56 protein-coding genes and 1 riboswitch (2 of these 57 only partly in view) are annotated in these 57,513 nt (G+C 50.0%); of the genes, 29 read left to right on the top strand and 27 right to left on the bottom strand.

What is annotated here, in order from left to right; genetic code table 11:
* Positions 1–342, bottom strand: partial view of a hypothetical protein gene (locus ACTRXD_RS20510; RefSeq protein WP_442433635.1) — the 5' end (the start) only. The gene continues 474 nt to the left of window position 1, outside the view; only the first 342 of its 816 coding nucleotides appear in the window; the start codon lies at positions 340–342; the stop codon falls past the left edge of the window.
* Between the two features lie 263 nt (positions 343–605).
* Between ACTRXD_RS20510 and ACTRXD_RS20505 the strand changes: the two genes are divergently transcribed.
* Together ACTRXD_RS20505 and ACTRXD_RS20500 are read left to right on the top strand one after the other, a co-directional pair.
* Positions 606–1,634: a glycosyltransferase family 2 protein gene (locus tag ACTRXD_RS20505; RefSeq protein ID WP_442433634.1), complete on the top strand. Its 1,029-nt coding sequence runs from the start codon at positions 606–608 to the stop codon at positions 1,632–1,634.
* A gap of 23 nt (positions 1,635–1,657) precedes the next feature.
* Positions 1,658–2,923: a glycosyltransferase gene (locus ACTRXD_RS20500; protein ID WP_442433633.1), complete on the top strand. Its 1,266-nt coding sequence runs from the start codon at positions 1,658–1,660 to the stop codon at positions 2,921–2,923.
* 405 nt (positions 2,924–3,328) lie between these two features.
* On the opposite strand, the gene ACTRXD_RS20495 is transcribed toward ACTRXD_RS20500, so the two are convergent.
* The 4 genes from ACTRXD_RS20495 to nadA all read right to left on the bottom strand — a co-directional run bounded on the left by ACTRXD_RS20495 (position 3,329) and on the right by nadA (position 8,585).
* Positions 3,329–3,787 (bottom strand): DUF2141 domain-containing protein, encoded by a 459-nt coding sequence (locus ACTRXD_RS20495; protein ID WP_442433632.1) that lies wholly within the window; start codon positions 3,785–3,787, stop codon positions 3,329–3,331.
* Between the two features lie 134 nt (positions 3,788–3,921).
* Positions 3,922–4,443, bottom strand: a complete 522-nt coding sequence (lspA, locus tag ACTRXD_RS20490) for a signal peptidase II (protein WP_442433631.1) — start codon at positions 4,441–4,443, stop codon at positions 3,922–3,924.
* Entirely contained in the window at positions 4,440–7,307 is a 2,868-nt protein-coding gene (ileS, locus tag ACTRXD_RS20485; RefSeq protein ID WP_442433630.1) for an isoleucine--tRNA ligase, read from the bottom strand. Before ileS ends, lspA begins: the two co-directional genes overlap by 4 nt.
* 174 nt (positions 7,308–7,481) lie before the next feature.
* Entirely contained in the window at positions 7,482–8,585 is a 1,104-nt protein-coding gene (gene nadA, locus ACTRXD_RS20480; RefSeq protein ID WP_442433629.1) for a quinolinate synthase NadA, read from the bottom strand.
* A 336-nt stretch (positions 8,586–8,921) separates the two neighbouring features.
* Positions 8,922–9,024, top strand: a riboswitch (TPP riboswitch).
* A gap of 101 nt (positions 9,025–9,125) precedes the next feature.
* Between nadA and thiC the strand changes: the two genes are divergently transcribed.
* From thiC to ygfZ, 5 genes are all read left to right on the top strand, one after another.
* The gene (gene thiC, locus ACTRXD_RS20475; protein WP_442433628.1) at positions 9,126–11,060 is read left to right on the top strand and encodes a phosphomethylpyrimidine synthase ThiC; all 1,935 of its coding nucleotides are present in this window, start codon (positions 9,126–9,128) and stop codon (positions 11,058–11,060) included.
* Between the two features lie 117 nt (positions 11,061–11,177).
* Positions 11,178–11,978 (top strand): sulfide-dependent adenosine diphosphate thiazole synthase, encoded by an 801-nt coding sequence (locus ACTRXD_RS20470; RefSeq protein WP_442433627.1) that lies wholly within the window; start codon positions 11,178–11,180, stop codon positions 11,976–11,978.
* Between the two features lie 51 nt (positions 11,979–12,029).
* On the top strand, positions 12,030–12,545 hold the full coding sequence (locus ACTRXD_RS20465) for a tetratricopeptide repeat protein (RefSeq protein ID WP_442433626.1): 516 nt from the start codon (positions 12,030–12,032) through the stop codon (positions 12,543–12,545).
* A gap of 22 nt (positions 12,546–12,567) precedes the next feature.
* Positions 12,568–12,951 carry a response regulator gene (locus ACTRXD_RS20460; protein ID WP_442433625.1) on the top strand — a complete coding sequence of 128 codons (384 nt, stop codon included), beginning with the start codon at positions 12,568–12,570 and terminating at the stop codon, positions 12,949–12,951.
* Positions 12,948–14,042 carry a CAF17-like 4Fe-4S cluster assembly/insertion protein YgfZ gene (ygfZ, locus tag ACTRXD_RS20455; RefSeq protein ID WP_442433624.1) on the top strand — a complete coding sequence of 365 codons (1,095 nt, stop codon included), beginning with the start codon at positions 12,948–12,950 and terminating at the stop codon, positions 14,040–14,042. Before ACTRXD_RS20460 ends, ygfZ begins: the two co-directional genes overlap by 4 nt.
* A gap of 45 nt (positions 14,043–14,087) precedes the next feature.
* Here ygfZ and ACTRXD_RS20450 read toward each other — a convergent pair whose 3' ends face one another.
* The gene (locus tag ACTRXD_RS20450) at positions 14,088–14,564 is read right to left on the bottom strand and encodes a hypothetical protein (protein ID WP_442433623.1); all 477 of its coding nucleotides are present in this window, start codon (positions 14,562–14,564) and stop codon (positions 14,088–14,090) included.
* Positions 14,565–14,801: 237 nt separating this feature from the next.
* On the opposite strand from ACTRXD_RS20450, the gene ACTRXD_RS20445 reads away from it, so the two are divergent.
* Positions 14,802–15,023, top strand: a complete 222-nt coding sequence (locus tag ACTRXD_RS20445; RefSeq protein WP_312643844.1) for a hypothetical protein — start codon at positions 14,802–14,804, stop codon at positions 15,021–15,023.
* Positions 15,024–15,176: 153 nt separating this feature from the next.
* Here ACTRXD_RS20445 and ACTRXD_RS20440 read toward each other — a convergent pair whose 3' ends face one another.
* Together ACTRXD_RS20440 and ACTRXD_RS20435 are read right to left on the bottom strand one after the other, a co-directional pair.
* On the bottom strand, positions 15,177–15,569 hold the full coding sequence (locus ACTRXD_RS20440) for a nuclear transport factor 2 family protein (RefSeq protein ID WP_442433622.1): 393 nt from the start codon (positions 15,567–15,569) through the stop codon (positions 15,177–15,179).
* Positions 15,570–15,606: 37 nt separating this feature from the next.
* The gene (locus tag ACTRXD_RS20435; protein ID WP_442433621.1) at positions 15,607–16,530 is read right to left on the bottom strand and encodes a DMT family transporter; all 924 of its coding nucleotides are present in this window, start codon (positions 16,528–16,530) and stop codon (positions 15,607–15,609) included.
* 523 nt (positions 16,531–17,053) lie between these two features.
* Here ACTRXD_RS20435 and ACTRXD_RS20430 point away from each other — a divergent pair.
* Entirely contained in the window at positions 17,054–17,401 is a 348-nt protein-coding gene (locus tag ACTRXD_RS20430; protein ID WP_442433620.1) for a 4Fe-4S dicluster domain-containing protein, read from the top strand.
* A 104-nt stretch (positions 17,402–17,505) separates the two neighbouring features.
* On the opposite strand, the gene smc is transcribed toward ACTRXD_RS20430, so the two are convergent.
* From smc to ACTRXD_RS20415, 3 genes are all read right to left on the bottom strand, one after another.
* A complete protein-coding gene (gene smc / locus ACTRXD_RS20425) occupies positions 17,506–21,180 on the bottom strand; it encodes a chromosome segregation protein SMC (RefSeq protein ID WP_442433619.1) in 3,675 nt (1,224 codons plus the stop codon).
* A gap of 314 nt (positions 21,181–21,494) precedes the next feature.
* Entirely contained in the window at positions 21,495–22,433 is a 939-nt protein-coding gene (gene ispH, locus ACTRXD_RS20420; RefSeq protein WP_312643855.1) for a 4-hydroxy-3-methylbut-2-enyl diphosphate reductase, read from the bottom strand.
* Positions 22,434–22,581: 148 nt separating this feature from the next.
* Positions 22,582–23,574: a 3-oxoacyl-ACP synthase III family protein gene (locus ACTRXD_RS20415; RefSeq protein WP_442433618.1), complete on the bottom strand. Its 993-nt coding sequence runs from the start codon at positions 23,572–23,574 to the stop codon at positions 22,582–22,584.
* A 237-nt stretch (positions 23,575–23,811) separates the two neighbouring features.
* Between ACTRXD_RS20415 and ACTRXD_RS20410 the strand changes: the two genes are divergently transcribed.
* Positions 23,812–24,873 carry an outer membrane protein assembly factor BamD gene (locus ACTRXD_RS20410; RefSeq protein ID WP_442433617.1) on the top strand — a complete coding sequence of 354 codons (1,062 nt, stop codon included), beginning with the start codon at positions 23,812–23,814 and terminating at the stop codon, positions 24,871–24,873.
* A gap of 22 nt (positions 24,874–24,895) precedes the next feature.
* On the opposite strand, the gene ACTRXD_RS20405 is transcribed toward ACTRXD_RS20410, so the two are convergent.
* The 4 genes from ACTRXD_RS20405 to ACTRXD_RS20390 form a co-directional block, all read right to left on the bottom strand.
* Positions 24,896–25,084: a hypothetical protein gene (locus ACTRXD_RS20405; protein ID WP_442433616.1), complete on the bottom strand. Its 189-nt coding sequence runs from the start codon at positions 25,082–25,084 to the stop codon at positions 24,896–24,898.
* Between the two features lie 257 nt (positions 25,085–25,341).
* Positions 25,342–26,361 (bottom strand): UDP-glucose 4-epimerase GalE, encoded by a 1,020-nt coding sequence (galE, locus tag ACTRXD_RS20400; RefSeq protein ID WP_442433615.1) that lies wholly within the window; start codon positions 26,359–26,361, stop codon positions 25,342–25,344.
* A gap of 455 nt (positions 26,362–26,816) precedes the next feature.
* Entirely contained in the window at positions 26,817–27,566 is a 750-nt protein-coding gene (locus ACTRXD_RS20395; protein WP_312643863.1) for a cytochrome c biogenesis CcdA family protein, read from the bottom strand.
* A 7-nt stretch (positions 27,567–27,573) separates the two neighbouring features.
* Positions 27,574–28,125, bottom strand: coding sequence for a TlpA disulfide reductase family protein (locus ACTRXD_RS20390; protein WP_442433614.1), 552 nt, complete (start codon positions 28,123–28,125; stop codon positions 27,574–27,576).
* 494 nt (positions 28,126–28,619) lie between these two features.
* On the opposite strand from ACTRXD_RS20390, the gene ccmA reads away from it, so the two are divergent.
* The 3 genes from ccmA to ACTRXD_RS20375 all read left to right on the top strand — a co-directional run bounded on the left by ccmA (position 28,620) and on the right by ACTRXD_RS20375 (position 32,365).
* Complete coding sequence (gene ccmA / locus ACTRXD_RS20385; protein ID WP_442433613.1) at positions 28,620–29,294, top strand: heme ABC exporter ATP-binding protein CcmA; 675 nt, start codon at positions 28,620–28,622, stop codon at positions 29,292–29,294.
* Positions 29,281–29,958, top strand: coding sequence for a heme exporter protein CcmB (locus tag ACTRXD_RS20380; RefSeq protein WP_442433612.1), 678 nt, complete (start codon positions 29,281–29,283; stop codon positions 29,956–29,958). The genes ccmA and ACTRXD_RS20380 overlap by 14 nt, the downstream gene beginning before the upstream one ends.
* Positions 29,959–30,340: 382 nt before the next feature.
* Entirely contained in the window at positions 30,341–32,365 is a 2,025-nt protein-coding gene (locus ACTRXD_RS20375) for a hypothetical protein (protein ID WP_442433611.1), read from the top strand.
* A gap of 235 nt (positions 32,366–32,600) precedes the next feature.
* Here ACTRXD_RS20375 and ACTRXD_RS20370 read toward each other — a convergent pair whose 3' ends face one another.
* Positions 32,601–33,641, bottom strand: coding sequence for a hypothetical protein (locus ACTRXD_RS20370; RefSeq protein ID WP_442433610.1), 1,041 nt, complete (start codon positions 33,639–33,641; stop codon positions 32,601–32,603).
* A 284-nt stretch (positions 33,642–33,925) separates the two neighbouring features.
* Here ACTRXD_RS20370 and ccmC point away from each other — a divergent pair, with 284 nt between their 5' ends.
* From ccmC to ACTRXD_RS20325, 9 genes are all read left to right on the top strand, one after another.
* The gene (gene ccmC, locus ACTRXD_RS20365; RefSeq protein WP_442433609.1) at positions 33,926–34,651 is read left to right on the top strand and encodes a heme ABC transporter permease CcmC; all 726 of its coding nucleotides are present in this window, start codon (positions 33,926–33,928) and stop codon (positions 34,649–34,651) included.
* Positions 34,648–35,160, top strand: a complete 513-nt coding sequence (locus tag ACTRXD_RS20360; protein WP_442433608.1) for a cytochrome c maturation protein CcmE domain-containing protein — start codon at positions 34,648–34,650, stop codon at positions 35,158–35,160. Before ccmC ends, ACTRXD_RS20360 begins: the two co-directional genes overlap by 4 nt.
* Complete coding sequence (gene ccmE / locus ACTRXD_RS20355; protein WP_312741128.1) at positions 35,144–35,599, top strand: cytochrome c maturation protein CcmE; 456 nt, start codon at positions 35,144–35,146, stop codon at positions 35,597–35,599. Before ACTRXD_RS20360 ends, ccmE begins: the two co-directional genes overlap by 17 nt.
* Positions 35,600–35,617: 18 nt before the next feature.
* Positions 35,618–37,567, top strand: coding sequence for a heme lyase CcmF/NrfE family subunit (locus tag ACTRXD_RS20350; RefSeq protein ID WP_442433607.1), 1,950 nt, complete (start codon positions 35,618–35,620; stop codon positions 37,565–37,567).
* A complete protein-coding gene (locus tag ACTRXD_RS20345; RefSeq protein ID WP_442433606.1) occupies positions 37,564–38,139 on the top strand; it encodes a redoxin domain-containing protein in 576 nt (191 codons plus the stop codon). Before ACTRXD_RS20350 ends, ACTRXD_RS20345 begins: the two co-directional genes overlap by 4 nt.
* Positions 38,139–38,603, top strand: a complete 465-nt coding sequence (locus ACTRXD_RS20340) for a cytochrome c-type biogenesis protein (protein WP_442433605.1) — start codon at positions 38,139–38,141, stop codon at positions 38,601–38,603. Before ACTRXD_RS20345 ends, ACTRXD_RS20340 begins: the two co-directional genes overlap by 1 nt.
* A 16-nt stretch (positions 38,604–38,619) precedes the next feature.
* Entirely contained in the window at positions 38,620–39,543 is a 924-nt protein-coding gene (locus tag ACTRXD_RS20335; RefSeq protein WP_442433604.1) for a tetratricopeptide repeat protein, read from the top strand.
* 138 nt (positions 39,544–39,681) lie between these two features.
* Positions 39,682–39,930, top strand: a complete 249-nt coding sequence (locus tag ACTRXD_RS20330) for a type II toxin-antitoxin system Phd/YefM family antitoxin (RefSeq protein ID WP_442433603.1) — start codon at positions 39,682–39,684, stop codon at positions 39,928–39,930.
* A gap of 64 nt (positions 39,931–39,994) precedes the next feature.
* Entirely contained in the window at positions 39,995–40,312 is a 318-nt protein-coding gene (locus tag ACTRXD_RS20325) for a type II toxin-antitoxin system VapC family toxin (protein ID WP_442433602.1), read from the top strand.
* Positions 40,313–40,365: 53 nt separating this feature from the next.
* On the opposite strand, the gene ACTRXD_RS20320 is transcribed toward ACTRXD_RS20325, so the two are convergent.
* Positions 40,366–41,217, bottom strand: coding sequence for a hypothetical protein (locus ACTRXD_RS20320; protein ID WP_442433601.1), 852 nt, complete (start codon positions 41,215–41,217; stop codon positions 40,366–40,368).
* Positions 41,218–41,559: 342 nt separating this feature from the next.
* Complete coding sequence (locus tag ACTRXD_RS20315; protein WP_442433600.1) at positions 41,560–44,040, bottom strand: marine proteobacterial sortase target protein; 2,481 nt, start codon at positions 44,038–44,040, stop codon at positions 41,560–41,562.
* A gap of 181 nt (positions 44,041–44,221) precedes the next feature.
* Between ACTRXD_RS20315 and ACTRXD_RS20310 the strand changes: the two genes are divergently transcribed.
* The gene (locus ACTRXD_RS20310; RefSeq protein ID WP_442433599.1) at positions 44,222–44,488 is read left to right on the top strand and encodes a ribbon-helix-helix domain-containing protein; all 267 of its coding nucleotides are present in this window, start codon (positions 44,222–44,224) and stop codon (positions 44,486–44,488) included.
* Entirely contained in the window at positions 44,488–44,841 is a 354-nt protein-coding gene (locus ACTRXD_RS20305) for a type II toxin-antitoxin system RelE/ParE family toxin (RefSeq protein ID WP_442433598.1), read from the top strand. Before ACTRXD_RS20310 ends, ACTRXD_RS20305 begins: the two co-directional genes overlap by 1 nt.
* 113 nt (positions 44,842–44,954) lie before the next feature.
* Here ACTRXD_RS20305 and ACTRXD_RS20300 read toward each other — a convergent pair whose 3' ends face one another.
* The 4 genes from ACTRXD_RS20300 to ACTRXD_RS20285 all read right to left on the bottom strand — a co-directional run bounded on the left by ACTRXD_RS20300 (position 44,955) and on the right by ACTRXD_RS20285 (position 48,653).
* A complete protein-coding gene (locus ACTRXD_RS20300) occupies positions 44,955–46,334 on the bottom strand; it encodes a hypothetical protein (protein WP_442433597.1) in 1,380 nt (459 codons plus the stop codon).
* Complete coding sequence (locus ACTRXD_RS20295) at positions 46,334–46,885, bottom strand: RNA polymerase sigma factor (protein ID WP_442433596.1); 552 nt, start codon at positions 46,883–46,885, stop codon at positions 46,334–46,336. Before ACTRXD_RS20295 ends, ACTRXD_RS20300 begins: the two co-directional genes overlap by 1 nt.
* Positions 46,886–47,139: 254 nt before the next feature.
* Positions 47,140–47,979 carry an endonuclease/exonuclease/phosphatase family protein gene (locus ACTRXD_RS20290; RefSeq protein ID WP_442433595.1) on the bottom strand — a complete coding sequence of 280 codons (840 nt, stop codon included), beginning with the start codon at positions 47,977–47,979 and terminating at the stop codon, positions 47,140–47,142.
* Positions 47,980–48,173: 194 nt separating this feature from the next.
* Positions 48,174–48,653: a hypothetical protein gene (locus ACTRXD_RS20285; protein WP_442433594.1), complete on the bottom strand. Its 480-nt coding sequence runs from the start codon at positions 48,651–48,653 to the stop codon at positions 48,174–48,176.
* A gap of 145 nt (positions 48,654–48,798) precedes the next feature.
* Between ACTRXD_RS20285 and ACTRXD_RS20280 the strand changes: the two genes are divergently transcribed.
* Positions 48,799–49,485, top strand: a complete 687-nt coding sequence (locus tag ACTRXD_RS20280) for a class I SAM-dependent methyltransferase (RefSeq protein ID WP_442433593.1) — start codon at positions 48,799–48,801, stop codon at positions 49,483–49,485.
* 130 nt (positions 49,486–49,615) lie between these two features.
* Positions 49,616–51,133, top strand: coding sequence for a class I SAM-dependent methyltransferase (locus ACTRXD_RS20275; protein ID WP_442433592.1), 1,518 nt, complete (start codon positions 49,616–49,618; stop codon positions 51,131–51,133).
* Positions 51,134–51,151: 18 nt separating this feature from the next.
* Here ACTRXD_RS20275 and ACTRXD_RS20270 read toward each other — a convergent pair whose 3' ends face one another.
* Entirely contained in the window at positions 51,152–52,087 is a 936-nt protein-coding gene (locus ACTRXD_RS20270; RefSeq protein ID WP_442433591.1) for a Ppx/GppA phosphatase family protein, read from the bottom strand.
* Between the two features lie 244 nt (positions 52,088–52,331).
* Here ACTRXD_RS20270 and ACTRXD_RS20265 point away from each other — a divergent pair, with 244 nt between their 5' ends.
* The 3 genes from ACTRXD_RS20265 (at position 52,332) to ACTRXD_RS20255 (ending at position 54,755) form a co-directional block, all read left to right on the top strand.
* A complete protein-coding gene (locus tag ACTRXD_RS20265; RefSeq protein ID WP_312741175.1) occupies positions 52,332–52,604 on the top strand; it encodes a Fe(2+)-trafficking protein in 273 nt (90 codons plus the stop codon).
* A gap of 226 nt (positions 52,605–52,830) precedes the next feature.
* A complete protein-coding gene (locus tag ACTRXD_RS20260) occupies positions 52,831–53,391 on the top strand; it encodes a YqgE/AlgH family protein (RefSeq protein WP_442433590.1) in 561 nt (186 codons plus the stop codon).
* 89 nt (positions 53,392–53,480) lie between these two features.
* Positions 53,481–54,755, top strand: coding sequence for an AmpG family muropeptide MFS transporter (locus ACTRXD_RS20255; protein ID WP_442433589.1), 1,275 nt, complete (start codon positions 53,481–53,483; stop codon positions 54,753–54,755).
* A gap of 113 nt (positions 54,756–54,868) precedes the next feature.
* Here ACTRXD_RS20255 and ACTRXD_RS20250 read toward each other — a convergent pair whose 3' ends face one another.
* The 4 genes in view from ACTRXD_RS20250 to ACTRXD_RS20235 are tightly spaced (at most 57 nt apart) and all read right to left on the bottom strand, a layout consistent with a single transcriptional unit that may run on beyond the window.
* On the bottom strand, positions 54,869–55,288 hold the full coding sequence (locus tag ACTRXD_RS20250; protein ID WP_442433588.1) for a hypothetical protein: 420 nt from the start codon (positions 55,286–55,288) through the stop codon (positions 54,869–54,871).
* A 6-nt stretch (positions 55,289–55,294) separates the two neighbouring features.
* Complete coding sequence (locus ACTRXD_RS20245; RefSeq protein WP_442433587.1) at positions 55,295–55,714, bottom strand: hypothetical protein; 420 nt, start codon at positions 55,712–55,714, stop codon at positions 55,295–55,297.
* Between the two features lie 14 nt (positions 55,715–55,728).
* A complete protein-coding gene (locus tag ACTRXD_RS20240) occupies positions 55,729–56,541 on the bottom strand; it encodes a DUF1295 domain-containing protein (protein WP_442433586.1) in 813 nt (270 codons plus the stop codon).
* Positions 56,542–56,598: 57 nt separating this feature from the next.
* A protein-coding gene (locus tag ACTRXD_RS20235; RefSeq protein ID WP_442433585.1) for a DUF748 domain-containing protein crosses the window boundary here: on the bottom strand, positions 56,599–57,513 show its 3' portion. Its footprint extends 2,049 nt past the window's final position; only the last 915 of its 2,964 coding nucleotides appear in the window; the start codon falls outside the window, past its right edge; its stop codon occupies positions 56,599–56,601.

The raw sequence follows: 57,513 nt of genomic DNA, 5'->3' as shown, positions 1-57,513 counted from the left end.
AGAGTATACACGACTATAAAACATGGCCACTTTTTCAACGAGTGAGTCATCAACCTCTTTGATGAGAGACCCTTGAACAAACTCCACCCAGATTTCCCGCTCATAACGAATCACCATATTCGGGAAGATCCCGTCCCCACGGAAGCACTCGAGATTACGTTCAATTTCAACAGCCACGGAAGAATCACAAAAAACCAATCGCTTAAATTGCTGCCCATTGATGGTCACAAAATGTAGGCTTTTGTCCTTTTGCAAGCGGACTCCAAAAAGCCGGGATAAAAAATATCGGGCTCGCTTCAAGAAAAAGGGCGATCGTTGTTTGACCTGTAGTTGAAAAGACATCGTGTTGATTAAACTGGTGGTGTCAAAAAACCAAAAATTTGGAAAACAGGGGATACATCGGATATGATTTAAAATACCTAGAGAAGAATGCGTTACTGCCACCTGCCTGAGAAGCTCCGATTACCGTACCGGCACGTGAACTTTCAGGAGGTGTGTTATGAACTTTTTTTAAAAAAGAGTCAACATCTTATCCGATTTTAGCTCCAATAGCGCATGAATTAAGAACTCCTCCGGTATAACTGAAACATTCCGGTCAGACAACGATGATTGACAATCCAAAAGTTACCGTATTTATCCCGGCTTATAATCGCGAAAAATATATTGGAGACGCCATTGAAAGCATTTTGGCACAAACGTTTTCAAATTTCGAAATACTCCTCATAGACGATGGTTCGAAAGACCGCACCATTGAAATCATGCGTTCATATCAAGATCCTCGTGTGCGCATCATCAGGAATGAACACAATCTCGGGATTCCCAAGACCCGCAATAAAGGCATTGAACAGGCTCGTGGTGAATTTATCGCCATGTTAGATAGCGACGATCGGGCGTTTCCAACGCGTCTGGAGAAACAGGTCAGCTTTCTGGATGCCCATCATGATTATGCCCAAGTAGGAAGCTGGTGCCGCATGATGGACGAACAAGGCCGGCCATTAAAACGGATCAAGCGTCAGCCCATTTTACCTGAGGACGTCGACATTCAACTTTTGTTTCGATGTTCCCTGAGTAACCGATCGATAATGGCCCGGACTAAAATTTTGCAGGAATATGGGTATCGAAATGACTACCCACGCTGTCAGGATTACGACCTCCACGTGAGACTGGCCCAAAAGTATAAACTCGCCAACCTCCCTGAGTGCCTGGTCTTCGGCCGTATACACGCCGATCAAATTACCAGTCAAACAGTAGAGCTGGGTGATGAAAAAAAGCGGGCCATCATCCGCCATCAACTCAACGTCTTGGGGGTACCCTTCACCGAGGAGGATCTCGGTCCGCATTTGACGTTGTCCCGCATGCGAAAAGCCCAATTCACGCCGGACGATGATTACCTTCAATGGGCGGAAAATTGGTTACGGAAACTTCAAGAAGCCAATCGGCAAACACACCGGTATTCGCAGCGTGCAATTGCACAAGCGGTCAGCGAAAAGTGGATACGGACCTGTTGGGCGGCCTGGAACGGCATGGGGTGGAAAGCTCTGAAATATTATGTTCACTCCCCCTTGCGCAAAAGCCTCGTCAATACCATACGAGAACACGTCCTCACCCGATCAGCCCAGCATCTATTCAATTAGGTCTCAAAAAAACTTTCAATCATATGATGACGCCGAATTCCTCGGATTTCGCCCCACTCCCGAGTCCATCGATAAAGATAGAAGGTGAACCACCAGACCGTAAGCATCTTGCGATATTTCTACCATCTCTTGCCGGGGGCGGCGTTGCAAGGGCTATGGTCTATCTCTCAGAGGCCTTTGCCGATCGCAACCACAGAGTGGACCTGATCTTATGTCAGGTCTCAGGGCCCTACCTGGACAGGATTTCCCCGAAGGTTAAGGTCATCGGGCTCAAGGGGGGCACAAAATGGCGGGGATGCTTCCATGCCGTGTCAGCTGATGTTGGAGCTTTATGGTCAATGCTCCTCCCAATCCTGCTCTCGTCTCATCCTCCCAAAACTATCGGATATCTTCCTGATCTGGTTGAATATTTACGGCGTGAGAAACCAGATACGATGCTCACGGCGAAAACCCCTGCGAATCTCATCGCCTTGTTAGCCGCGCGCCTTGCAGGTGGCAGCACTCGCGTGGTGATCAACGAACAAACCAGCTTATCTCCCATCATCAAGACATCCAAAAAGTGGCGTTGGCGTTTCCTTGCTCCTCTCTTACAACGCGTGTATCCATGGGCAGATGAAATCGCGACCGTGGCGGATGGCGTCGCGGAAGATGTGTCCTCGTTAACGGGAATCCATCGTGATCGCATTACGACGATTTACAATCCGGTGGCCCTCACCCAGGTACAGGAAAAAGCCCGCATCCCGGTTGACCATCCGTGGTTTCCGGCAGATACTCTGCCGGTCATCCTAGGTGTCGGGAGACATGTGCCACAAAAGGACTTCGCGTGTCTCATAAAGGCCTTTGGACGAGTGCGTTCTGTGCGTCCAGCCCGGCTGGTGATCCTCGGGGAGGGAAGGATGCGTGATGAGCTTGAAAAGCTGGCTGAAACCTTGGCCCTCACCCAAGATATTTCCATGCCCGGATTTGTCGACAATCCCTTCGCTTTTATGGCCAAAGCTTCGGTATTTGTGCTCTCGTCAGCATGGGAAGGTTGTCCGAACGTCCTGATCGAAGCGTTAGCATGTGGATGTCCGATTGTCAGCACAGACTGCCCGAGCGGGCCTACTGAGATTCTCCAAAAGGGGGCCTTTGGACCATTGGTACCGGTCGGTGATGACAAAGCGCTGGCCGAAGCTATTCTTGAGGTACTTGACCGCCCACTTGGCCAGGAGCAGCTGTGTGCCCGCGCTACGGAGTTCGAGGTGGGCAGGATCGCGGAAAAGTACCTCCAGCTTATGTCAGCGATCTAAAATCCCTTCAAATGGCCCCGTTACGAGTGGCAAGATATCAATAGGACCATGTGCGGAACGGTATTCGATAGGGACAATCGTCGTGACGGTCTTGGATCCCCCACTTGATATACGGGGGATGAGGAGGAGTAAGGCTTATCGTCATAGCGAGCCCCCCTCCTCACAGCAAATCAATATGGGTGCCGGAAACCTATCTCACGACGCTTCTATGCGGTGATAGAGCATTATCATGGCCAGGAATTTTATCCCCTTGAAGCTTCCAGCAAATATGCAAAATAGCCAACTGGCAGATAAGCAAATGACGTCGAAGATCCTGTGATCACACTCCAGTTCACCTGTCTATCTCTACAGCAATCCATGTGGCTGTACGCGTTTACATGCCCAGGCATCGGTGATGATATGGCACTAATATTTCATGTCAACATCTACATGGGTCACTTCCCCATTCACCTCGAAGGAGGATTCCTCAAAATTCGGAGCGGCTAAAAATAAAGAAGGATTTCTAGACACGCCAAACCCCTCGGTAGGTAAGCCAATCAAATTACGGTCAAATTTATGATTGTCGTTTTCATCATGATAGACAACCACGGCATATTTTCCTTCCATCGGTGCGGCCAAACACAGGGTCATAGAACCTTTTTTGGCAGGTTCCCGTTCTTTATCCGCCCTGGCTCCCTTGACTAAAAAACTCTTTGGATCAGGTCCATACAGGACTGCCTTAAGGGATCCTGCAGCATTTTTGATTCCATGCACATGAATGTGAATAGGCTTCCCTTCGGAGGGGCAGGTATTAACTGGTAGCTGCAACCCTTCACCGAAACTTGCCGAACCATTGAGCAACAACACTGCACAAAAAATAGACAAGCCAACCCCATTTGGTCGCGAATAGGGTGTGCTCGAAAACAACTTCATCCTCTATACTCACACATGAACATCATATGATGAGAGCAAAATAAGCGGATACACACGTGGTTCGCAACTGAAGATAATCCGGAAGATTAGAGAGGAGGATTTTCTTGAGGGGTCAAGTTGGGTTTCCGTTTTTCAAAGGCAAACAGCAGGAGCAGAGAGCACACCCCCACGCTAATCGCCGAATCGGCCACATTGAAAGCGGGCCAATGGTAGCCATTGATATAGAAATCTAAAAAATCGATGACTTCTCCATATTGCAGGCGATCGATAAAATTTCCAATTGCACCCCCAAAAATAGACGCAATAGTCATTTGCCCCCACCAATCGTGGGGTTCCAGCCGTAAGAAGATGGTGATTAATAATCCCATGGCAAATAGGGAAGTCAGGAAAAAGAAAATGAGCCTAAACCCACTGCTGGTTGTGCCCATGATCCCAAATGCGGCACCAGGATTCCTAATGTAGGTTAAAGAAAAATATCCCGGAATAATGGGGATGGATTCATGAAGATACATCGAACTGGCAATATAATACTTGGTGATCTGGTCAAGGCTTACGATAGACGCGACGACGAGGCCTAACAACACAAACCGATGAATGCCCCCGCTCATCCCAACGCCTCCACGCATCGCCCGCAGAGGGTTGGATGTTGGGCCTGGGAGCCCACATCCTGGCGAATATTCCAACAACGATCACATTTGGTGCCTTCGGCTTTGACGACCTCCATCGCCAAACCGAGACTCGCCTCCACCAATTCGGCTCCAGGCAGGGTCGCAATTTTTTCCACCTTCACGCACGAGACAATAAACAGTGACGGCAAATCGCTGAGATACCGTTTGAGCAAACTACAATTGGGTTCAGTTGCATGCAAGATCACGGTGGCATCCAGGGAAGAACCAATCACCTTGTCCCGTCTCGACTTCTCTAAGGCGAATTGCACCTTACCCCGAACTTGGAACAAGTAGGTCCACGTCGTGTGGAGCTGGGGATCTTGAAAGACGGTGGGGGATTCCGGAAAATCGGCCAGATGCACACTAACCGGCTTAGATCCTTCTTTCGTGGATTCCGGAAGAACCTGCCAGATTTCTTCAGCCGTAAAACTCAGGATAGGCGCCATGAGCTTGGCTAAGGCTGACACGATTTCATACAGGACCGTTTGAGACCCACGCCGAAGTGGCGAGCTCGCCGGAAAGGTATATAACCGGTCTTTCAAGATATCCAAATAGGTCGCACTCATATCCGTGGAACAAAAATAATCAATCTCATGCACAACCTGTCGAAATTGAAATTGGGCATATCCCTTTTTCACGTTGTCGATCAATTGCCCGAGCCGCCAGAGTGCCCATTGATCCAGTTCCGGCAAATCGGCATGGGGCACCGAATGAACGCCCGGCTCAAAATCATATAGGTTACTCAAGAGAAACCGGCAGGTATTGCGCACCTTACGATACGCATCCGTCAATTGTTTTAAAATCTCTTTTGAGATACGCAGATCTTCCTGATAATCCTGCGAGGCCACCCATAGTCGCAAAATTTCCGCACCAGATTCTTTGATGATTTCTTGTGGGGTCACGACATTGCCTGCCGATTTCGACATTTTCTTGCCTTCCCCATCCAACACAAACCCATGCGTGAGCACGGCCCGATAGGGCGCTTGTTCATCCGTTGTCACGGACGTCAAGAGCGAACTGTGGAACCACCCCCGATGTTGATCGGAACCTTCAAGATATAAGTCCGCGGGATACCAGCCTTCGCCCCGAGGCCTCAACACGGCCGCATGACTCACGCCCGATTCAAACCAGACATCTAAAATATCATGTTCTTTTTTAAACGACCCATGACCGCATTGCACACATGTCGTTCCCTGCGGAAGTAATTCCTCGGCGGATCGACTAAACCAAATGTCGGCTCCACTCTCCTGCATTTGACAACTGATATGCTCAATCACATGATGATCGGCAAGCGGGGTCGAACAACTTTCGCACGAAAACGCGGGAATGGGGGTCCCCCACATGCGTTGCCGAGATAAGCACCAATCCGGACGGTTCACAATCATGCCATAAATACGATCCCGCCCCCGTTCAGGAATCCATTGAACTTTATCAATTTCTTTTAGGGCTTTCTGACGAAGATCGGCCACCTCCATGGATACGAACCATTGGCGGGTAGCCCGAAAGATGACCGGTTGCTTACAGCGCCAACAATGCGGATAAGAATGCTGGAGTTTTTTTTCGCCAACCAACAATCCCTTGGTTTTTAAGACTTCTACAATCCCGGGATTCGCTTCCAAAACATGTTGCCCTGCAAACTCAGGGAATTCCTCCGTAAACCGTCCTGCATCATTGACCGGCACCAAGATTTCTAAGGGCTTCCGATCTGGAAGCATGTCGACATAAGGGGGTTTGTTATATTTCAGCACTAAAAGATAGTCATCCATCCCATGTCCAGGAGCAATGTGGACACACCCGGTCCCTTGCTCCAATGTGACAAAATCTCCATTGAGGATGGGGACCTCTTTCTTGGCAAATGGAGGATGACATGTCCACCCTTCGAAATCTTTTCCTTTCTTTTTTCCTAATACCTCAAATTTTTCAATTTTACAGGCCTTGGTAAATGCGTCTTCCAATCCAAGGGCCACGATAAAAGCCTCTTCCCCAGCTTGAAGAACAGCATAGTCAAAATCCGGATGCAGGCAAATGGCTTGATTCGCGGGAAGGGTCCAAGGGGTCGTTGTCCAGATAACAGCCGAAACGGCTTTCAACGTTTTGACGGTTGGCAGCCCCAATCGTTGGTCGGAACCCATTTCAGCCGGCGAGACCGTAAAGGGAAATTTCACATACACCGAAGGGGAGAGAAGATCCTCATAATCCACATATTCCACTTCGGCTTCAGCCAGCGCCGTTTGATCCACGGTACACCACAACACCGGCTTCAACCCCTTATAGACTCGACCCTTTTCAACAAACTTTCCGAACTCCCGGACAATCGCTGCCTCATAGGCATGATCCATGGTCAGATACGGATGGTCCCAATCCCCGAATACTCCCAACCGGCGAAATTCGTCTCGTTGAATTTCAACAAATTTTTGGGCGTATTCTCGGCAGAGTTTCCGGAGTTCCACCGCACTCAGGTCTTTTTTCTTGGGTCCAAGTTGCTTGGTCACCTGATGTTCAATCGGTAACCCGTGACAATCCCACCCAGGAATATAGGGAACCTGGAAACCCGCCATGGTTTTCGATTTAATAATGATGTCTTTGAGGATTTTATTCAGCCCATGCCCGATATGAATATGTCCATTGGCATAGGGAGGGCCATCATGAAGGATATAACGGGGGCTGCCATTTCTGGCCTTCTGAATACGGTCGTACACCCGCTCCTGCTCCCACCACCCTAATCGCTCCGGTTCCTTTTGTGGCAGGTTGGCCTTCATCGGAAACTCAGTCCGGGGAAGGTTTAATGTCGATTTGTAGTCCATGGGCAAATTCTTAAGAATAATGGGACAAACTCAGGGCCATTCTAGCCATGCCCCGTAAACCCGTCAAACAATGCCCTTCAGGCATCTCGCCCCAACACAGCAATAAGCGAGGACCGTATTATTGAGTTGAAAGCGCCACAAATAAGGGAAGAGGAAATCACAAAAGGAAGGTAATCAGCTCAAATCCATCATGCGGTCCAAAGCCAGCTTGGCAAACACTTTCTCCTCGTCGGGAACTTGAATGTGATTGACCACATGGCCCTGTACGAGATTTTCCATGGCCCAACATAAATGAGGTCCATCAATTCTGTACATGGTCGAACACCGACATACCATTGGGGAGAGGAAATAGATTTGCTTATCGGGTTGATCATGTTTCAACCGATTCACCAAATTCAGCTCAGTTCCCACTGCCCAAATTGTTCCCGGATCGGCCTGGGTCACCGTCCGAATAATAAATTCCGTCGATCCCACCAGGTCTGCCTGGTTGACCACATCCTCATGACATTCAGGGTGCACAATAACCTGAACGGCAGGATACTGCTTCCGGAAATAAGCCACGTGTGCCGGTTGAAACATCTGGTGGACACTACAGTGTCCCTTCCAGAGAATCAGACGAGCCTTCTGTATTGTTTCCCGGGTATGTCCGCCATTGGGTTGGAAGGGATCCCACACAACCATCTCTTCGCGGGGAAAGCCCATGGCATTCGCGGTGTTCCGCCCTAAATGCTCATCAGGGAAAAAGAGAATCTTTTCTCTCCGTTCCCAGGCCCAATTCATAATCGCTTTGGCATTGGAGGAGGTACAAGTCACACCGCCATGCTCCCCGCAAAAGGCTTTGAGCGCAGCAGCCGAATTCACATACACGATTGGGGTCACGGTGTCTTCCACCGGTAAAAACCGTCCGAGCCGATCCCAGCAATCATCCACCTGTTCCATGGATGCCATATCCGCCATAGAACAGCCTGCAGCCATGTCAGGCAGAATGACGGTTTGATTGGAACGACTCAAAATGTCGGCTGTTTCAGCCATAAAATGCACCCCACAAAACACCACGTAAGGATGCTCAGGGTGCTCGGCCGCATACTTGGCGAGAAGAAGAGAATCGCCTCGGAAATCGGCATGCACAATCACATCGTCCCGCTGGTAATTGTGCCCGAGCAGAAGCACGTCCGTGCCAAGTCTCCGCTTAGCCTCCACAATTCGTTCGAACAATTCCGTCTCCTGGAGAGATTGATAGTCCGCAATAGGCCGCTCTATGATGGTCGATAAGGTCACGCCACATTCCTTAGGTTAATGAGTAAATTCTTTCAAATCAGTCCTCGGCTTCGCATTAATCATCGCGATGATGTCTCGTTTGCATGGAGAACCAGTCTTTCATTGTAGCAAATCATTCCCTCATGAAAAAGCCTGAATGCCTGAGAGCAAAATCCCCTTCGCGTACTTGACGGATGATCGACTTAAATTTCTGCACACAAAAACATTACCGACAAACCCCTCGGTGATACTGACAGCAAAGTGATGGCGCTTTTTTTCCATGAACATTTTCAGCAGTTTATCCACCATCTCGCATGGAGTGAGGGTTTGACAAGGGAAAAGACCCAGCGGTACGATAACTTTCGCTAGGGGTGCGACACGCTGAGAGTCCCAATAAGGGGGACGACCCTCACGACCTGACCTGGATAATACCAGCGTAGGGAAGCAGGAGCCACGAAAGCCCGCACAAGCCGCACTCTTTAGCTAAAAAAGGGGCGGCTTTTTGTTTTTTGGAATAAGCTTCCTGGACCAATTCCCTAATCCCAGAAAGAGAGGGTTTGCATGACACCAGCCCAAACCACCACATCTAATCCTTCGACACCATCATTACACGTCATTTCGGAGGAGCCCCGCATTCCTCTTTCTTCCCTATCGATTCAACCGTTTCCCGGCTCACAAAAAATATATCGATCCGGCTCGAGACCGGATGTACGGGTCCCTATGCGAGAAATTCATCAAACAAGCAGTCGGAGCATGCACGATGACACCGAAGTTCAGAACCCGACTGTCATTGTCTATGATACCTCAGGACCCTACACGGATCCCGGGATTCAGATTGATGTGCGCAAGGGCCTTCATCCCGTCAGAAAAGATTGGATCGCCGAACGTCAGGACGTCGAACCCTTGAAAGAGGTCAGCTCACGGTATGGACGAATTCGTGCAAACGATCCCGCTTTACAGGCCATCCGGTTCCATTTGCAACGCCCGCCCCTTCGGGCGAAATCAGGCCGGAACGTCACGCAATTGCATTATGCCCGGAAGGGAATCGTCACACCGGAAATGGAATTTATTGCTATCCGGGAGAACCAAGCACGTGAGGAGCGCCTATCCTCCCAACACGGGACAGGACAGGTCTTCGGGGTCGCTCAACATCCTGGACAAAATTGGGGCGCGTCCACTCCCTCCTACATCACACCGGAGTTTGTCCGTGATGAAGTAGCTCGAGGACGGGCCATTATTCCTGCCAATATCAATCATCCAGAAATTGAGCCTATGATTATCGGGCGCAATTTTTTAGTAAAAATCAACGCCAATATTGGAAATTCTGCCGTTACGTCCTCTATTGAAGAAGAGGTTGAAAAATTGATTTGGTCCATCCGATGGGGAGGAGACACCGTCATGGACCTCTCCACAGGGAAAAACATCCACGAAACCCGTGAATGGATCATACGAAATTCTCCCGTGCCCATAGGGACCGTACCCATATACCAGGCCTTAGAAAAAGTGGGAGGGAAACCTGAGGAACTGACCTGGGAAATCTTTCGAGATACTCTCGTAGAACAGGCGGAGCAAGGCGTGGATTATTTCACCATTCATGCCGGTGTTCGCCTGGCCTATGTCCCATTGACGGCCTCTCGCATGACCGGCATCGTCTCACGCGGCGGATCCATCCATGCTAAGTGGTGCCTGGCTCACCATCAGGAAAACTTCACCTATACGCATTTTGAAGAAATTTGCGAGATCATGAAAAGTTATGATGTGTCATTTAGCTTAGGAGACGGATTGCGACCGGGTTCACTGGCGGACGCCAACGATGCGGCTCAATTTGCCGAACTGGAAACGCTGGGAGAACTCACGAAAATCGCCTGGAAACATGACGTCCAAGTCATGATTGAGGGCCCTGGGCACGTCCCCATGCAACTCATCAAAGAAAACATGGACAAGCAATTGGCTGCCTGTGACGAAGCCCCATTCTATACCCTGGGCCCGCTAACCACTGATATTGCGCCAGGCTACGACCACATCACATCCGCAATCGGCGCAGCCATGATCGGCTGGTACGGATGCGCGATGCTGTGTTACGTCACCCCCAAGGAACATCTAGGGCTTCCTGACAAAGAGGATGTGAAAGCCGGAGTGATGGCGTACAAAATTGCGGCACATGCCGCAGATTTGGCTAAAGGCCACCCGGGGGCTCAACACCGGGACAATGCCCTCTCCCAGGCACGGTTTGAATTTCGATGGCAGGATCAATTCAATTTATCGCTTGACCCTGAAACGGCGAAGGATTTCCATGATGCCACACTCCCCGCTCAGGGGGCTAAACTGGCCCATTTTTGCTCCATGTGTGGCCCGCATTTCTGTTCTATGAAAATTACCCAGGACGTGCGAGAGTATGCTGCTGAAAAACAATTGGCAGATGATGCCGCCCTGAAACAAGGCATGCAGGAAAAATCAGAAGAGTTCCGAAAAACCGGTGGAGACTTATATCGATAAAGCGGGAAGGTCAATGACGGAACCTGAAGGGAACCAGAGGAATCTGTACAGAGACAAAGCCCAAAACGTCATTGGCCTTTATGTTGAATAAAAACGAAATATTACCTGGAGCTCCATATGAATCCTATTAACATCGCTCCGTTACGAGAACGGGACATCACCCGTCACATTGCCCGGGAGTATTACAAAGAATTCGATTCACTGATTGAAAGCGATATCATTATTGTCGGTGGGGGTCCGTCCGGACTCCTCTGTGCCCGCGATCTCGCCGCGATCGGCTTCCGGACTCTGCTCATCGAACAATCACTGGCTCTTGGTGGCGGCTTTTGGTCTGGTGGATTTCTCATGAATAAGGCCACGATTTGCGAACCGGCGGATCGGATTCTTGAAGAATTGGGCATACCCTTTAAACCGATTAAAGACTGCCCTGGCATGACCATGGTTGACCCTCCCCATGTGACCAGCCGGCTCATTTCCGCCGCCTACGAAGCCGGTGTAAAGATTATGAATCTCACCAAAGTCGTCGATCTCATTCTTCGGCAAGATCATCGTATCGAAGGTGTCGTTGTCAATAATTCCACCGTGGAAATGGCGGGACATGATACCATTCACGTCGATCCCATTGCCCTTGAAAGTCAAATTGTGGTTGATGCGACCGGTCATGACGCCGTCGTAGTTAATCTCCTCCACCAACGTAATTTATATCAGAAAGTTCCCGGAAACGGGGCCATGTGGGTAGCGCGTTCTGAAGCATTAGTGGTAGAAAATACCCGTGAGATCTATCCAAATTGCTTTGTTGCCGGCTTGGCCGTTGCTGCAGTTGATGGCAGTCCACGCATGGGACCGGCATTTGGGTCGATGTTGCTTTCCGGCCGACGTGCAGCTGAATTAGTTCAACACAAACTCAAAGGCGGGTAACCGCCTCTTTTCCTGAGAAACACAAAAGGACAGTGCGCGACACAATTTCCTATGGATATTCAAGATTTTTTGGACCAGGGTGAGGGCAACGAAGAGGATAAGGTGGCAGCCTGGAATCTTTTCCAGCAGGCCTATGAGCTCCAAATGAAGGGACAACTGGAAGAAGCGGTGGATCTCTACAAACAATCCATCGACCTCTTTCCGACCGCTGAAGCCCACACATTCCTAGGATGGGCCTATAGTTTCATGGGTCAAATGCAGGAAGCCATTGAGGAATGCCAAATGGCTATTCGCCAGGACCCTGAATTCGGAAATCCTTATAACGATATCGGGGCCTACCTTATTGAGCTCAACCAGCTGGAAGAGGCCATTCCCTGGCTTGAAAAAGCGATGAAAGCTAAACGATATGAAAATCCCTCCTTTCCTCATATGAATCTCGGCCGGGTGTACGAACGACAAGGGGCATGGGACCAAGCCGTCGATTCCTACAAAAAGTCTCTGGCTCTTAATCCCGAATACAAAACAGCCAAACAAGCGCTCATGCGCATTCTAACTCTTATGAATTAGCACAATGTAAAGGCCTTACCAAATGCCAGACACCAAAACGATTCTTGTGGCCGTGAGTGATATCTTTTTCTACACCAAAATACGCGATGCCTTTTTACCACAAGGCTACAAACTGGAACGCCTCCGTTCCGGAGATGACTGGCAAACGAAAGCTCTTGCCAGCCAACCCATGGGCATCATTATTAACATGAATGATGACCGTCTTAATGCCACAGAAATTGTGAAATCTCTACGAACCCTTCCCCAAACACACTCATTGCCCATCCTGGCCTTTGCCAATCATGAAGAGGTCCAAACCTGGAAGCTGGCCAAAGACCTTGGGATTCAAAAAATTGTTTCGCGCAATGAGTTTTCTGCGCGGACACTCGCGCTGTTTGAGGAAATCACGGCGGCAACAACATCATGAAAACACTATCTCTTCATAAGCAGCATGAAACCCTGGGAGCCACATTTCAACCTTGTGGCGAGTGGGAAGTCCCATTGCATTACGGCAATGCTCTTTTAGAGTATGAGTCCATTCATCAGCGAGCTGGCCTCGCCGACCTCTCCTTACGCGGGAAAATCATGGTCACGGGAGATGACCGGGTCACCTGGCTTCAAAATCTCATCAGCAATGATATTCTTCCTCTCAAACCCGGGCAGGGCCGGTATTCTGCCTTTATGAACCATAAAGGGAAGATGCTCTCATATTTTCGGGTGTTTCGGCAATCCGAAACCCTGATCATTGAAGATGTTGGAGAGGTGGGAGACCTCACCTATCAAGCACTTCGAAAATTTCTGCTCTATGGGACAAATGCCAAACTTCACAATGGCCTGGAAAGCTGGGGACTTCTCCTTGTGACGGGGCCGAAGAGTCCGGAGGTTCTTAAGGATACCTTGAATTTGGAGGTGGGATCGCTCCAGGTCTTAGACACCATCACCTTCGCATTCGATGATACACAAGGATTTCTTGCTCGCACGGAAGAAACGGGGGGACAAGACTACGAATTGTTTATACCGGTCGAAGCCCTTCCTTCGCTCTGGTCTCATCTTTTGAATACGGGAAAAGAACTAGGCCTTCTCCCGGTCGGAAAGGAGGCACTTGAGACATCCAGGATTGAAGGTGGATTGGCTCGCCTTGGGCCAGACTTAAATGAAAAAATCGTTCCACCAGAAGCCAACCTTGAGGGAATTGCCTTTAGTTTATCGAAGGGATGTTATCCCGGGCAGGAAGTCGTCGCCCGAATGGATACGTACGGGTCGGTGAAGCGGCGAATGGTCGGCTTAGTTCTTGAAACGGAAATCCCACAACTTCCTGAACCAGGGGCAAAACTTTTCAGTGGAACTCGGGAAGTGGGGTGGGTGTCCAGTTCCACCCACTCCCCTCTTGTTAAAAAACCGATTGCCCTTGGATTTCCATTACGAGATTTTACTCAACCCCAGACAAAACTGGAAATCGAGATCAGGGACCAGCGTTTCCCAGCCTCTGTCTGCGCCTTGCCGTTTACAGCCTCTTGATCAGCCGCGAGATTCCGAAAGAATTCTTCCGCACTCTAAAAGTGATCAGGCTTTTTCCGGGTGTCGGCCATGAGAGATTTTTTCCGCAAAAGACAATACCGCTGGACGTTGTGCGTCGTTAAGCGCAAGAAGAATATGCGCCTCATCGCCATGCATCAATCGTAGACTAAGAAATGATTCTTCCGTGCGCTTTTCCTTATTATCCCAAGTCCCATCAATCAATTGAATTTTATCCAAATCACAGCAAGAAAAAACGTCATACCGAAAATAGGAGTCCCCGATAACCATATCGAAAAGAACCTGGCCAGACGTCATAACCATGACGTTAAAACGCCCTTGATCCTCATAGCCTTCCGGCAAAAATTCATTGACATACAAAAGAGTAACCTTCCGACCTGTCAATGCCTGTTCAATCTTCGTGCTCAGAGCCGGATAATCGATTTGAAGAGCCCGCTCTTCCTGGCTCGTAGCGCGCAAAGCCATTTCTCTCGTTTGTTCAAATACATCTGTAGCAGTCAACACAGAATACGCTCCTTTCTTCCACGACACTATTAAATTATGGCGAATTGGTTTGCCTAAACAGGGTGCCTACGATACCCGCCATTTGACAGAGAAAGCAAGAGAATCAAACCCTCTATTAATGGCATCCACGTATAATTATTTTTTATCATGGCGTGAATTGATTGCCTTCTCAGCTCGCAGTTGGGCATACTTCGAATGGAAAATGTTGCCGGATGAACCTTTAAGGAGAACCAGCTTATGGATGCCGATACGTGTCTAATTGGGGGATGCACAGAACCCCTCTACGCCCCTGCCGGAACTCAATCGTTATGCAAGGAACACTTTTTACAATTCGTCGTATGGCGCCGAAAAAAAGGCGGACTGGGTATGTTTAAAAAATATTGCGCCCTGAACATGGAAGAACGAGACGTGATTGTTGAAGAATGGGCTAAAACGACATTCAGTACCTCTGCCTCTTGATCATTCCTTTTTTGCCCTTCACACGCGTTGAGTCATGACCCCGATCTCATGCCTCCTTTTCGATTCCAAAAGTGAGGAAATCGCTCCTTCTACCTAAGCAATAAAGGAATAACCCGCGTCGCCAAGTACCAGTACCCAATGAACGATTAAACCTTATTCCATGAGCGGTGATCCGTGGTGATGGATGATCTTCCACTCGTCTCCGATCCGCTCGAATAAATTGGTCGATACCACCTGGCTATTCTGTTCGTTCTCTCCCACCCGACTGGTGATATTTTCCGTACAAATGACCCAGGCCACATCGGCGGCAACTTGAACCTGTACTTCCGTCAGTTCAAATTTCATTGAAAAGGTATTATTGAAAATGACCACCCAGGAATCCCTAACCGCCGGCCACCCGACCCGGATACTCCACCCTGGATGAATACAGGTTACATACTCTTGATGAGCCCAAATAGAATCCATCAGCGCAACATCCAGCCGTTCAAACCCACGGTAAAACAACTCATTCATCTGTGTCACTTCCTCAATCCGTTCCTTCAGCATTGTGCGCTCTCTTTCTTCATTTTTGCCAATTTCCTAATCAGGTGACCTTCACTAACACGGCACAGGATTGTCGATCAACCAACCAGACCCCAATCAAAATCAATCCTATCCCACTTATTTCTCTCATGCCAACCGGTTCACCCAAAAACATCACCGAAAAACACAGCGCAGAAACCGGAATAAGATTCCCAAAAATTCCTGCTCTGGAAGGACCGATTCCTTTGACGCCAAGCAACCAGGCCTGTTGACCCAATGCTGTGGCAAATACCATAACGTAAAAAAGAGCCAGCCAGCCAGATACCGGAACCGACTCTACCCCTGTAACCAGGACTTTGTGATTTATGCTCAACAAAGGGATTTCAAAGATCAAAGAGAGTAGAAGAGTCGTCCACGTCACAGTCAGCGGAGAAAACCGTTCCATGGTTTTTCGACAGCCAATCGTATATAAGGCCCAACTGACTAATGCACAGACCACCAGACTCCCTCCAAGTAAAGGATTGGAACCCAATCCATCCACCGCCTCGCGCCCGGAAATACTCAAGACTCCTAAAAACGAGACAAGACAGCCGAGCCAAATCACACGCAGGGGAATATCCTTAAGGATGAGCGAGGACAAGAATGCGGTAATGGCCGGGCTTGAACCTATAATGATGCCAGCAGCCCCTGCCCCAATAAATTGCAGGCCAAAGAGAACGAATAGATGATTGCCAAGGACCCCAAATCCTAGGAAAAAAAAGTTTCGCCAATCTTTTCGTGAAAAAGAAACGACCCCTTCCTTCCAGAGCCAAAGCGGAATAAGAATGAGTAAGGCTCCCAATCCTCTAAAAACAGACGTCTCTACAGGCGAGAAAGGACCTAAAGCGACTTTTTGTGCAACTACCGACCCTCCCCAGACCACTGCAGCCGTTGTGAGGGCAGCGTAGGCGGAAAACGCTGAGGATCCCGAGCTAGCGTTTTTCATGGGGAGGCAAGTGAGAAAAATACGGAATGGGCTGGAATCCCAATCGGACTGTCAGGCAAGATAACCCCTATCTTGAACGTACGCTGAAATGAGCCCACCAAGAGTACATCCGCACATACAAAATATTTCGCTCTACTTTACTCAAAGATACCTCCGAAAATGCGATGTGCCCTCTCCCTCAGCTATGATGAGGCATCGCTGCTATAACAATAGTGCCTAGGTTCGTCAAGATCAGACTACATGACAGCTTTCCAGAAAATGCATAAATATATTCTTGATTTGTATGGATACGGGGTCCAACAATTTCTTAAAAAAGTTTTGAATATCCCTCATTTACCCGCCGGTCCGAATGGCTTATCTGATAGGTCTTCTGTCCGGTTGACGCAAAGAAATTTACACCGTTAAAATCGCCAAAGAGTTGATACTGTACCGTCCCTCATGCCAAGGCAAATTTCAATAAAAATCGTAGGCGTTGGCTTCCTACAATTGACATGACGGTTTATCTGTCCCCTAAGGAGGAATTATGTCGTTGCTAATCACAGAAGAGTGCATTAATTGTGGTGCCTGTCTCCCGGAATGTCCCAACGAGGCAATTTTTGAGACACGTAGTGCCGCGGAGGAAAAGGGCAATAAGGTCGGTGAAGGTCAGGGTGACGGGGACACGGTGTACGTGATCACCTATGAGCGCTGCACAGAGTGCGTCGGGCATTTTGATGAGCCTCAATGTGCGGCTGTTTGTCCTGTCGATGATTGCTGCATACCTGATCCAGAAATCCCCGAGACAACGGATACACTACTGGATAAGGCCAAACAGCTGAATCCTGACAAAGAAATCGATCCAGCGAAAGTTTGGGCCGGCGTTCGAAATTAACCAACCCGAAAAACATGGCTCTGTAAAAAAGCCCCTTCCGATTTTCCAAGGAAGGGGCTTTTTCTTTTGGACTCCAACTATTGATGGAGCCCCACTGTGTATCCTCAGCTTACCTCTTCTAATTCATGGAGCCGGACAGCAATCAATTTCGAAACGCCAGGATCCTCCATTGTCACACCAAAAAGGGAGTTGGCGGTCTCCATGGTTCGTTTATTATGCGTGATCACAATAAATTGAGATCGGTCCGCCATTTGGCGCAAAAACTGACCAAACCTGACCACATTCGTCTCATCTAATGGCGCATCCACCTCATCCAACACACAAAATGGAGAAGGTCGAATGAGAAAGCTCGCAAAGAGAAGGGCCATGACCGTCATGGTCTTTTCCCCTCCGGAAAGCATGTTGAGATTTTTCAAGCGCTTCCCTGGTGGTTGGGCGACAATTTCCACACCTGGCTCAAGGTTGGGACCTTCTGATTCCTGTCCTTCCTGAGTATCTTCGACTAAAATCAATTCAGCGCGTCCTCCAGCGAACAAGGCTGAAAAGACTTCGCTAAATTTCACTTGAAGTTCTTTAAAGGTCTCCGCAAACAGCTTATTAGTAGTTTGATTCAAACGCTGGATAATTTCCTGAAGGGATTGAATTGAACCGGCTAAATCTTCTTCTTGCGCCAATAAAAATTGATAGCGTTCTTCTAATTGAGCATGCTCCTCAATAGCAGCCAAATTAATTGGACCGATACGCTCTAATTTTTTCCTGATACTCTGTAATTGCTCTCTCCACTGGCCGGTTTTTTCCTCAGAAGCCTGTTCACTCCCTTCCAGACCTTCCGCGATCTGTCCGGCATCAGGAGGATTTTTGAGGTCATCCGTTGATATTTCGTATGTCATGATCAGGGTTTCTTCCACAGCACGAAACTTCGCCCGAACTTCGGCTAAACGTCCCTCGATCGGCACACGGGACTTAAAGATGTGGCTCAATGTTTCACGAGCCTTTCCGATCAGACCATCCAACCGTTTAACTTCCTCCATACATCCTGCATGACGGTTCTGAAGCTCCAATAATGTGCCGGCAACGGCCTCTTTCTGGATGTCTAATTCTTCAACCAAACTCTCATTTGTGAGACGTTCTTCCTGACTCTTTCGACTTTGCAGAAAGAGGTGCTCTAATTGTCCATCAATTTGTCGAATTCGAGTATTCCGATGCTCTTCTTCCCGTTCAATTCGTTCAACATTAGCCTGCTCATAATCCCATTGGGACTTCAAAGCCTGAAAATTCATTCGTGTGTCATTGAGACTTTGCAACATGTCCTGTCGCTCTTGGTCTAATGTATTCAGAGCATCCAACAGTTGACGAAGCGCCTCATCCTCATGGGCTCGTGTCTGATTGAGATGCTCAAGCCGGGTCTGGACCTCTACTTCTTCAACTTGCAGCTGTCCCCATTCCTCCTCTTCCGCTAATCGATCCTGCTGAAGTGCATCTAACCGACGTAGGAGATCGGGAAGAGCCTTCTCTTTGGAAGAAGCCTCTTTTTGAATGGTCAACATGTGAAATTCCATTTCACGGATGGACAACGTGGTTTCTTCTAGTTGTCGCGACACGTCCTCAATTTCCTGTAGAAGCGTCTTCCGGTTCGCTTTGGCTTCCTCCAACCCCACGGTAAGACTGTTCAACTTTTCTTCCAATGTGAGAATTTCTCGCCGGCGACGTAATAACCCACCACCTTCTCCACCGGACCCGCCACTGATGATCCCCGAGGGGGACACAAGTTCTCCGCCCAAAGCCACTAAAAGCGGGCCGTTCCCCTGGAACCAGGAGTGTTCGTTCATGAGATTTAACGCTCCAGACAATGACCTGACAATGACCGTATTCCCCAGCAAGGCCTCGATCACAGGTATCAACTCGTCCGGAACCTGAACAAAATTTATAGCCAAGCCCCGCACTTCCGGGTCATGCTGAATGACATTCCACCAATCGGCTGTTCCCTTTGGGCCCTGTCGGGGAATATTCAAAGGAATAAAGCTGCCTCTTCCCCATTCATGTTGTTTGAATTGCGCAATGGACAATTCTGCCTCTTGGGACGATTGGACAATCCACGCCTGCAGCCGCTCGCCTAGAACGGCTTCTATGGCTTTCTCAACATCCTCAGGCACTTCCATCCGTTCGGCCAAGGCCTCTTGAATGGACGAACACGCAACGCGAATGGAGGCTTCGTCCCCCTCACCATGGTGGCCATACCCTATTTCTTCCCGAAAAACACTTTGAATCGCACGTAATTCAGATTCAGCGCCAGCGGTTTGGGTTTGGAGGTCGAGAATTTTTTCATCAAGCTCTTCTCTGGTTTCTCGCTGACTTTGCAGGTTGACCTCTAACCGGTCCTGATTGCTCCGAAGCACGTCAAGCTGACTTTCGAGCGATGAGGATTCCTGTCGAAGAGCCTCGCTTTCAGCTTGAAGGGTGGTTTGATCGTTCTGCGATTGAGTATATTCCACTGCCAGACGTTCGATCCGTCTGGCCATCGAACTCTGTGCTTCAGCAATACTTCGCAAGCGGTTTTCCTGATTCGTTTTCTCAACAGCCAAGGCCAGGATGGTTTCCCGCCCCTTGTCGACTTTTTCCGCAGTTTCTCGACGGCGAACGGCCAGATCGGCTATGCCCCCCTCTCCTTCTTCCAAAGTGACAGAAAGAATTTCCATCTCGCACCGAATTTGGGCCAGTCGCTCTCTCAAGGCTTCCAACGAACCCGTGGCCTCCTGACCTTCCCCATTCAACCGTGCTCGCTCCTCCATGACCTGTTCATGTTGCTGTTCATATTGATCAAGCCGGTTGCGTTCAATCTGAATCGCCGTAAACGCATGGGACAGTTGCTGCTCAATCTCTCGAGACCGGTCCTGCGCTTCCTTGAGGGTTTCGCTAGCAGACGTCAGCTCCAACTGCACGGTTTGGTGTTCGGCCACAAGTCGAGCCTCTTCAGCCAGACAGGAGAGTTCTTGGCTTTCAGATGCTTGTAACTCATTTTCAAACTGACACTGGTCCCGATAAAACCGACGAAAGTCATGAGTCAATAACTGCACCTCAAGCTCGCGAGCTTCACGGAGAAAGGCCTGATACTCTTCTGCTTGTTTCGCCTGACGATTGAGTGTCCGAAGCTGCCCCCGGACTTCTCCAAGAATATCCCGAACCCGTAAAAGATTATTTTCCGTACTTTGTAATTTTCGTAACGCCTCCGCCTTTTGTTTTTTATATCGAATAATACCTGCCGTGCCCTCAATAAATTCCCGCCGTTCCTGTGGGGAGGCACTCAGTAACTGTTCAATATTGCCCTGTTCAATAACGGACTGTCCTCTGGCTCCCGCTCGGGCATTCCAGAGAAATCCTCGAATATCCTTGAGGCGACAGGGAATCTTATTAAAATAATATTCACTGTCTCCCTCTCGGTAGAGGCGACGGGTAATCATCACATCCGTTGGCTGCTCAAGCCCTTCCAGAATGGCCGAGACAGGCTCCAACTCACGGGACGTCACCTCGGAAAAAATGAGCGAAGCCTCGACCATTCCCATGGGTTTGCGTTGCTCAGTCCCATTAAAAATAACGTCTTCCATGCGCTCGCTTCGTAAACTCTTCACGCTTTGCTCACCCATTGCCCACAAAATGGCGTCCACGATATTACTTTTCCCTGTCCCGTTGGGACCGACGACAGCAGTTATCCCGTTCGGGAAATCTATTTTTGCCTCAGCAAAAGATTTAAACCCACTGACGACTAGAGTACGAAGAAACATATTCCCTCTCAGAATGGAGTGGATGCCAGGGCAGTAATTTGGCTCAAATCAGTACCATAAGAAGAAAGAAAAATCAAAATTTTCCACAAAATGCTGTAGGTCTGACTATCGGCCTATTCAATATCTTGACATATTGCCAAAACTACGGCTCCTGTCAACAGGACAAAAGCCTTTTACGGGGCATCTTCCATCCAGGAGGATTCCCGAAAGAAACAGGTCTGACTGCTTCACAGTACTAGGAAAAATAATGAGGAAGGATATATTCGAAAAAGATACGCTCGCGCTTCTCCAGGAAAGCGGATATCTATGGGAACTTATCGCGGAACTTTGGCCATCAGTAATTCTTTTGGAAGAAGAAATTCAACATTCTCTTCCACCACAGTCAACTCCTCTACCGATGTTGCTCCATGCTCTTTCAAAAATTTAATGACCTGAGCTACCAATACTTCTGGAGCCGAGGCCCCTGCCGCAATGCCGATTGCGTTCACACCTTCCAGCCATTGAGTCTGAATATCCTGATAAGAATCAATGAGGTATGAAGGGATTCCACAACGTTCGCCCAATTCTCTCAATCGGTTGGAATTGGAGCTATTGGGAGAACCGATTACCAGAATGACATCAACAAAACGGGACAGCTCTTTGACAGCATTTTGTCGATTTTGTGTGGCATAACAAATATCTTCCTGATGTGGCCCCTTAATACCCGGGAACCGACGATGCAGGGCAGCAACAATATCCCGACATTCATCCACGCTCAACGTGGTTTGGGTGACATACGATAGGTGAAGAGGATTTTCTACTTCTAACGAGTCCACGTCCTCAACAGAGGAAACTAAATGAAATTTATCAGGCACTTGTCCGAGAGTTCCGACAACCTCAGGGTGCCCCGCGTGACCAATCAGGATCAGCTCATATTCGTTGGAATAATCCCTGTTCACTTCGTTATGGACCTTGATGACCAGGGGACATGTGGCATCAATGACCTTCAAATTTCGTCGTCTGGATTCTTCCCACACCTCTTTTGCCACACCATGTGCACTGAATATGACGATGGCGCCATCAGGAACTTCATTCAGTTCTTCCACAAAAATAGCGCCTTTTCCACGAAGGGACTCGACCACATGACGACTATGGACGATTTCATGCCGAACATAAATTGGTGCCCCGTAAGTCTTTAAGGACAAATCGACGATTTCAATCGCTCGATCCACCCCCGCACAGAACCCTCTCGGATTGGCCAGGAAGATTTTCAACGCACCCTCCTTCATAAATATTTATCTAGCGAAGTTATCTATTCCACTCATGCCTTTTGCGCACGATAGGCCAAATTGCCAGAGATCGTCAACACAATGCCCAACCCGATTTCTCTGATAAGACGGCTACCACGCGAAGAGAGCGATGTTACCCCCACCGAACCAAAGCCGTACCCCAGGTAAGCCCTCCCCCAAAGGCTCCCAACATGACCCGATCGCCCCTTTTCAGTCTCTGATTTCGGCTCGCATGATCTAACGCCATCGGCAATGAAGCCGAAGAGGTATTTCCGACTTGCTCGATCATCGAGAGGCATCTCTCAGGAGGGACTCCAATATTTTCACAAAACTGGGTCAGCATACGTCCATTCGCTTGATGGAAAAGGACCTGGTCGAGCTGCGACACATCCCATTTCTCCTGTGCTAAATGGTCGCTGACCGCTTGGCCTAAGCGCCTGATTGCGATGCGAAACACCCGCGAACCCCGTATTCGCAAGGTATGCGCACTGGCATCAAGGACATCTTGAGATAAAGGCTGACGGGAACCACCTCCTGCAATTTTGACCAGATCATGATACGCCCCGTCGGCGTGAAGTCGAATGCTGACGACGCCCATGTCGGAATTTGTCGATCTCTCGATAATAGCCGCACCGGCCCCATCACCAAATAACATGGTTGTACTCAGATCTTTGACATCCAAGGACCGAGATTTGATTTCCGAAGCCACGACGAGACATCTTCGAAACTGCCCGGTCCGAATGAAACAATCCGCCATGGAAAGGCCATAGAGAAACCCTGAACAGGAGGCTGAGAGATCAAATGCCGGCATGCCCCTGATACCCAGCCGGGCTTGAAGCAAACAGGCCGTGGAGGGAAAGATCATCTCCGGAGAGGTGGAAGAAACCAGAATAGCGTCAAGATCTTCCGGGACCAAGCCAGCCTGATCCAATGCCCTTCGCGTCGCCTGTTCCGCCAAAAAGGAACATTCCTCCTGCGAATCCGCCCAGAACCTGGCCCGGATACCAGAAACTCGGAAAATATACGAAGGCTCAATTCCTAAAAGATCGGCCACCTCCTGATTATCTACCCGACGACCAGGAAGAAAAGAGCCGGTTCCGACGATTCGAGAAAGGTTGGTATTCATCTTATTCTCATAGCCTATCCCTTGAATGAACAGCACCTTAACTGTGGCAAATTTTTCATATCTACCAAATTTTGTGGTAAAAGGGAGACAATTTGTCCTGAAAAAATTAACACAGTCGCAACATTAAAGACTTTCTTTCATTGGTCCGAATCTTGTATAGATATGGACTGTTTCACACCTCTATACCGACATTCACCGAACTTATATGATCCCAACACTGCCTGGAGTGACTTACCTGTGAAATTTCCGGTCAATTTTCGATCTCTTTTGCTTCCCTTCCTCACTGCTCTGATCATGATCGCCGGATGCTCCTCGACACCCAAACCTACGGAGCACACCGATACCACATCGAAAAAAGAAGTGTCTTCAACGGACGAACAAATCTTCGTCGGTGATTCGGTAGAAATGAGTTACGATCCGAACGTAATCATGAAACGTGCCGAATCTTTTTTTGACAAGGAATCCTATGCGGAATCCATTGTAGAATACAAACATTTTCTTGACCTTCACCGAAATCACATATTAGCCCCTTATGCCCAATACAAAATTGGGATCAGCCATTTCAAACAATACCGGACAGTTGATCGTGACCCAGAACCCTTGGAGGAATCGATTCAGAGCTTCGAGAAACTTCTTCAAGAATTTCCGGCAAGCCGTTATGAAGCGGAAGCGAAGCAAACCATCCTGATTTGTAAAGAACAATTAGCACAACGGCACTTGATGGTTGGGCATTTCTACCTCAAACGTGGTTCTTATCTCGCTGCTGCCCATCGATTCGAAAAGATCATCAAGGAATTTCCTGAATTAGAAACTGCCGGGGATGCCATGTTTCATCTGGCAAAAACCTACCAAAACCTGGGTATCGAAGAATGGTCCCAGGAATGGTTACTTACTCTGGTCAACGAACATCCCAACAACCCCTATCACTCAGACGGCAAAAAACTCCTGGCAAAGCTGGAAAAAAAGAATCCTACTCTTCTAGCTTCCCTTCCTCCCGATCCCTCGCCGAATGAGCACAACACCCCCGATCCTGCGGTAATTGGACAGCGTTCTGACAATCAACTCCTTGTAAGAACAATATCCCATACCCCGGAATCCCCATTGTTATCCTCAGCAGCAGCTACCTCCGCGACAGTGAAGCCGGCCATGCTAAGCGCCCCCACAGCTTCTGAGCCGCCTCTCTCCAAGACAGCTTGTACAATTGGCACGTGGTGTGACTCACCATCCTCCTCAGCCACAACACCCCCCATGCAGGTATCGAGTAGCGCGAAATCCTGTAAAACCGGCGAATGGTGTTAACCCGCTACCTCCACCTCCTTACTTAGCTGAACAATGTTCTCAAGTAGTCGTATAGAGGCCAATTGGCCTCGGTTGCCGAATTCCCCGTTGTCCTCCGCAAGTGTACCTGTCCCACGAGGCCTAATTCCTCTGCGATGTCAACGAAGGACGTCACGTTCCAAAAATATTCATCGAGCAGACTCCTGACCGCTTGCGGAATATGTTCCCCCATAGACGGCTCCCACGCGAACTTCTGGGGGCTTCACGGACCCGAATCTTCAATGGCTTGATCATGCAATGCGATGGAGTTGGGGAAGCCAGTGTGGGACTGCGGCCTCTATCGAGATCCTATGTGACCACCCGAGAATTCCGATCACCCGACCGTACCACGAGGTTTTCGCCCGGCAATGCGCCATTTACCAGAACCTTCGGGCACTAGACTCTCAGCGACCCGTCAAACAGAGACCTCCAGATCGCTATCGGGATAAATCAGACAGCATAGCCCTGAGGGTTGTCACGTTGCCATCGCCAGGCATCCGCGCACATCTCACTGAGTCCGCGTTCAGCCCGCCAACCCAAAAGTGTGAAAGCCTGATTCGGATCAGCATAGCAAGAAGCAATGTCACCGGGGCGGCGTGGTGCGATCTTATAGGGAATCGGCTTGCCGCTTGCGGTTTCAAATTCCCGCACGATCTCCAAAACACTGTACCCGTTGCCCGTACCAAGGTTTACCGTTAAGCATTCTTTCTGAGCATCCAGTCGAGCCAATGCCTCTAGTGCCTTGAGATGCCCCAGTGCCAAATCAACTACATGGATATAATCCCGCACTCCGGTCCCATCGGGAGTAGGATAATCGGCACCCCATACGTTCAGACGCTCCAGCCGTCCCACGGCAACCTGCGCCACGAAGGGTAGCAAATTGTTCGGTATACCCTGAGGATCTTCACCAATCAGACCACTATCATGCGCCCCAACAGGATTAAAGTACCGCAAGATGCCGATCCGCCAGAAGGGATCGCTGCGGTGTAGGTCACGCAAGATCTCCTCCACCATCAATTTCGTTCGACCATAGGGATTGGTCGCAGATAGCGGGTGTTTCTCAGTGAGCGGAAGGCGTTGCGGATCGCCATATACCGTGGCAGAAGAGCTAAACACCAGTTGTTTCACGCCGCACTCGCCCATGGCCTCCAACAGGCGCAGGGACCCGACCACATTGTTATCATAATAGGCCAACGGTTGCTGAACCGATTCTCCCACCGCCTTGAGGCCGGCAAAGTGGATGACTGCGGTCGCCCCGCTTTCGCGCAGAGCCGCCACCACTGCGGCGCGATCACGGCAGTCCCCATGTATCAGGCGAAGAGACTTCCCTGTGATACGCTGCACCCGCGCCAACGACTCAGGATGGCTATTAGAAAAGTTGTCAAAGACCGTCACATCACAGCCCGCATGGAGAAGCTCAACGCAAGTATGTGACCCGATATAGCCGGCACCGCCGGTTACCAAAATCATTGAGAACTCTCCCGTTGAAATTGGGATGCCCTGCTGCTTCTTTTCATGGTGATCTTTCGGACATCACGTGAAGGAGGCTGAGACACATCAATGATGACAAGCCCACGATTCCGTATTATAGAGTCTCAAAAAATGTGGTGGGACCCTACACTGAGAAGAAATGTGCGTCAAGAAATAGATCGGTAAGGAATAGAGGTGAATTGAGGAAATACATGGGACTGAGAGCCGGCGGCGCAAAGAAAAACAAGAGCCGTTCATGAATCCTCTGACCAATTCATTCCCAGGGTCCCGACCACTCCATATCCAAGAGAAGACCGTCGCTACCCCGTAAATATTAAACGCTCCAGTATCCCCCTACATCCGCTTGAGCCCACCATCATTCTGGATACTATATAAGCGAGCGGGACAACGAGGAAAGAAGAAAGAGGAGAATAGGCCAGATCGTGCAGGCCTTTTTATTGGCCGATGTACCAACCAATACCGTTACGTTCAAGGAAACTGGTTATAAGTGTCAGAGAATCCGCATAAATCATAACGCCGACCGCCACTAACAACCCGCCGCTAATAAACGACACCCCGCCTAAATAGGACCGAAGGTTTTTGAAGTAGCTTAAAAACGTATCCATCCCAAATGCCGTCAGAAAAAACGGGAGACCCAACCCTAACGAATAGGCCGATAGGAGCATCACCCCGCTGGACATCGATTCCGTCGTACTGGCATAGGCCAGAATGGCCCCCAATACCGGTCCTACGCAAGGCGTCCAGCCGGCGGCAAATGCGGTCCCGATCAGAAAGGAACCCAGGTAGCCGACGGGACGCGTCTCAAAATGCATCAAGCGTCGTTCGGTCATAAAAAAACTTAATTTCAAAATCCCAAGCAAATATAGCCCGAAAATAATAATCAGAACACCCCCGACTTTCCGGATCACGTCTTGATAGTCATACAACAATTGCCCCATCAGGCTGGCCGATGCCCCAAACGCGATGAAGACCGTGGAAAACCCGGCAATAAACAACAGAGCATTGAGGATTATCGCGGACTTAAATCGCTCTCGCTCTTCAACTTTCGCGAGATTTTCCACCGAGAGCCCGGTGATATAGGATAGATAGGAAGGGACGAGGGGGAGGACGCATGGAGAAACAAAAGACAACAGTCCGGCACTAAACGCCGCAAGCAAAGACACCTGGCTGATCGAATCAATCATATTGTTCTTACATCCGTTGAGAAGACTCTGGAGCCGGCTCTTGAAGTACCTCGGCGATTCCCCTGCGAGCTTCAGGGCTGTTCCAATCACGGGATCCGAAGACCACCTGCCGGATGATGCCTTGACGGTCGATCGCAAAGGTCATAGGGAGGGTACGTGCGCCATAGGTCAACCCTACCTCATAATCCTGATCATGCAAGATAGGAAAGCTCAAGCCCATTGCCTCCTGAAAAGGCCTTGTCACGGCAGTGCCCTGTTGGTCAACGGAAACCGCCACAATTTCCAAACCTTTCGATCGCATACTGCGATACAAGGCCTCCATTGCAGGCATTTCAACCCGGCACGGCCCACACCAGGTCGCCCAAAAATTCAGCAACACTACTTTTCCCTTAAAATCGGAAAGCGAAATAGCCCTTCCTTTCATGTCCATCAAGCGAAAATCCGGAGCGGGGGATCCCTTTGAAGGACGGGAGGCGACAGAATGAGAAGAAGGCGCATCGGCAAAAGAGCTTTCAGAATAGCCGGAATCGCAGCCTAGAAGAAGACAAAAAATCCCCATCCCTCCCAAAAAGAGTCCAGGTTTCGAGAGATAAGAGTATGCGGCCCTCAACCTAAGTATGGTTTTCAATTCACTGGCCTCCCCACAAAACTATCCAAATATCGCCTAATGCACTATACCGACAAACTCCTTCAACCTTCATCATAAAACCCGATAAATTTCATCGTCAACGCACTTCTTTTCAAAAGGATCGACCCACCAGGATCATTTGGATTTTATTGGATCAGGTGCCTGCCAACTCCATATTTTTGAGGAGATCCATATAAATTACGGGGTCTCGACGAAAACGGGAAAGCCAAATATGATGGTTCAATTTATCCGGCAAGTCCTTACGTAGCCGTGAACGAAACTCCCTATCCTGCGAGACTCGGGAAACTGTGAACGATAAAAGCCTATCGCTAGCGACTGTTTCCAACATCTTGTTACATTCCTAGACAACCTCCAATACATTTCGTAGACTGCAAGGCTAACTTTTCCAAGTCTCTTACCATGACATGATCGCCATTCAGGTCAGCAATCTTTCCAAAGCCTACGGTTTCTATCGTATTTTTGAGGATCTGTCTTTTGACATTCATCCAGGAGAGTGCTTTGCCTTATTTGGCCCCAACGGGGCGGGGAAAACGACGTTGCTCCGGATTTTAGCCACCCTCCAAGCGCCTTCTCATGGTCAGTTTACCATTTTTGGCCAGGATGGCGTGGCACAGAAGGATACCGTTCGAGAAATCATCATGCTGATCGCCCACGGATCCCATCTATATGATGAACTCAGTGCCACCGAAAATCTTCAATTTGCCATGGGCCTGCGCGGGCAAACCCCATCTCCACCTCACATCAAACGGGCACTGGATCGAACAGGAATCGGGGCCTTTGCCGACCTCAAAATACGTCAATTTTCGGCCGGGATGAAAAAGCGACTGGATTTCGCCAAAACCATTCTGGCTCAGCCACAACTGCTGCTACTCGATGAGCCCTACAACGCCTTGGATCATGACGGGGTGGCGATCACCAACCAGCTCATTCAGGAAACGCTGGACCGTGACGGCACCGTGTTCATGACCACGCATGACCGTGACAAGGCCACCCAAATCGCTACACGGGGCGGGATTCTCAAAGGTGGACACCTTCAACTTCTCTCCTCTGAACAACTCACCACCGATGCCATTTTTTAAAACAATTCGCTGGGTCGTTTGGAAGGACCTGATCAGTGAATGGCGGACACGGGAAACCATGTCGTCCATGCTGTTCTTTGCCCTCATTGTCATTCTGGTATTTAGCTTCAGCTTTTCCATGGATCAGGATGCGGCACGTCAACTGATTGCGGGAATAATCTGGGTCGCCTTTACCTTTACGGGCATTATCGGCTTAGGGAAATCCTTCACCTCGGAATTGCAAAACGATTGTCTGGAGTCCCTGCAAATGTGCCCCGCTCCCAAGGGCGCCATTTATCTCGGAAAAGTCGCGGCCAATTTTCTCTTCATGTTCTCAGTCGAAATCCTCTTATTCCCCTTGTTCGTCTTATTCTTTAATCTGGATGTTATTGAAGCCGTCGGAACCCTATTAATCATATTTTTTCTGGCCACCTTGGGGCTATCGGCCGTCGGCACGCTCTTTTCAGCCTTAACCGTGCAGATTCGAGCCCGGGAAGTCATGCTCCCCGTCCTCCTTCTGCCCCTGGCCGTTCCCGTTATGATCTCAGCCGTAGAAGCCACACGCGGAGCCTTAAGTGGCGATCCATTTTCTTTTTATTCGCAATGGCTCCAACTCTTAATCATTTTTGACATTATTTTCACCGTCGTCTCATTCTGGCTGTTTGAATTCATATTAGATTCGTAAGTGTCTACAGTCCGTTCCTCAGGAAAATCCTGCTCACGATTTCAACCGATCTGGAAACCATTATGGAATAAAATATTCCCGCTCCGTATCTCCCATTATCACCAATCTCTGACCCTAGCCACCCCAAGGCATCTCAATTCTGGACGATGTATTTTGCCCTAAAACTGGTGAACCCGCAGATTGGATCCCACATTTAAAAAAATGATTGGCAAAATTGACTCTATTCCGGATTAAGAGTACTTTCCTGTTTAAAAAAAACGTTGATATTTCACATCTTTTCTACATCTGACAAACATCCTACCCTCCTGCCGAGATGGAGAATCGGGAATTTCACACTTTACAGCAATTCCCTTGCAACGACCTTTTGAGAGGATGCAAAGACATGATTTCTATCAAGACGTTCCGAGTGGCCATCCAGGCTCTTCTCTTTTTTGTCCCACTAACTACGCAATCCGCAGAAGGTCCCCTGTCACACCGCCTTGGCGCACCTGATGGCGGGGTCGAGCTTGGGTTTGGATGGGATCTCATTGAAGGACAGACCATCCCAAACCGGTGTGTGCGATTCGCACCCGTGAGAGAGACGGGTCAGACCAGTACGATGACCATGACGGAGGTCTCCGATCAGTCTGAGATCATGGACCAACTCGACGTCAGTGCCACCGCCTCGATTAAGAGCATTGGAGGATCGGCCTCCGCCCAAGCCTCCTTCGCCAAGAACTCCAAGACATCGGCAACGGAGACGACGCTGCTCTTAAAAGCCACCGTTCAAAACGGTGTTCTTTTTGCCGGTCCTGAGGCCCCTGGTTGTCCGGCACGACGAGCATTTCCTCAAATCTCCGAAAACTTTGCAAAGGGCCAAGATAATACCACGTCCAGCTCCTCCGGCTGTCAGAGTGAGGGTGAGGGCAAGGCCCTGGTAGATAACATTGAATTTACGCAATTTGCTAAGGAACTTGCCAAAAATCCCAGTGAATTCCACAAAATGTGCGGAGACGCTTATGTCTCCCGGATATACAGCGGTGCGGAACTTCTCGCGACAATCGGTATCTCCACAACGGAGACCGAAGACCAAACATCGACTGCGGCATCGGTTAAAGCGGGATTTGGCGGCGGGCAGGTTGGTGCCGAGGCCAAATCAGATGGAAAGGCCAAACGAGAATCGGCCAATCTGTCTATCCACTTTGCACAGGTGGGAGGCGGGGGCGGACTAATGCCCATTAGCCGGGAGGGGCTCAGCGGAAAGCTTCAGTCACTCACCATTGAAGCGGCACGCGACCCTAAATTCATCGGGATCGAAGTGACGTCCTACCGTTCCCTGGCTAACGGTCCTAAAGAACGTAGTTTACGCGAATTAGGCGACCGCGAAATTTCAGCAGATACCTACTGGTTTTTGCTTTCGCTTGAACAAGAAATATCCGACATTCTTGCCACTCCCCAAGCCTACGACTTCACAGTGGGCCTGACGCCACATAGCCTGCGCGAGCTGCAGGATATTTCTATCAAAATCCGTGAGAACATCCGCAAGCTCGAATACGTCGCCAGCCCGGACACCCCCAGCCCCGTCGCTCCCAGCTCCGACACCCCCAGCGACGTCGGTCTGGAATGCAACCAACACGAAATCGATTGGGTAGAACCGAAAACCCTGCCAACGCTCGAAGAGCTTCGAAAAATTGCAGTTGGAGAAGGGAGCGACAATTCCCTGTTAACTGCTACGGATCTACGAGGAAACCTGCGAACAGCGTTTCCATACTGTAATCCCAATGTGCTCCGCCTCTATCTTCCTCCGCCCAAAGGCCAATTGGCGGTCGATACCTACATACGACCCCTTGCTCAGCGAATGTGTGCGCTTAACCCATCCGACAATGAATGCCTGACCAATACACAGATTTCCGCCCTGGACCGGGGATTGAAACCATTTACCGCTCGGACCTTCTTCCTTCAAAACGTGGCATCCGGACGCTGCCTGGGGGGTGACTACAAGGCAGGTAGCCCCGTATGTACCGATACCGAGAAAGCACAGAAATTCGACCTGTTTTGGGATCCGGAGTGGAAGCGGCATTCCGGGAGTATCCCGTCTGATACGCTAGGCGAGTACGCGCTGGTAAAAAGGCCGGCTGGAAAAGCTCTGCAATGTTTAAGTCGAAGCAAAGCGTCCAAAACGATAAAATATGAAGCTCAAAATGATAAATATTGGGATACTGAGCACTGTGGTTGGCATATACTTTCAGATGGCCGTATCAACAGTGCGCGAAAGGAATACAGCCAAGAAGGAAACTCCAAACTGGCTTGTTTGGGCATGAATAAAGATAAAGATGACCTCTGGAAGATGGAACCAAAGTCATGCGAACCGACCATGGAGGAGCGAGACCAGATACGATGGCGCAGGATCCCAGTCCCCACAAAGTAGTAAAAGAAAGGCGTAGCGAACCACATGGGGGCATTTTGCCAATTATATTATTGGAAGCGAAGCACAACTCGAGACAGGCTCATGGTCTGATATCCCCCTGCAGAAAAAAGCGGGGTGTACGGCTTGGCTACTGAATACCTTGTCTTTATTCGAAAGGACAATAATGAGACAGAGAATCCCCTGACGTCTGACTTCCAACAGGACTTCTGAAAACAGTTATCCATTGAGGGTTCGACTAAAATAATTTCTCAATAGTTAATGCCCGGTCGTATCTTCTGGAGTATTCGGGTAAAGAATAAAAGATGGAAACATCCTCAATTTGGGGAAAAAACCAAGGGTCCAGCTTCCCATATTTCTCGCGAAGCTGTTTCACTTTCAGGTACGAGGATTCGTTCTTTTGATAATCACCCGAATTTACCCCTAATTGCCTGATATGGGTCCAAGATCCTTCGGTCGCCGATCTTAGACCGTCGGCTGCCTCTCTCCACTCTCCAAGGAAGTATGCGTTTGCCCAAATCCGAATTCCGATATCATTATTCCCCATGAACGCACATGCTAGATTCTTCGGATATTCGTAAATCGGGATCGGCAGCCAGTCATCATTATCGGGATCTCGGTCTACGATAACCGTCCCGATCCCGTTCTTCTCCATTACATGGTACAGAACCATCCGCGCGAACATCTCCGTCGTCCCCTCGTCCAGCAGCAAAAAGTAACGGTCTGGATGCTCATTGGATGGAAATGTCCATTCAGGATCCGATTCACCACCCCTGAAGCCCTTCTGGTTAAAAGAGTTTAAATGGATGGCCTCATGAATAGCCGTGTGTACAACCTCATAACGTTTGCGTGGAGCGTCTTCCTCATCGGGAGTTCCTAAATAGTCCGCATTGACGTAGATGGCGTGGATATTCCCGTTTTCCGACATTCGCCTTGTAAATCCCCTCAATCCTGAAACGGGAGTCCCCCTCAGATATTCGTAACATTTTGCCAATTGCGATCCCTCTAAAGAAAAGTAGGTCGCCCCGTTGACTAACGTAATAGGTTCACCCAGTTTTACCGGATCGGGACTTCTGTTCTTGAGCATATCGAATAGCCATTGGACCCCATCATTGATCGCTTCCAGGTCCGCGTCACTTAGACCTGGAACTTCTGAAGTAGATTGGCAATCTTCTTCCACAACCATGGCTCCCACGGTTGCAGGCCCGGCGAATATCCACAAAAAAATGAGAACTGCTCGAATTGACTTATGAACCCAGGATCTCGTGGCGGAAGTCATATCTTCTCCGACATATCAGACATAATAGGAGAAAAATAAGGAGTCACTCATTTGCAAAATTCTACCCCACCTTTGTCCGTACTTTCCGCATCCCGCAGAATGCATTCATTGTCTACCATAGGGTGGAAACTAACATCCCGAAATGATGAAGGAAAGCAATCGCATTCATTGTCCTACAAACTTTCTAGCGCCCCTTTTTTTTTTAATAATCCAGACTTCTTGCCGATCCATTGGCAGAAGTTAGCCCTTCCCTCCGTCGGGTTATCCGTTTTACAATGCCCAACATGATTAATCGCATTATCCGACAGATCCAACGCTATAAAGGATGGTTTGGCGGAGGGGCCGCTCTCTGCATCTTTTTAGGCTTGTATATCGGTTTGCTCGCCTCACCGCCGGATTATTATCAGGGGGAACTGGTCCGGATCATGTATGTGCACGTGCCCCTGGCTCACACAAGCACGTTGGCCTATTCCGTATTATTTTTCGGGAGCATCTGGTATTTGTGGAAACGGGATCCGCTTGTGGATAATATGTGCCAGGCCTCGGCGAGCATTTGTGCCCTATTCACCTCACTTGCCCTCGTCACCGGTTCGATCTGGGCCAAGCCCACATGGAACACCTGGTGGACCTGGGACCCACGTCTTGTCTCGTTTACGGTGCTCCTCCTGATTTTAGGAGGGTACATCATGCTTCGACGCCTCGTGGATGACCGGGTGCAGGGCGGCCGCTATGCGGCAATTCTGGCTATTGTCGGAGGTATCGACCTGCCCATCATAAAATTTTCGGTGGAATGGTGGAGAACACTCCACCAACCCATGTCGTTCTCCACCCGAGGAGTCAGTATTTCAGAAGACATTCTGATCCCCCTGACGTTAATGAGCATCGGATGTTGGTTATTGTTTGCCTATATGGTAATGGTCCGCACTCAAATTTTGTACTTGACTGACTTATTGCATGCCAAAAAAGGTCGATTTCTCAGTCAGACTCATTTTTCTCAGACGACTCCATGACCGGGTTATATACACGCTGGGCGTTGATTCTGGGGGCAACCCTCCTTCTCGCCATCCTGACCTATCAGCACTACCAGCAACACTTATCCACATTGTCCATGGGAACGCTCTTGAGCAGTCCTCCGGTAACCCAACCGGTCAGGATACAAGGGATGGTTAAAAGTGGTACCTTGCAGGGTGACGTGGAACATGGGCAGGCCACATTTGAATTTGTGGATGGGGCAGCCAGCCTTGCTGTGGAATACCAAGGTCCTCCGCTGGAAAACATTCGCGAATTGAAAACCCTGGTTCTCATCGGGCGCTGGGACCCCCAGGCACAGATTTTTCGCGCGCAGGACACCGCGTTGATTAATAATTTTGGATTTGTGGCCGCCGCCTACCTGATTTCCGTCCTGGCCTTGGGGTGGATGGTATTTGCCATGAGCCAAAGAGTCATGGTTTTATTTAAAGAGATCAAAGAATCCAAACTTTACGAACCAGAGGCAGACTCCCTTGGGTACAAAGAATAAAAAAATCGCCATCATTGTCAGCATACTCCTGGTTGCCGGTTCGCTCGGCTATCTCGCGTTTGGGAATTTCGGGGAAAATATTGTGTACTTCGTGACTCCCTCTGAGGTAAAAGCCTTTACCGCCGAAGCCTATAGCAAAAAAGTTCGTGTGGGTGGCATGGTGGTCAAAGGTAGTCTCAAAACCCAACCAGAGCCGGTAGGTCTGACCTTTGAGCTCACAGATGGTGCCGCCACGATTCCTGTCGCGTTTCAGGGTATTCCCCCGGACCTGTTTAAAGAGGGACAAGGGGCGGTGGTGGAAGGCCAATGGCGGGACGGCCGGACTTTTCATTCCACGATGATCATGGCCAAGCATTCCGAGGACTACATGCCCATGGAACTCAAACGAGCGGGTGTGGAACTTCCTAAAAAAGATTTCATGAAAACCCTCTCGCCCTAACCCTGTTCGCCATTCTCTATGATTATTGAAATTGGACATTTTTCGACCATTGTTGCCCTGGTGCTGTCAGTCTTTGGCATGGCCAGCGCCGTACTGGCCCTCCAAACCCGCAACCCCGATTGGGCCCGCTCCGGGCGCATGGCCATCACCCTCATCTTCGTTCTGCTGGGCGTGGGCATGCTCTCCCTGGTCTATGCCTTTATCATACGGGACTTCTCGGTTCTCTATGTCGCCAACAATTCCAATTCCAAACTCCCGTTTTTTTATACTGTCGCCGCAGTCTGGGGCGGTCATGAAGGCTCGCTCCTGCTCTGGGTCTTCATTCTTTCCGTCTTCAGCACCCTGGCCGTCTGGCTGCATTGGCGCACCCAACCCGCCATCATGCCGTATTTGATTGGCGTGGAATCGGCCATCATCTTCGGATTTTTATGTTTAATTGTTTTTCTCTCCAGTCCGTTTGAACGGCTCCTACCCGTTCCCCTCGATGGCAAAGACCTGAATCCGTTGCTGCAAGACCCGGCGATGGTCATGCACCCCCCCATGCTCTATATGGGCTATGTGGGATTTTCCATTCCATTTTCCTTTGCCATGGCGGCCTTATTTTCCGGGCGATTGGGAGAAGAGTGGATCAAGGTCACGCAGCGATGGAGCATGTTTGCCTGGATGTGCCTGACGACCGGCATTCTGCTCGGCGGCTATTGGGCCTACTACGAACTGGGTTGGGGTGGGTATTGGGGCTGGGATCCCGTCGAAAACGCCTCGTTTATGCCTTGGCTGGTGGGCACCGCCTATCTGCATTCGGTTCTGGTGCAGGAAAAGCGGAAGATGTTCAAAGTCTGGAATTTATTCCTCATCATCGTCACCTTTTCTTTGTCCCTGATCGGGACCTTTCTCGTGCGAAGCGGCGTCCTCACTTCCGTCCATTCCTTTGCCACAGATCCTGAGCGTGGTCTCTATATTCTTATATTTGTCGGTACGGTCATCGGAATTGCCTTCGGCGCGTTAATCCTGCGGTCCAATAAATTGAAATCTCAAGTTGAGATGGACTCGTTGGTTTCCCGTGAATCGATCTTCCTCTTTAATAATTTATTCTTTCTGGTGGCTGCCGCCACGGTCTTTCTTGGCACCCTCTATCCATTAATCCTCGAAACGTTGCAGGACGCCAAGGTGACCGTCGGGCCGCCCTATTACAATGCGGTATTTATGCCCATTGCCCTTGGACTGTTATTTCTCATGGGTATCGGCCCCTACATCCCATGGCGGAAAGCCTCCGTGGCGAGCCTGAAAAAAAGTTTCTCCACACCACTTTTAGCAGGAGCGGTCATCGTTGCTCTGCTGTTTGTAACCGGCATTCACAACCTCTATGCCCTGGCAGGAGGGTATGTGGTGGCCTTCGCCGGCATGGCGATCGTCCTGGACTTTGGGAAAATTTCGCAACTGTATGCCCAGCGGAACGGGAGTAACATCTTCCAGGGAAGTCTGGCGGCCTTTACCGCCAACCAACGACGCTACGCCAGCATGCTCACCCATATTGGAGTCCTCGTCTTAGTCGTCGGCATCATCGCCTCCACCGTGTATCAAACGGAAAAAGTCGTCTCGATGCGCGTGGGAGACGAATTCGCGATCGGGGACTATCGCATGAAACTGGCAAAAATTCATGAAGTGGCCGGCGGAAATTGGAATGCACAGGAAGGGGTCTTTCAAGTCTTTAAGGGAGAGGATTTGATCACGGAGCTCCGGCCCCAAAAGCGAATCTATTCGGCCACCCAAACGCCTACCACTGAATCGGCCATTTATGCCACCAACATGGGGCACGTCTTTCTGACCATGCCGGAGGTGTCCGAGGACGGTGTGGCCGTCGCGCGTGGCGTGCTCAATCCGCTGGTTCTGTGGGTATGGGGAGGCGGTGTCATCATGGGCCTCGGCGTGATTTTGAATATTCTCCGCCCGCGAAAGAAAGAAGAATGAGCAAAGGCTGGCAATTGACCCTCATCCTCTGCCTTATAGGATTATTCGCCCTGTTTTATCAGGGTCTCTGGGGAGATCCACGACACATTCCCACGGTCCTTATTGAGACCGATGCACCCAACTTTGAAGGACCGGATGTTGAAACGGGACAGACGATCTCTTTGGAGCAATTCAAGGGGAAAGTGGTCCTGCTCAATTTCTGGGCCTCATGGTGCTATGAATGCAAGGTGGAGCACAAAAGCATCTTACAGCTTCATCAACTCTTTAAAGATAATCCCGACTTCGTGATGCTGGGCGTGAATTATCAAGACGAACTACCTGATGCCCAAAAGTATTTACAGGAATACGGCTCAACGTTCTCCCATGTCCGCGACCTCAAAGGACAATTGGCCATTGATTACGGAGTCTATGGGGTACCCGAAACTTTTGTGATTGATCAACGGGGAAAAATCCGCCATAAATGGGTCGGCCCGATTACCGGTGAGGTGTATACCAACATCACACAAAAAGTCATTGCCCCGTTGCTCAATGCTCAGCCGACCACGACCACGACCACGACCACGACGTCCTAATGTCCATCCGACTTGCCTGGTGCCTTGCGGCTCTCTTAACGATTCCTCTTTCGCTGTTCGCTGCCGTGCAGGACGAGACGGAGGTCGACATTCAGGTACGTGAAATTGCCAAAACGCTCCGCTGCACGGTCTGCCAAACGGAGAATATTTGGGAGTCGGGCGCTCCATTGGCCCAACAGATGCGTGGAGTGATTCGTGATCGGATCGCCCTGGGGCACAGCACAGAAGAGATTCGCGCCTATTTCCTCAGCCGCTATGGTGACTATATTCTCATGGAACCCCCAAAGCATGGTGTCAATTGGCTCATCTGGGTGGCTCCGTTTCTCCTGCTGATCATCGGGGGATTTTTTCTCTACAAGGAAGTGACTCACTGGGTCCGTGATACACCCACTCCGCCCAGCCAACCTGAACCGCCATTGGACGATCAGGCTCGAAAACGTATCGAGCGTGAACTCAAGTCCTGAATAGTCTCAATCCCCTATGTCGACGCTCGCCATTTTCGTGATTCCGTTTGTGGTCATTCTGGGGATCGTGCTTGTCTCCCTGACCCTTCCGTTTTGGCGGCGTGATCCTTCACCCGTGTCCTTTGGCCTGGACGATGACCGGGCTCAGGAACTTCTTGACCTTCAAATCGAACGAGAAACCGTGGTCCGTTCTCTACAGGACCTCGAATTGGAACTCTCCCAGGGAAGAATGGACCCGTCCGACTATGAACGGTTGAAGGCCACCGATGAACGCCGCCTCCTCAGTCTGTTAGACCGGCTGGACACCTTCAAGGACGTAGTTCATGACGAAACCAGCGAACACCAACCGGCAACCTCGAAACGAATCAGTTGGGTTCCGACCATCGCTTCTGCCTTGGTGGTCTTACTTGCCTCCATCGGCATTTACAGCGCGCTTCAGTTCAAAGCCGCACAAAAATTGATGGCCGTCGAAGCCCAAATGGGCGGAGGCCCGAATCCGATGGAGATGGTCGCCAAACTGGAAAAACGCCTCAAAGACAATCCCGATGATTTGCAGGGCCAGATCATGGCCGGACGATCCTACATGGCCTTAAATCGAATGCCTGAAGCCAAAAAGGCATGGGAAAAAGCCTTAGAGCTGGACCCGAAACAGCATGAAGCCCACTTCAATTTAGGAGTGATCCAGATCGAAACGCGTCAAATTGACGATCCGGAAATTTTCAAACAGGCTCTCGCACATTTTGACATGGTTCTGGCCGACTTACCCAATCAACCCGCCGTCAATTGGTATCGGGGTTTAGCCTTGTGGTATTTGAATCGCCGCCAGGAAACCGATGCCGCCTGGACCCTCGCCGCACAAAACATGGAGCCCGGCACCAAGGACATGGAGTTCGTTAAAGACGCCCTCGTCAAACTCCGCGCCGGTGAAGTTCCGTTTTAATTCGCCAATTAAATTGTAGTGATATAGTAAGCCGTATAGACCAGGTCCACGATTAACTCGTTCATCTAAGCCCGCTTTCCTGAAGGGCAAAGACTTTATCTCATTGAATAAGTTTATTTTCTAGTTTACCCTTAATCCATGATTAAGCTTAATATTCACGAAGCCAAAAATCACCTTTCTCGCTATCTGGACAAACTCAAAAATGGCGAAACAATTCTTCTGTGTAAGCACAATAAACCAGTGGCCGAAATCAGAGGGTTACCTGCTCCTCCTCCATCCCGCAAACGACCAATTGGCCTAGCCAACGGTCAATTCACCATTCCCGATAGCTTTTTCGAACCACTACCCGACGAACTGCTCAAAGCCCGTTCCGGACAATCCGAGTGAAGGTTCTGCTGGATATACCTGCACATTTCTGTGGATCATTTCAGACGACAAGGCGCTTTTGCTGGTGAGTCGGGAAATATTTTCCGACCCTTCGCATGAAATTTTGCTGAGTGCGATTTCCGTCTGGGAAATTCTGGTGAAAAACTCTCTGGGTAGGATTCCCCCCCACACCGGGGGATCAACCATCCCTCAAAGGCGGGAGCGTCATGGTATCAGCACACTCGCGTTGGAAGAAACCGCAACCGGACACCTGCCCAAACTCCCTGATCTCCATAAAGACCCATTTGACCGCATGCTCATTTGCCAGGCTATCCAACATGAACTCACCATCCTAACGCCCGATCCATTGATTACCCAATATGCCGTCCGCACCATTTGGTAGATGCCTTTGAAACCAATGTGTTCCTGACAACAGGGCAATATTGCAAAGGGGTTTTAAGCTATAGAGCCTTTTTCGGAATGGGAGGAAGATGGAGTCCAATTGGTAAGCTCACGAAACGCGATGGATAACACGATTACGATGATCGGAGTAACCAAATACACAAGAAATGGCCTGAAGACATGTTTCACAATCAACATTTGATCAATTTCCAACCAAGTCAATAGCGAGGGGGGGCAGTATAAAAATCCAAAAATAAAGGGCAGGCCTCCAAATAATAGTGCCAGTCTCAATTCATTCCCATTTGTTTGTTCCGATGCCCATGCCAAAGATGGCTTAAAATCGACTGCAGTTGCTGGAAGAACCAGACAATAGGGTGCAAGAAGATAGGAAAATCCTCCATAGAACAAAATATCCAAGAATGTTTTTCTCAACACAAATCCCCCATAATTCCCTTTTAAGTTCTCCAAAATTTCCAGGGAAAGGTAATAAACTATTATTGCAAGAAGGCCAATAAAAATTGCGACCAAACACAGAGTTAAATGCCAGCCTAAAAATCGCCACTCTCGTTTACCAAATGCAATCCGACTCGAGGATTTCCCTTCCCCGTTTGCTAAAACTAAACGGTGGCAAAAAACAGAAAACATGGCAGAAATCATTAGGGTGGGAAATGCAGATAAAATAAAAAATGAAATTCTACCTGATAAAGAATTCCAGTCCTTATTGGCCCAAACGTACTCTACAACAAGGTACTCTTGGAGATAACAAATGGTTCCGGCGATAATGGTACATCCAATAATCCAACGGAATAATATTGCCCGATGCTGCCATGAAACCATGAGGGCTTCTCGAATCGTCGCTAGGACGGGAAGTTTTTTCAGAGGAATGCTCTGAGATAATTCGGTCATAGTTATCACACGAAAACCGCACTCAAACGCTTACTATTATGCTTTCACTTATCGGCAAAGTGTTCTTCGCACTCAGACCTGGGGGCATCAACCGCCATTATTGAGTAGAAAAATGACGTAATGCCCACAATGAGAATCCGCTTTGGCCCAAGCCAGTTGTGAGATTTTCAGGAGACTTTAAAAACATCGGCTTTCAGTCCTATCGCCTTTTGTGGCGGGTGTCCATTTTACTCACTCAGCAGAGTAGAAAAGATGGATTTTTGCTAAGAACATGCAGGAATGACGCAAAAAAGGGCGGCTCGGATGAAATACCCGAGCCGCCTGATTCTAACCACCTCGGTTTTACGTTCCTGCGCGTTGCAGCGTGATATACCGCACCACGGACAATTTTGAGAAGGCATCTAATTTTTCAACAGACAGTCTCCCGATCACAAGCGTGCCCGTCTTGGGCTGAGCTACCACTTCAAAGCCGAGTTCTTTCAACTTCTCCAAGGTCTCAGGATTGGTATCCGTCAACCAGATTTGAAGCAATACCTTCCCACCGGTCACATGTTGCGCCACGTCCTGGGATAACGTGGACTTCCTCTCCACCTGTTCCACCAACGACTCGAGAATGGAATCCAACTTGCTGGATGAATCCGCCCGACGAGAATCATCCCTTTCCGGTTCAACGCGATCCACCATAGCCGGCGGGCTGGAGGTCACGGATTCCCGGGCAACCTTTCCTCCCAGAAAAGATCGACTCATTTTCGCAATCGGCTGCATCATTCGATGCCCAAAACTCCCTGCGTTCTCGTCCCTGCTGCCAAATATGCCTTCGTAACTTACCCCTTCCGGCAGTTCCACCGGCACTTCTACACGACGAGGTTGTCCACTTTCCGTGATGATCAACTCTTCCACCGCGACAAATGAGGTAAACTGGGTCATCAGTCGATAATCCAAACCTAATTGCGTGATAGCTTCCCGTACATCCTTCCGGGGGTTTCCTTGCTGAATGCCTTCGAAATCCTTCGTCATCAACTCCGCAATTTTGGTCCGCGCCCACAAAGAAGCCAGCACATCATGCTCCGGAACAAAACCTGGGAGATCGACAGGAATATTCCGCACCACTGAACGCCCTGCCACCTTGCCACACAACCGTATCGTGCCCTTGTCCGGTGTCGTATACCGGCCTGTCAGCACAACCGGTTTCGCGCTAAACAAATCAGGGAGTCGTTTTGGATAGATATCCGACACATCCAGCCCATCCCAGTCCACGGACAAATCCGTGAGCAACGGATGTTGGATCCGCTCATGAAAACGCCGCGCCGCAGCAGAGCCATCGTCATTCAAGCCCACATACTCCACTTCACCACGACCTTCCTCGGCCATTCTGTCCAATAAAAACCGATTGACGCTGCTGCCAATCCCAAAAGAAAAGATTCGGGCATTAGGATGTTTCTGCACTTCGCCCAGAATGGCCATATCATTGCCGATATACCCATCCGTCATGAAACACACAATGCGAACATGTTCTTGCGAATCGGAGGGTTCCAGCGCCGCCCGAATGGCCTTCATCATTTCAGTTCCACCCCCACCGGAACGGGAGGCCAAAAATCCCTTGGCCTTCCGGACATTCGCCGAAGTCGCCGGAACCGGTTCGGGAAACAGAATACGGGTATCACCCGCAAACGTGATGAGATTAAACGTATCGCGCGGGTTCAACCCGTCAATGGCCAGGCGCATAGTCTCCTTGGCCTTTTCGATCGGAAAACCGGACATCGACCCGGAGGTATCCAACACAAAGACCAATTCCTTAGGTGTGAGTTCATCGGTCTTCACCCGATCAGGCGGCTGGAGCAGCAACGTGAAAAAACCATTTTTTCCGTTTCGGTGGGTCAGGACCGCATCGTGAATATCATTCCCTGCTACAGCATAGGTCAGGATAAAATCTTTATTGGGAATAGTCGCTTCCTGTTTGAGGTGGACTTCCGCCTGAGAAGCCTTTGAATTGTTCACAACAATGTCATGCGTTGCAGATTGGACCTGTTGAATCGAGACTCCGGCATCGATTTTGACGGACAACGACAGGTCATGGCCTGACCGGGTGTCCGGCTTCAACACAGGCGGCGTGATATGGGAGGCATCCGGGACCTGATCGGTGTCATAGGCCCACCCCTCGCCGAGCGAGGGTACCTGGGCTGTGGGTTGTCCTGGAATGTAACGGGGACCAACCACCATCGGAAACACGACCGAATAGACTCCATTGTCATAGGACAGTGTCTCCACATAACTGATCGTCACCGTAATCTTCTCCCCCGGAAGAATATTCGCGACCGACTGTGTGAAAATATTTGGCCGTTCCTGATCCAAAAGCCCCGCCACATTGCCCCGACGTTTGGCCGCTTCATAAATGGCTCTAGCCTCTTCTCGCTTTTTAATCGTCCCTTTCACCACCCGGTCTCCCACCGTAAGCGTCATGGAATCCACCGCTGCATCCTGTGGAAGTGGAAAGGTATAGACGGCTTCAATTTTATCGGGATAGGGATTTTCGAACTGCTGAGTGACCTGAGCCCGGGCAAGCGGCCCGCTGACCTGAATTGAGACATCGGTGTGTTTCAGTGGGAAGGCTTGGGTGAATTTTCCTTCCGGATCCAGCCCTACCAGACTTCCGGATTGATCTCCATTCACCCACCCTTCATTGGGATGGGTACCGGCATGGGCAGTGGGGACAGGATGTGTTCCCGCACCGAAAAATCCCGCTCCCACAAGAGCCAACAACCCGGCCAGCCCTCCACTAATCACCAAGCTCCAACATCGTTTCCTGCCATTTGCAACGTTCATATTCTACCTCCTTATGTGCAGCGGCCCCATGCCGCTTCACAGGAGGGTATGGCAGGACTTTTAAAATCCTTTCAGGGAATAGACGATTTAATGTAAATAATATTGCAATATTACTTTACATGGGCGATAATTAACACTGTGATTAAGAAAAGTCCCCTGCCTAGGAAAGGAGAATGAAATTATGGGATCAGAAAATGTGAACGTCAGAGTGACAGGAGATCTTCGCACTCATCTCCAACAACAGATTGGTCAATTTGGGCTGTATGAGAATGCCAGCGAATATATCCGTGATCTCATCCGACGGGATCTGAAAGACCGTAATGCTGCTTGGGAGTGGCTACGCCAGGAGTTAGAGCCAGGACTTAGGACAGATGAAAATCAATTTATTCGAGTAACTTCCGACGATGTGATTAGACGAAATACCAAATCCAAGAGGGCTAAGCCCTAATGGCTGACTATCGATTTTCCCCTGCGGCGGATAAACGGCAAGATGAAATTTGGGAATATACTACCGAACAATGGGGCGAGAACCAGGCTAAGAAATACCTTCAGGGTTTGCACGATCACCTTCAAAGGCTTGCCGACAAAGAAATCCCATGGCAACCGCTTCCCCTACACCTGCTCGTACCAACAGATTTGAACCTCTCGGTCTTTTTTAGCCGTTACGAAAAGCATTACATATTTTTCCGGGAACTCTCTGGCAACGACATTGGCGTGATCAGCATTCTCCATGGAGCGATGCAGGTCCCTGTTCGCTTGAATGAGGATTTGGAGAGAATTTTGGAAAAAGAAAAGGAATAGAGTCTTGTTTGGCAGATCTAAGAACTACGAGGATTTTGTAGGTCGAAAGTGATAGGGCGGTATTATGGAAAAACATCAGATACCCAAGTACCAAAGCTCCATTCTCATCAGTGCTATTTCATTAAGGAAACCACCACATGAAGTGGATTCTCTTTTCCTAGGGTAGGTTGAACCACAAACACCGCACCTTCTACCCGCTCAACTTGAAATTCCGACATATCAACTTTACTTTCAAGCCATTGCCCCAGGTCATTTAGCGGCATAAGTGAAAGCAAAACGGTTAGAGAAGGAGCAACGGATTTGTTTGAGTTATCCGTTAATTGAGTAAGTGGAAATTCCACTCGTTGGAATGATTTCACTTTGATCCCCACTTCAGTTTGCTCCGTCTTGTCGGATTCCATGGGCACCAAGTTTTGCCACTTGCCATTTCCTAATGGCGCCAGCACATAGAGATACCCGGACACGTTCGATTCCACGGCCAATCGAATTTCTGACCAATTTCCGGCAACCTGCCGGATTTCCATCTCCTCATCTTTGCCCTCTTTTGCTTGCTGAACAAAGCTGTATCGGAGCCCTCTGGCAATTGGCATAGCTGCACCACCTGAAAAATCTCCCTCCAAGGGCTTAATAGTTTTGGATAAAGCCCCTCGATGGGCCTGGTCTTCTCTATCGACATCATTTTTCTCGCCAATCACTTCATCGCCTAGCGAGCCACTCGCGGCATAAAACAGTTCCTGGGCACTTGGTGGTAGTTGAGTTGCCTCATCCATAGCTTGATCGGCCATTCTGCCAGGTGCTGTGGCTTGCGGGACCTTATCCGTCATCGGCACTTCAGGAGCTTCAGGAACCGAAAGAGGCTGAACGGAGCGCCCGTCCTTAGGCTGGATCAATGCTGAAGGTGCTGGTGGGGATTGAGTCACTTGTTCATGTGTTCTTTGGCGCCTCATGGCTAGACCGCTTTCTCTCGCGTCGTTTTCCGTTTTGGTTCTACCTTGACGTTCCCCCTCAATTTCAATTGCCTCCTCCTGAGCCGGTTTGGTCTCCAATGCCTCCTTCTGTAACGATGATGTACCTTCATCCGAAGGTTTCTGTGTCCGAAATGGGAGTTCCTCTCTTGATGAGGATTTCGCGGCTTCCTGCTCCTGACTGACCACCGGCCCCCATTCTTTTTCCATTTGCCAGCCAAAGATGAGAGCCAGACCCACGGCAGCAATGCTCCCCGCCCAGGCAAGTGACGTGTGCTCCTTTAACCAGCTCACCCATTTCACTTTCTCATCCGGAACACCACCGGAACGCTCTGTTGCTTCCAGACTGGCCAGAATACGCCGGCGGGCCTCAGGATCGGCGAGCATGACTTTCAAGGCTTCTTCATCGGCCAAGGCATTAAAGAGGGCTTGATCGTTGAGGGCTGCCTCATATAATTGGCGCTTTTCCTCGTCGGTCAGCGTATGAGTGGCATAGCCGCCAAGCAGATGTTCCCAGGATGCGGCCATTATAGATCCTTCTCCACGGTTTTCTTTTTGTCTTCACCAGCCTGAGGGATAGTGGTCCCCCAACGTCCTCCCATGAGAGCCAGAAGTTGTTTTCGACAGCGGGAGTCCCAGGTATAAATGGTGTTGATAGACCGCTCACCGAATATCTGTTGAATCTCAGGAAAGGTGTGGCCTTGAAGTTTCAACCGGAATAATTCCCTGCAACGCTCACCCAATTGGTGAAGCGCCTCAATCAATTGCCCTACCCGCTCTTTCTGCTCGGCTTGCATGGCGGGATCATCTCCAGGATTTGCATGCGGCCGATCATCAATGGATTCCTGATGATATTCGCCCCGTCGGAGGTTTTTTCGATGGAGATCCAGCATTTTATACCTGAGAATTTGAAACGTCAGAGGAACCAGCTCGGTCAATGCCGTGACTTGAGGATATTTCTCGTGCAAGACCAGAAGTACCTCCTGAGCCAAATCTTCAGCCACATCTCTTGATCCACGAGATGTCGCAAATGCCACAATCCTTTCACGGAGTTGGCCAATGATTTGATCCCGGGCCATTGCCGGGTTATGGCCTTTTCACGTGAATCACCAACAATTCAACCTCCGGACTTATTTTGCACGAGGATTGTCGGGCACAGGGTAACTTTCCGGAAGTCATACGGTTGATCCTGGAATGTGGCATTCCCATGATTCCTGAAGCTTCTGGATATTGTACCACTGGAGGGGAATGGCGGGGAGAAACTTGAAAGAGAGCACACACGAGCCTCAAGACAATCACCGAAAAACTCGGAAGATGATAAGAGCAGAAGGCTCTACACTTTCTGGACTTCGAAATATAGAAGCGCGTGGTCGGAATATTTCCTGGTCCACGCATCTCGTTTCTCAGGGGTCGTTTCTTGGGGCCACCCACGAATGTCGATGTGGGCTGATCCAAAGGCCTTAAACCGCAAATGGTCCGCGGCCACAACGTGGTCAAGGTTGCCCGGTGAGTAAGAGGACTTCGAACCCGGCCAGTAGGTCTCCGGATAGGACTTATCGAGTACCTGCATCTTCCGGTTTTTCACCCGTTTCTGCAGACGTTGGACTTCCTCGTCTGCACTGACATCCTTCGTGCTAAACGTCAGATTCATCCCCATCGTGTTGAGATCCCCCAGAAAAATATAATTCGCTTGATCCTCATTGCACGATGCCTTATCCAGGACTTTTCGCAATTTGAGGGCCCGTTCGGTCTGATCGTCCCGCAAGCCAAACCCTCGTGGTTCCGTCAGACTTTTTAAATGCAAAAACAAAAGGGGATAGGCTTTCCCATCCACTTGAATCGTTAGCAAGGAACCAGGCCGCAGAACGGATACCCCTGATTTAAATTCCAGCCGTTGAGTATAAAAACTCGAGAAGGTTCGCTTCACACCTATCAGAATTTCCTGTGCTTGAGGCCCCTCCGTAATATGAAACTGGTAGTCCGGCATCACCGTCACGATGGTGTCATATACCGTCGAGCCCACGACTTCGTACACCGCGACCACATCGGCATGTTGTTGGGCCAGAAACTCGATAATGGGGCCCACCGGTTTTTTCGGCTTCGCCTTAGTTTTGTTCATCGCCCCGAAATGCTCCACATTCCATGACGCAACGGAGAATGCTTTGGCCATCATCTCCTCCTTGGTGACATGTGATAGGTCATGAATTTACCACGTATCGGCTGATTGTCCCACCGGCTTGGAAATCTTGCAAGACAAGAACGTTTCCTTCAAGGAGCCTCAAATCCGTTCACGATTCCTTGGGGAAATCTTTCAGCCATGAGGCTAATTGGAAGAAACCGGAAACACCAGAGTAAATGTGGCGCGCCTTAAATAGACGTCAAATAGGCCGCAATGAACAAGACGGCCAGGCTCAGGCTCAAGATGGCGCGTTGGACCCACACCACTTTGCCGGAAAACAGGAGTGGCTCCGTCTCATTCTTTTTGCTTTTTGCGGAGACACCATAGGGATCAAGAATAAGATCGTGGACGAAAATCAATCCTCCGACAATCGCAAAGACAAAGAGCTTGAGCATCATGATCAAGCCCCAACTGGTTTCAATGCGTGCTGATCCGCTTTCATGCAATAACTGAGACGCTCCGGTAAAGATCAGCGCCATGAGACTCACCCACCCCACCATTTTAAACCGTTGGCCAACTTTTTTGACCATCTCAAGAGCTTCCATCGACGGTAGCTTGGCCTTGCCTTCGGTCAAACTTGGCCGGACGACGAGCTGAACAAACATCCATCCGCCAATGAAGGTGATGGCGGCCAATAAATGAATCCACGTGACAACATAGGCGGGCATCTGTTTTCTCCTACAATTTCCATTCATTTCCCAAACGGTGCCATAATACCCACTGAAACAGGGAAAGACCACCAGGAAACGTGCTGGATTCTTTCGTCCCCTGACTGGAATCGGCTATGGTTCTCTCAACAGCTGTGGAGGTCAAATGATGAAAATTCGTTTTCAGCTATTCCCAAATCTTTCCAAAATATTTGTCCTGGGGCTCCTGGGTCCATTCGCCCTTGCTGGATTCATGGCCATTGACTCCTCGTGGGGAGCTGAAGCAGACAAGGAGCGATGGAATAAGAAATATGAAACCGAGAACTATCTATTCGGACGGGACCCCATCCCGTTCTTAACGGACCATGTCGATCTTCTACCCAAGGGGGCTGCCCTTGACCTGGCCATGGGTGAAGGACGCAACGGGGTCTTTTTAGCCACGAAAGGCTTTCAGGTTACCGGGGTCGATATTTCAGAGGCGGGTTTCAAAAAAGCCCGAGCCCTCGCTTCCGAGAAAGGCGTGAAGCTGACCACCGTCGTGGCCGACCTGGAACAATACACCATTCCCTCCAATTCCTACGATGTGATTATCTGCACCTATTTCCTGCAGCGCGATCTCTTCCCAAAAATTACTGCTGCCCTTAAGCCCGGCGGGGTGGCCTTGATCGAAACCTATACGGTTGATCATTTGCAATACCGCCCACAATTTAACAGGACCTTCCTCTTGGAGCAGAACGAATTATTGACGTTGCTCCCTGGCCTGCGGGTGTTGCGTTATCAAGAAGTTGATACTGGAGATACAGCCTTTGCCAGTATCCTGGCGCAAAAACCCCTACAGGCCACACGGCAATAAGTGCCAGGACTTTGGTTTCTTTCCCTCCTACTGAAAAGGCAAGAAATGGTTGCGGCCTTTTGGATCGATGGGGTACCCTGGCAACTTCCTTTTGTCCGTGCATGCTGACTAGAACCGGAACCCAACCCTCATGACCCAAACCCACGCCTCTCAACCCACTGCCGATACCTGGGCAGGAGTCACCCCTCAGGTCTTGGAGGGGGACATTCTCAATCAACGGGCATGGCGCATGCCCGATATTGTAATTTACCAGCATGCGACGGATGAATGGTGGGTAGCCCCGCTTGATGAAGAGTTACCCCTGGTTCGGCTCAATCGCCTGGGCGCAGCCCTGCTCGGCGCGATGGATGGTCGTATGACCATTGGCGCCCTTCTCAATCAGTATGGGAAATGGGTCTGCAGCCCGACCCAACAGAATGGTCGCTGGCATTTAGAACGGTGGGCCCAACCGCGGTTTTCGTTAGCCTATTTTGGAACCGAACCCCCCAGCGGACACAGCGCAGAGGCGAAATGGGATTTGTTGCTGCAAAAGGTGCGGGAAGGGTGGCATCAAAACGTCCAGGCTGAAACCGAAGATCATCTGTCCAAATTTCACGTCCAAGGGATCCAAGGGCCCCACGGGCATTTTGAAATCATCGAAACGACGGTCTCTCATTTATTTCGCGAACCCTGCGAAGCCATGAACGGGCTGACCTATGGACGACTGCTCGGCAAAACCCTGCGCCAAATGGGCTGGCTCTCCCCCAAACCCAAACGCATGGTGGAAGTGGGCGCCGGCCTCGGGTATGTCTCAAAGGAACTGGCAGGGGAACTCTCAGCGGAGGAGCGGAAAGACATCCAGTATACCTTTCTCGATTTGACCGGCCCGTTTCTGGGATCCCAAACGTCGTTAGCGCGACAAGCAGGATGGACCGCATCCGCCATTCAAGGCAATGCCGAACGAATGCCCCTGGCGGACCGTTCCGTTGATTTGTTGATCGACAATGAAAATCTCGCCGACATGACGCCAATCCAATTTACCGGGGATGAACTTCTCACGTTTCGAGGCGAGAATCCCTTGCATGATGAAGCCCTGGACCTTATCCGGCACATGCGCCTGCCACTCATGCCACCCTTTCCCGACGAAGTGATTTTCAATTACGGCGCCATTCAATTTCTACAGGAAGTCTGGCGCGTGCTGAAGCCGGGCGGACGGGCCATCCTGGTTGAATTCGGGATCGAAGATGATTGGCCTTCTCCCGTCAGATTGCCCGGGCACACCGAATATGAAGTGCAATTCAGTCATCTGCGTCATGCCGCCAAATGGCTGGGCTTCCGCGAGCAGTATTGCACCCTGCCACAATTGCTCGGCATGAAACGGGACATTAATGTCTTATGTACCGGGGCGGCCTATACCCTACGGCGATTTTGTCGTGAATTGGAAAAACCCTTCTCCGTGCGGGCCTATACGGAAAAAGAATTGGGCACAGCGCTGGGTGCTCTTCTACCAAAACTCACCGGCCTGCACTACCATAACGTCTTAGATCCGGCATGGTTCGGTCTGTGGGATTTCAAAGTCTTGTTGGTCGAAAAGCCAGGCGGCATGAGCATCGGGCAACAACCGGCCTTCAAAGAATCCGGCGGCTTCCGCTGGTACACTCAGCGATAGGACGCACCCCTACCCTTCTTATTCCACGTTTTTCAATTTTCTGGCTTTATCAACCAGGATTCCTTCGCGAAGGCCAAAGTCGCTGACCAGGCATGCGTCAAAGCCGAAGGTTTCCATGATCCTTCGTAGAATCACCGTGCCTGCCACGATGACATATTCCCGCCCGGGTTCAAGGCCTGGCATGGCTAGGCGCTGCGGACCGGTTTTGGTGATGAGATCCTGCTCCAGCCCTTTGATGGTCGTCAACGTTAACTCATAATTGTGGACACGTGCCGACTCATATCTCGGCAGTCCTTGAGCCATCGCGGCGAGTGTGGTGACGGACCCTGCCGTCCCGACCAGTGGGATGCCTGAAAAAGGCCCGAAAACTTTGGACACTTTGGCCAATTCCTCATCAATACAGGCTTCAGCCCGGTGAATCTCCTCGACTGTGGGTGGATCCAGACGAAGCACCCGCTCCAATAAGCGCACTACTCCCAGATCCAACGAGATGACGGAAGGAGCCATTCCAGATTGAGCCAGGATACATTCGGTACTACCGCCGCCAATATCCAATCCCAAAAAATTCGCAATGGCGGGTGGCAGGCCAAAACGAATACCCAACAAGGTTCGCCGGGCTTCTTCTTCTCCCGTTAAGACCTCCACTTCCCATCCGGTTTCTTGAGTGACAAGGGCGAGAAAGTCTTTGCGGTTTTCCGATTCACGTACGGCGCTGGTCGCCACGACTGCCACCCCGTTGAGCGGATACTTCGCGGTCTTTTTTTTCCAATCTTTTAGGGTGGACACAACTCGATCCATTGCGGCCTGGGATAACCGTTTGTATTGGTCAACCCCTTCCCCGAGCCGTAGGATGCGCCGATCCGCATCAACCACGGTCATTTTTCCTGGGGGATTCAATTCTGCCACCAACAAGCGGCAGGTTAAAGTGCCAATATCAATTCCTGCGAGTAACATGCTGTTGCTTCTCCGATCTTGAGATAGGCCCCACAAATTCTCCCTCACGGACTTCCAAGTCCCAAATTGAAAAGTCCCGAAAGGTGAGTCGACATCCATACCTGAAAGACACTCAAAAAGACCAGGACATTTAAATCCGTCCTGACTTCTTTTCCCACCCAAGATTTCTGTGTTAGGATTTTACATTGTTCTGCATATTAATACGCATAAACTTTGGGCTTGTCACTTACAAAAGGAGAACAGGATGGCGCAAATTCATTGCCGAAAATGCGATAAAGACGCGGACCCGATCACGGACAATCTTTTTATGGGGAAACTGGAAGAAGAAATCAAACAGAAAGTCTGTCAAACCTGCTGGAATGAATGGGCTGGCCCGGGCGGAACGAAGACCATGGTTATTAACGAGTACCAGTTGAATTTAGGGGATGAAAATGCCCGTCAAACCCTTAAGACACAGATGCGGACTTTTTTGAAATTGGATGACGCGACGGGCGAATTTAAAGATTACAGACATTAATCTATCAAAATTTCCTACCAAATTTCCGAAGGGTTCGGATTGCGGCTCCTTTCTTACGAAGGACTTCTCCAGCTTTGTTAGGCAGAGCAGGAGGGACCATCGTGCAGCCTTGTCTGATGAGAGTTGGGAGTGGGCCAGCATTCCGATGGTACCCTTACAACCATGTATGATTTTCTCCCGGGAAATGCCTCTTGATGGAATCCCTGTGGCACGTTAGGATGAGTGTATGGACACACCATTAGGCAAGGGGGTTTTCCTCATTGCCACTCCAGCATTGCGCGATCCCAATTTCCGTCAAACGGTCGTGCTGCTCTGCGAGCATGGACCGGAAGGAGCCCTAGGCGTGGTCGTGAATCGTCCGACCGAGATGAATATTGCAGAGGTCCTGCCGCAAGTTCCAGTGCTCGAAGGGCAGGAACATCGAGTCTATTCCGGGGGGCCGGTTCAGAAAAACAGCTTGCTCGTCTTGTACCGCCTAAATGAGGAAGTTGAAGATACCCATGCGGTTCTTGACGGCGTGTATCTCGGAGGGAATATGGAGACGCTGGAGCGCATTCTTGAAGTTCCCGGTGAGCACGAATCGTTTCGGGCATATATGGGCTATTCAGGCTGGGGACCTGGACAATTGGAGACGGAAATGGAAAGTGGGTCATGGCTCACCATGCCTGCCCAACCTCACCTCGTCTTCGAGGAGGATTCTCAGGACTTATGGGGCGAGGTCATCCAATCCTTCGGAGATCAATATACCATGTATGCACACATGCCCGTAGATCCAAATTTAAACTAACCGCCTCCCTGGCTCGGCTCCATCCTCATCCCCAAGACACCTTCGGCTTCAACAAGACCTAAGCCCATTTCTTTGATAAGGTCTGGTGTATGACCACGCAGACCGAGCCAGGTCATTGGCTCAAAAATTTCTGTCTTCTTCTTGTCAGTCCCAAAATGCTGGTCATGCTGTTGACCGGCTTTTCTTCCGGCCTTCCTCTCCTGCTCATTGGCTCGACCCTCAAATTCTGGATGCGGGAAGAAGGGCTCGATTTAACCACCATTGGATTTTTCGGATTAGTCGGCCTCCCCTACACACTCAAATTTCTCTGGGCTCCAGTGATGGACCGTCTCGTGTCTTCTGCTCTGGGAAGACGACGAGGATGGATGCTGGGCACTCAGATAGCTTTGATGCTTACCATCGCCTCGCTCGCGTTGACTCAACCGGCAATTCATTTATCAACCCTCGCGGTCTTGTGTGTCCTTGTGGCGTTTTTCAGTGCCAGCCAGGACATCGTCCTGGATGCCTATCGCCGTGAATCCCTCTCTGACGAGGAACTCGGCATTGGATCTTCCATGTTTATTTATGGCTATCGCTTGGGAATGTTGGTCGCTGGAGCATTGGCCTTATTTCTGGCCGATCAGGAGAGCCTTTCATGGAATGCGGTCTATTTCATCATGGGCGCCATGATGATTATCGGCATTCTCACGACATGGTTTGCACCGGAACCCACCATTCCCGCACCACCGCCAGCATCATGGCAGGAAGCCATCACAGGTCCGTTTCTGGAATTTTTTTCCCGTCCTGGCGCTCTCATGATGCTGTTGTTCATCCTGCTGTATAAGGTCGGCGATAGTATGGCGTCAGAAATGCTCTCTCCATTTATGGTGGATCTCGGCGTCTCAAAAACCGACTATGCGATGATCGTCAAGGTTTTCGGCATGATTGCCTTGATGGCGGGAGGATTGATTGGGGGTCTCGTCGTCTATCGCATGGGGATTGTGCTTTCTCTGTTTATTTTGGGTTTCCTCCAAATGATTTCAACGGCAGGGTTTGTCATTCTGGCCTATACCGGCAATCACCTCCCGACCCTGACGGCCGTCATTGCCTTTGAAACCATTTCCAGTGGTCTGGGACAAACCGCGTTTGTGGCCTTTATGGCCAGTCTCACCAACAAGCGGTTTACCGCCACACAATACGCCCTGTTGACCAGCTTCATGGGCATTCCACGGGTCTTTGCCGGCTCCACCACCGGAATCCTGGCCACCTGGTTAGGATGGGAAGGGTTTTTTCTTCTATGCACCTTAATTGCCCTGCCCGGCTTATTCCTCATTCCCTATCTCCGTCGCTTGGAAGAAAACCACCAATCCCTCACCAGGCAATAGGACCTTGTTGCGCCGGCAAAGATGGATATTGAGACAAGCAAGGACGACTACATCCTCTTATTATCAAATGAGGTTGAAACATTTCCTAAAAGTTACCATGCACCTTAAGGCCGTTAAAACGGCCAAAACCAGAAATGGGGGGTATCGGGCGGGGGCTGAATGACTGAATGATCAAAGGTTAAATCCGGTCGCAACGCCACATGCAAAATATAGGTGGCCCCTTCACCTCTTCCCAGATTCATGGATGGAGAGACGGGCAACAATACACGGAGAAGCCATCCGAAATTTACCCGCATCGTCTTGCTATCTCCATATCGATAACGAAAGACCATTCCGCCGGCCCCTTCCTCAATCTCATCAGGAGCGCCTAATTTCCCGGCCACATCCTGAATCGTGCTTTTTCCTGGCACCAACTCTTTGAGAGAGTCGGCAACTAATGGATCATTGACCACCACACGACGAAAGTCACAGCCGGCCAGGGAAAGAACCAACAGGACGCCAAGGATTCCGGTTTTTCCAAAGACCAAGACCATCTTGTCCTACTTCCCAAACGGCCAGATTTGGAATTCCACATTCCTGGTCCGATTGCCAAACACCACGTCATCCACTAACCCTTGGGAATTAAAAAATACCCAGAGATGATCACTGCCAATATTCAGACGGGACAGAAACAGCAACCATCCCAACTTGCTGTCAAATCGGCGATAGTGAAAGATCTCATAGCCGTTTGCCTGGACAATCTCATCGGGGGCCCCAAATTGTTGGGCCACTTCCTGGCGATTTGTTATGCCTTTCTCAATCGTCTCAATCCGATCCTCCGGAAAAGGCTCACCCACTTCTCCCCGGACAAATGCACAACCATTCACCATGCTCAACAACACCAGAAGGCCGGCTATAAGTAAGGATTCTTTTGGATTTCTCCAATGGTGGCTGAAGCCGGCTTGAGATTTCCGCAACATAGTTCTCCTCCTCTTCATGAACTGTTCCGTCGAGGCAGCCAGGGAAACAATTTATTGGTGGTGCGTTGATAAATGCGATAGGCTTCCCCTCGGCTGTGTATAGCCTGAGCCTCGGCCAGGGGCACTCCCGTCACCCATACAAGCGACAACATCATGAGCAATGGCCACACGATCGCCATCCATGCCCCCGGCAATCCAACTGCCAACGGAATATAGGCACACCACTGTAGGATTTCAAAAAAATAATTAGGATGACGGGAAAACCGCCACAACCCCGTCTGTAAGACCTTACCCCGATTAGTCGGATCGGATCGGAACCGTTCAAGTTGAATATCCGCAAGAGCCTCTCCAAAGAAGGCTAGCAAAAAGATCCCGACGCCCAGAAGATCCCAGCCTCTTACCGCCGATTCAGAATGGCCCATAATCCAGCACAGGAGAAATCCAAAGAACAGACAAGCAGGAACTTGCAGCATGAAGTACCCGAAAATTCCGACCGATTTCCATTTGCCTAGCACGGCCCGAAGGGTTTGATACCGGGGGTCTTCCGACTTTCCCCAGATGCGATTCTTCCAAAGGTGCCAGCCCAACCGGCAGGCATACGCACTCCCCATGCTCACAACAAGAGCCCGTCGCCAAGGGCTGCCCTCGCCCTCTATTCCACAAACAATACCGACAAGGCCAAATCCCAAACAAAACCCTACATCGGCGAAGGAGGCATTGCCCACTCGCACATGTACAAGCCACAAGGCAATGAAGAGCACCAGGAGGAAACCTATAGTCTGAGACACATGCGGAAGAGTGAGCATATGCCAGGGAAACGGATTCACCTTAAATCAGAACACACACGATCAACACCACGACCATGAAGATCTTCGGAAAGGGACTCAATTCGCGGCTAAGGCCAAAGGACTCCGGACGGTTTGTTCTTCCGTAACGGGACTGAGGTTTGGTTCGAGGAGGAACACTCGGTCACCGGATACCTTCCCCTCCTGAATGAGGAATTCTCGAATGCCTTGAGCCCGTTGCTGAGCCAGGAGACGAAGCTTCTCGTCCTCCACCTTGATTGATTCAAGCAATTTGGATTTCATCTGCTCCGGTGAAGGAATGTCCGGACCCTTCCCTTCGGGAGAAGAAGCCAGGGTATCGGGTTGCGCTCCAAATTGCTCGGCATACACTTCTGCGAGCAAGCGCCCTTCTTCCTCTGGACTGAGTTCAATCTGATCTAAAGACATCCCCTCCCTCGCGGAAGAAGAGCCCTGGACGAATTTTCGCTGTTGCAGTTGTTTCCGCAATTCCCCGGCAGCCAAACCCTGGTGATCGACCTGGGGATCAGCAGCCCCGGCAATATCCAGTCGCAAGGCAGGACGATCCCCCAGCGCTTGACCAAGCGCATGCAGTTTTTCCTGTTCAGCAGGAGACAACTGGGCATTACCCGCAGGAAAGGCCACATATTGCAGATCATCACCGCTGCCGCCCACCAATCCTCCGACCATGGCAAAAGGAGATGTCGCAACTTTCGTCAGAAGATTTCCCAGGGCATTCCAGATGACTCCTCCATAACTAAAATCCGGATCGTCCAAATTCCCGCGAACCGGCAAATCAATATCGATCTGTCCATTGCGGTCTTTCAGTAAGGCCACGGCAAGAGGAATCGGCAACGACGTCGCATCCGGACTTTCGATTTTCTCACCCATGCTCAACTGGTCAATCAACACCTTATTTTCACCAACGAGAGTCTTTTCAGAAACATTATACTCAAGATCCAACGACAGCTTCCCCTTCGTGATGGGATACCCGAC

Origin of the sequence: Nitrospira sp. T9 (genome assembly GCF_052156535.1) — a bacterium.
Classification (GTDB): Bacteria; Nitrospirota; Nitrospiria; order Nitrospirales; family UBA8639; genus Nitrospira_E.
This window is presented reverse-complemented; position numbering and strand designations above follow the sequence as displayed.

Excerpts from the sequence above, each read along its gene's own strand:
- ACTRXD_RS20505 (WP_442433634.1), top strand. The coding sequence starts at position 606 with ATGATTGACAATCCAAAAGTTACCGTATTTATCCCGGCTTATAATCGC.
- ACTRXD_RS20500 (WP_442433633.1), top strand. The coding sequence starts at position 1,658 with ATGATGACGCCGAATTCCTCGGATTTCGCCCCACTCCCGAGTCCATCG.
- lspA (WP_442433631.1), bottom strand. The coding sequence starts at position 4,443 with ATGAGCGGGGGCATTCATCGGTTTGTGTTGTTAGGCCTCGTCGTCGCG.
- ileS (WP_442433630.1), bottom strand. The coding sequence starts at position 7,307 with ATGGACTACAAATCGACATTAAACCTTCCCCGGACTGAGTTTCCGATG.
- thiC (WP_442433628.1), top strand. The coding sequence starts at position 9,126 with ATGACACCAGCCCAAACCACCACATCTAATCCTTCGACACCATCATTA.
- ACTRXD_RS20470 (WP_442433627.1), top strand. The coding sequence starts at position 11,178 with ATGAATCCTATTAACATCGCTCCGTTACGAGAACGGGACATCACCCGT.
- ACTRXD_RS20465 (WP_442433626.1), top strand. The coding sequence starts at position 12,030 with ATGGATATTCAAGATTTTTTGGACCAGGGTGAGGGCAACGAAGAGGAT.
- ACTRXD_RS20460 (WP_442433625.1), top strand. The coding sequence starts at position 12,568 with ATGCCAGACACCAAAACGATTCTTGTGGCCGTGAGTGATATCTTTTTC.
- ygfZ (WP_442433624.1), top strand. The coding sequence starts at position 12,948 with ATGAAAACACTATCTCTTCATAAGCAGCATGAAACCCTGGGAGCCACA.
- ACTRXD_RS20445 (WP_312643844.1), top strand. The coding sequence starts at position 14,802 with ATGGATGCCGATACGTGTCTAATTGGGGGATGCACAGAACCCCTCTAC.
- ACTRXD_RS20440 (WP_442433622.1), bottom strand. The coding sequence starts at position 15,569 with ATGCTGAAGGAACGGATTGAGGAAGTGACACAGATGAATGAGTTGTTT.
- ACTRXD_RS20435 (WP_442433621.1), bottom strand. The coding sequence starts at position 16,530 with ATGAAAAACGCTAGCTCGGGATCCTCAGCGTTTTCCGCCTACGCTGCC.
- ACTRXD_RS20430 (WP_442433620.1), top strand. The coding sequence starts at position 17,054 with ATGTCGTTGCTAATCACAGAAGAGTGCATTAATTGTGGTGCCTGTCTC.
- smc (WP_442433619.1), bottom strand. The coding sequence starts at position 21,180 with ATGTTTCTTCGTACTCTAGTCGTCAGTGGGTTTAAATCTTTTGCTGAG.
- ACTRXD_RS20415 (WP_442433618.1), bottom strand. The coding sequence starts at position 23,574 with ATGAATACCAACCTTTCTCGAATCGTCGGAACCGGCTCTTTTCTTCCT.
- ACTRXD_RS20405 (WP_442433616.1), bottom strand. The coding sequence starts at position 25,084 with ATGGGGGAACATATTCCGCAAGCGGTCAGGAGTCTGCTCGATGAATAT.
- galE (WP_442433615.1), bottom strand. The coding sequence starts at position 26,361 with ATGATTTTGGTAACCGGCGGTGCCGGCTATATCGGGTCACATACTTGC.
- ACTRXD_RS20395 (WP_312643863.1), bottom strand. The coding sequence starts at position 27,566 with ATGATTGATTCGATCAGCCAGGTGTCTTTGCTTGCGGCGTTTAGTGCC.
- ACTRXD_RS20390 (WP_442433614.1), bottom strand. The coding sequence starts at position 28,125 with ATGGGGATTTTTTGTCTTCTTCTAGGCTGCGATTCCGGCTATTCTGAA.
- ccmA (WP_442433613.1), top strand. The coding sequence starts at position 28,620 with ATGATCGCCATTCAGGTCAGCAATCTTTCCAAAGCCTACGGTTTCTAT.
- ACTRXD_RS20380 (WP_442433612.1), top strand. The coding sequence starts at position 29,281 with ATGCCATTTTTTAAAACAATTCGCTGGGTCGTTTGGAAGGACCTGATC.
- ACTRXD_RS20375 (WP_442433611.1), top strand. The coding sequence starts at position 30,341 with ATGATTTCTATCAAGACGTTCCGAGTGGCCATCCAGGCTCTTCTCTTT.
- ACTRXD_RS20370 (WP_442433610.1), bottom strand. The coding sequence starts at position 33,641 with ATGACTTCCGCCACGAGATCCTGGGTTCATAAGTCAATTCGAGCAGTT.
- ccmC (WP_442433609.1), top strand. The coding sequence starts at position 33,926 with ATGATTAATCGCATTATCCGACAGATCCAACGCTATAAAGGATGGTTT.
- ACTRXD_RS20360 (WP_442433608.1), top strand. The coding sequence starts at position 34,648 with ATGACCGGGTTATATACACGCTGGGCGTTGATTCTGGGGGCAACCCTC.
- ACTRXD_RS20350 (WP_442433607.1), top strand. The coding sequence starts at position 35,618 with ATGATTATTGAAATTGGACATTTTTCGACCATTGTTGCCCTGGTGCTG.
- ACTRXD_RS20345 (WP_442433606.1), top strand. The coding sequence starts at position 37,564 with ATGAGCAAAGGCTGGCAATTGACCCTCATCCTCTGCCTTATAGGATTA.
- ACTRXD_RS20340 (WP_442433605.1), top strand. The coding sequence starts at position 38,139 with ATGTCCATCCGACTTGCCTGGTGCCTTGCGGCTCTCTTAACGATTCCT.
- ACTRXD_RS20335 (WP_442433604.1), top strand. The coding sequence starts at position 38,620 with ATGTCGACGCTCGCCATTTTCGTGATTCCGTTTGTGGTCATTCTGGGG.
- ACTRXD_RS20330 (WP_442433603.1), top strand. The coding sequence starts at position 39,682 with ATGATTAAGCTTAATATTCACGAAGCCAAAAATCACCTTTCTCGCTAT.
- ACTRXD_RS20320 (WP_442433601.1), bottom strand. The coding sequence starts at position 41,217 with ATGACCGAATTATCTCAGAGCATTCCTCTGAAAAAACTTCCCGTCCTA.
- ACTRXD_RS20315 (WP_442433600.1), bottom strand. The coding sequence starts at position 44,040 with ATGAACGTTGCAAATGGCAGGAAACGATGTTGGAGCTTGGTGATTAGT.
- ACTRXD_RS20310 (WP_442433599.1), top strand. The coding sequence starts at position 44,222 with ATGGGATCAGAAAATGTGAACGTCAGAGTGACAGGAGATCTTCGCACT.
- ACTRXD_RS20305 (WP_442433598.1), top strand. The coding sequence starts at position 44,488 with ATGGCTGACTATCGATTTTCCCCTGCGGCGGATAAACGGCAAGATGAA.
- ACTRXD_RS20300 (WP_442433597.1), bottom strand. The coding sequence starts at position 46,334 with ATGGCCGCATCCTGGGAACATCTGCTTGGCGGCTATGCCACTCATACG.
- ACTRXD_RS20295 (WP_442433596.1), bottom strand. The coding sequence starts at position 46,885 with ATGGCCCGGGATCAAATCATTGGCCAACTCCGTGAAAGGATTGTGGCA.
- ACTRXD_RS20290 (WP_442433595.1), bottom strand. The coding sequence starts at position 47,979 with ATGATGGCCAAAGCATTCTCCGTTGCGTCATGGAATGTGGAGCATTTC.
- ACTRXD_RS20285 (WP_442433594.1), bottom strand. The coding sequence starts at position 48,653 with ATGCCCGCCTATGTTGTCACGTGGATTCATTTATTGGCCGCCATCACC.
- ACTRXD_RS20280 (WP_442433593.1), top strand. The coding sequence starts at position 48,799 with ATGATGAAAATTCGTTTTCAGCTATTCCCAAATCTTTCCAAAATATTT.
- ACTRXD_RS20275 (WP_442433592.1), top strand. The coding sequence starts at position 49,616 with ATGACCCAAACCCACGCCTCTCAACCCACTGCCGATACCTGGGCAGGA.
- ACTRXD_RS20270 (WP_442433591.1), bottom strand. The coding sequence starts at position 52,087 with ATGTTACTCGCAGGAATTGATATTGGCACTTTAACCTGCCGCTTGTTG.
- ACTRXD_RS20265 (WP_312741175.1), top strand. The coding sequence starts at position 52,332 with ATGGCGCAAATTCATTGCCGAAAATGCGATAAAGACGCGGACCCGATC.
- ACTRXD_RS20260 (WP_442433590.1), top strand. The coding sequence starts at position 52,831 with ATGGACACACCATTAGGCAAGGGGGTTTTCCTCATTGCCACTCCAGCA.
- ACTRXD_RS20255 (WP_442433589.1), top strand. The coding sequence starts at position 53,481 with ATGACCACGCAGACCGAGCCAGGTCATTGGCTCAAAAATTTCTGTCTT.
- ACTRXD_RS20250 (WP_442433588.1), bottom strand. The coding sequence starts at position 55,288 with ATGGTCTTGGTCTTTGGAAAAACCGGAATCCTTGGCGTCCTGTTGGTT.
- ACTRXD_RS20245 (WP_442433587.1), bottom strand. The coding sequence starts at position 55,714 with ATGTTGCGGAAATCTCAAGCCGGCTTCAGCCACCATTGGAGAAATCCA.